Raw genomic sequence first — 57,051 nt, forward strand, 5'->3', positions numbered from 1 at the left:
ATTACATTGAGATGTTTTATAACCCAAGGCGCCGGCACGGCACGAGTGGTGACCTGTCACCGGTCGAGTACGAAAAGCGTCATTACCAGAGTCTGGCGAGTGTCTAGAATACTGGGGGCGATTCAGACAGCCGCCAGCAATTCAAGGAAAACGTCACCAATGCCGATGCCCTTGCGGCCGAGATAGTTGCCTTCAGCAACACCGCAGGCGGGAAGATTTTCATTGGTGTGCGGAACGATGGCTCGGTGCTTGGCTTGTCCGGCACGGACATCGACCGGCTGAATCAACTCGTCTCGAACAGCGCATCACAAAACGTGCGTCCTGCCGTGAACCCGCTCACCGAAAATGTGCCGCACCCGAATGGCACCGTGATGATGCTCACGATTGCCGAAGGCGTCAGTAAGCCCTATATGGACAAGAACGGTGCCATCTGGGTGAAGAACGGCTCGGACAAGCGCCGCGCCACCTCGCGTGAGGAAATTCAGCGTCTATTCCAGCAAGCGGGTCTGGTTCACGCCGACGAAACGCCTGTGGCGGGTTTGAGCGTGGGTGATGTGGACATCCCCTATTTCGAGGCCTTCTTTGAACAGCAGTTCGGCGAGCGGCTGGCACAGCCAGCCGCTACCACAGTTGCTGACCAACATGAACCTGATGAGCCAGGAGCAGTTGAATGTCGCGGGCAGTCTGCTGTTTGCCAAAGCGCCGCAGTACTCACTGCCTGCCTTCATCGTCAAGGCGGTGGCTTTTGTCAGCAATGAGATCGAAGACCAACGCTACGTCGACAGCCGTGACATCACCGGCAAGCTGGCCGATGTGTTTCAGCAAACGCTGGGCTTCGTTGTCGCCAACACCCGCGCAGTGCAGGGGGATCAGGGGTTCAATTCCCAGGGCCAATCGGAGATTCCGCGTATCGTCTGGGAAGAGCTGGTCGCCAACGCACTCATTCACCGCGACTACTTCGTTAGCGCTCCGGTGCGTGTGTTGGTCTTTGCCGATCGAGTCGAGATCATCAGCCCCGGCCATTTGCCCAACAACCTGACCATCGAAAACATTAAGGCGGGCAACTCCAATATGCGCAACCCCATCCTGGCATCGTTTGCAGCTAAGCTCCTGCCGTATCGCGGTCTGGGAAGCGGCTTGCTGCGCGCGTTACGTGAGTGGCCTGAGATTGAGTTAATTGATGATCGGGGCGGAAACCTTTTCAAGGCAATCGTAGCGCGCCCTCTTTTGCTGGAGGAAGCCAGATAAAATTGACCGATTGATTATGTAAACGGGGTAAACCTTCAGCAATAGGTTCTACATTTAATTTCGTTCGTCAGGGGCAAAGTGTAAACAAAATAGCCGAAAAACCGCCCATGGATTACATTTTAACGGTGAAATCAAGCCCCAGCTTTCGACACCTGCGATATCACTGCAATCCTAGCCGTTTACACTTCAGTCTTGTGTATAGAAGGAGACTACTTCACGCATGCCCTACCCCTTACGCTCATTCAATACGTGCTGTACGCCAAGATTAGCCAGCTCGTCGGCAATTTCGTTTTCGCGGTGACCGGTATGTCCACGCACCCAACGCCACTCAACCTGATGCTGACTGACCAGTTCATCCAGCTGCTGCCAAAGATCAGCATTCTTTACCGGCTGCTTGCTGGCTGTCTTCCAGCCGCGTTTTTTCCAGTTGGGCATCCACTCACAGATCCCCTTCATTACATACTGCGAGTCGGTAGTAATTACTACCTCTGCGGAACGCTTGAGCGCCTCCAGACCGCGAATAGCTGCGAGCAACTCCATGCGGTTATTGGTCGTATTCAACTCTCCGCCATAAAGGCTTTTTTCGTTCTCACCAAGGCGCAGTAACGCACCCCAGCCGCCTGGCCCCGGATTGCCCTTGCAGGCCCCGTCAGTAAAAATCTCAATGGGTTGAGTCATTGCCTATCTCGTTTATGCGTGCGCCGAGTACCCGCTGCCATAGGTGGTAGCGTCAGCGTTGGAAAAGCCCTGCTGCGCTGACGTTGCGGCAGCGCCCCGAACATCTGCCGGCGCGCCAGCAGACAGTAAAAACCGCCGCCGGGCAGGAGCCGCTGCTGTCCCAACTGTTCGAAAAAGGTGAGACGCTGCAGCCAGGCCGGCGACATGAGCGGCGGACGATAGCACCCATCAAGACGTTTCTCCACCGCAAACCCCAGCAGTTCAAGCCAATCAATCAGCCGACCCGGGCGCACAAACCCGGCCTGCCCTAGCCAGCTCTGGCCCAGGTAGTGCGGTGCCGCCCAAGTGCTCAGCGGATTAAAGCCAAAAACAACCAGATGACCTCCAGCCCGAACCGCCTGACTGGCCTCACGCAACAACAGTCGCGGAGACAGGCTGAAGTCCAAGCCATGGTGCAACACCACTGCATCCAACGATTGCGGAGAAAACGGCCAGCGCGTCTCTTCAACGGCCAGGGTGCCCTCACGGGCCTCCATATCCAGATGCCAATGATGCCGCATCACTGCCTCTTCAGGATCCAGCATCCCGGGCGCCAGTCCGTACTGAACCAGATGCTGGCCAAAGCATTGAGGCAGCAACTCCTGCTGCGCTGCCCTCTCCGCGGCAAGCAGCATTTGGCCCGGCGCGGAAGCCAGCCACTCACGCGCCTCGTGCAACAGGCGGAGTAAATCGGCCTGTCCGTTGGAGTGCGAGGATTGCTGACGAGCCATGAAATCTCCAGATAGGGGTTGGCGCAGGCGCAGAGTTGGTTAAGATGAATCTACAGATTAAAGAATAGGCTTTCCATGTCCACTTTTATCGCGCTACCTGCATTCAATGATAACTACATCTGGTTAATACTGGCTGACGACGGCGAGCGTGTTGCCGTGGTTGATCCCGGTGACGCCAAGCCTGTCATCAACTGGTTAGGCAAGCATCCCGAGTACAGCCTCAGCGATATTCTCATTACCCATCACCACCCCGATCATGTCGGCGGCGTTGCCGCGCTCAAGGCCGGGACAGGTTGCAAGGTGTGGGGCCCCGCCGCCGAAAACATTCCGGCACGCGACCGTGCGCTTGAGCAGGGTGACACGCTAAAGCTCTTTGGCCTTGAGCTACAGGTTATTGCCGTACCCGGCCATACCCTTGGGCATATCGCCTATTATTGCGAAAACCACGGCGAGCCTTGGCTACTCAGTGGCGATACCCTGTTCGCTGGCGGCTGCGGCCGACTGTTTGAGGGCACGCCCGCACAAATGCATGCGTCACTCAGCACTCTCGCTGCGCTACCAGCAGCGACTCGCATCTATTGCGCTCACGAGTACACCCAAGCCAATCTGCAGTTCGCGCACGCGGTCGAGCCAGACAACAAGGACATTAAAGTGCGGCTGGAGGTGGTGCAGGATTTGCGCGCGGCAGGACGCATGACACTGCCCAGCGAGATGGCTCTTGAGCTCCTTACCAACCCCTTTTTACGGGCTGACAACCCATCGGTAGTGAGCGCTGCCAGCAATCATACAGGCAAGCCTCTGGCGCCCGGCGTAGAGACCTTCGCGGCAGTTCGCGCCTGGAAGGACAGCTTTTAAATCGAGCACGTCTTGACCGTAACCGGATGACTCAATAAAATCTCCACCATTTTGTGGGGTCTAAAATGAGCTATCCGGTAGTTGCCATCTTGCCCAAAGCACTGGTATTCGGAACTTTAGCAGGTGTCTTAGCACTTTCAGGTTGTCAGACTACGGAACGCTCCGATTATCGATTCTTGGGGCAGTCTGAACAGCAGAAGGCGCAAGAAGCGCAAAAACGCCAACAGCTGATTCGCCCCACCAGCCCCGTGGTCAGTGTAGAGCCGCAGACGCCGGCCACGCTCTGGGGCCGAATCCGTTCTGGATTCATGTTAGACCCCGCCCTGATCGACAACCCGCGCATAGACCAGCAACGCCTCGTATTCGCCAGCCAAAGCCGCTACTTCGAACTCGCCACCCCCCGCGCTCAACGCTACATCTACTACGTTGTGCAGCAGCTTGAAGCGCGTGACATGCCACAGGAACTAGCCCTACTACCCTTCATCGAGAGCGCCTACAACCCCAAGGCGCTATCCAGCGCACAAGCTGCGGGCCTCTGGCAATTCATCCCGTCTACCGGCCGCAACTTCTCTCTCAGGCAGGACTGGTGGTATGACGGGCGCCGTGATGTTACCGCTTCAACCCAAGCTGCACTCGATTACCTCAGTCTCCTGCATAACTACTTCGACGGCGACTGGCTGTTGGCGCTAGCCGCCTACAACTGCGGTGAAGGTTGCGTGGGACGCGCGGTCAAACGCAATGAATCATTAGGCCTGCCGACCGATTACTGGAATCTGCAACTACCGCGCGAAACCATGAACTACGTCCCCAAGCTGCTGGCTCTGGCACAAATCATTGACAGCCCCACCAGCTACGGAACCCATTTGCCAGAGCTGGCAAATGAGCCTTACTTTGCCGAGGTAACTGTCGATCAGCAGATTGACCTGTATAAAGTTGCCGAACTGGCGGACATACCGACTGAAGAACTACTCAAACTCAACCCCGCATTCAACCAACGTGTGACCGCACCGCAGGGCGAATACCAGCTACTAATCCCCATTGACCAGGCCGAGCAGTTCACCGAGGCGCTAGCCCAGCTGCCCAACGACGAACGACTCAATTATCAAGCTTATAAGGTGCGCAGTGGCGACACCCTGTCCCAGATCGCACACCGCTATCAATTGACCGTCGGCGTTATTCGCGAAACCAATGACATAAACGGCACCCTGCTGCATATCGGCCAAGTGCTGATGCTACCGCAGCTCAGCGACGGCCCGGTCGAATTACCCACGCCGGCCCAGGCATTAGCCAGCAATTCGGCCCTCAGTTACCGTATCAAGCCTGGTGACAGCCTGTGGAGCATTGCTCGGGCGCACGGCACGACGGTTAACTACATCAAGCGCTATAACGAGCTGAGCGACAATGTCCTTAGCGTCGGTTCAACACTGATGCTGCCGGGTGGCAGCAACAGCAGCAATTCAGATAACCGCAGCGTCACCTATACAGTGCAGTCAGGTGACTCGCTTTCCACTATTGCTGCTCGCTTCAATGTAAAGATCGAAAAGATCCGCAGCTGGAACAAACTGGATCGCTATCTGCAACCGGGGCAGCAACTCACCCTGTTCGTGCCCTGATTGCGACGCAGCCCCTTCCGTCTAACCTGCGGGAATGTTAGCTTTGGCAGCAATTGGCGACGTGCGGCCGGTCGGGTCACCTTAAAAGGTCAGATCCACTGCGCCGCGCGGACGTTCTCTGGCTATATTCCGCGTAGGTATTCATGTCGCTGCTGTTCCGTCCTTACACCATCACCGTATTCCTGCTCTGCTGGCTGATATCGCTGACTGCAGGCGCGGCGGTGCACACGCAGCATGGCTACGCCCTCTATGGCTTGCCCAAGTACCCGGAAAATTTTCAACACCTCGATTACGTCAACCCCGACGCGCCCAAGGGTGGCACCTTAAGGGTTATGGGCTCTGGTACCTTTGATACCCTCAACCCCTACACCCTCAAAGGCACCAGTCCGATCAATACCGGGGATTTTGCCCAGTTTGGTATAAGCGAACTGAACGAGCCACTCATGGCCGGCAGCGGCATTTACGACCCCTCCGGAGATGAGCCCTACTCCGCTTACGGACTGATTGCCGAAACCCTGGAATTTGCCGATAACCGCAGCTGGGTCGTGTTTAACCTGCGCCCGCAAGCGCGCTTTCACGACGGCACACCCATTACTGCCGAGGACGTCGCGTTCTCCTATCGCTTACTCAAGGAGAACGGACACCCCAACTACCGCTCCATGCTGCAGGATGTAGAGCGGGTCGACATTCTGGGTGAGCGGCGTATTCGTTTCGTTTTCTCACGCCCCAATAACAGTCTGCTGATCCTGCGATTAGGCGAACTACCCGTATTGCCTGAGCATTACTGGAAAGATCGAGAGTTTACTGAGACCACCTTCCAGCCCGGACTCAACAGCGGGCCATACCGCATCACCCGGGTCGATCCGGGACGCAGCGTGGTGTACGAGCGCGTAAAGGACTATTGGGGCGCAGACCTGCCGATCAACCGCGGCAAATACAACGTCGACCGCATGGAAGTCGAGTTCTATCGCGATAACAGCGTAGCCTTCGAAGCTTTCAAGGCCGGCGAATTCGACTTGTATATTGACCACAAGGCCAGCAACTGGGCTAACGCTTACGACTTTCCGGCAATCGCTGACGGCGACGTAGTAAAGCGCGCCATTTCACATGAAATCCCCAGCTCTACCCAGGCGCTGTTCTTTAATACTCGCCGACGCCCCTTCGATAGCCTCGCGCTGCGCAAGGCCATGGGCATGCTGTTTGATTTCGAATGGTCTAACCGAGTGCTCTTTTATGGGGCATATGAGCGGTCGTTGAGCTACTACCCGAACAGTCCGTTCAGCGCTACCGGCCTCCCGGCGGGCCAGGAATTTCTGTACCTGTCACCGCACCGCGAAGAACTACCGCCGGAACTCTTTCTACAGCCCTTCAGTCTACCCGTGACAGATGGGCGCGGTATTCCGCGTGAAACCCTGCGTGAAGCCGTTGACCTCTTTGATCAGGCTGGCTGGACACTGCGTAACGGCCGCCTGGAAAATGAAGACGGCAAGCCACTGGTGTTCGAGGTACTGCTGGTTAACTCGAGTCTGGAACGCATCCTGCAGCCCTATCGAGCCAACTTGGCGCGACTGGGTATAGACATGCACATTCGGACCGTGGATCGCGCCCAGTACAAGGCGCGCCTGGACCAGTTTGACTACGACATGATTCTTGCCACCTTGCCGCAGGGGTTATCACCGGGACTTGAGCAATTCGGTTATTTTCACTCCAGCCAACGCAACGTCAAAGGCAGTCGCAATTACGCCGGGGTGAATAATCAGGTAGTCGATGACCTAATTGATAAATTAAGCGGCGCGACCAGCCGCAGCCAGCAGGTGGCTGCAACGCGCGCTTTGGACAGGGTACTGCTGTGGAATCACTATACAATTCCGAACTGGTATATAAACTACCATCGCATCGCCTATCGCACCTGGCTGCAGACCCCGAATATACCGCCCTACTCGCTGGTCATCCGCAGCTGGTGGGAAGAGCCTGCAACACACTAGAACAATAAGGTCTCTGAATGCATCTTTTGCTGAAATCTGCCTGTCTGGCTCTGCTCACCTGCTGCACCGCCGTCGCTACCGCCAGTCAGCCACTGCCACAGCACGCCTTGACCCTCTACGATGAAGCGCCCAAGTACCCGGTCGACTTTCAACACTTTGACTACGCCAACCCGGACGCCCCCAAGGGAGGAACCTTACGGCTGGCTGGCTTCGGTGGTTTTGACTCACTCAACCCCTACATCAGCCGCGGCACCTCAGCCGACAACCTTAACCTGATTTACGACACTCTTACCTTCCATGCCCTTGACGAGCCCTTCACCGAGTACGGGCTTATCGCCGGGAGTATGGAGAAGGCACAAGACGGCACTTGGGTGCGCTTTCACCTGCGCCCCGAAGCCCGTTTCCATGACGGGGAAGCCATCACCGCCGAGGACGTCGTCTTTACCTTCAATACCTTGGTAGAACAGGGTGCGCCCTTTTACCGCGCCTACTATGGTGATGTTCAGGAAGTGGTTGCCGACGATCCGCACACCGTGACCTTTCACTTTCATCACGGTAATAACCGCGAGCTGCCGCTGGTGCTTGGACAACTACCGGTCCTTCCCAAGCATTACTGGGAAGGACGTGATTTCACCAAAGGCTCACTGGATATACCCTTGGGTAGCGGCCCCTACGAGATTGACGATGTCCGCCCCGGTCGCAGCATCAGCTTCAAGCGCGATCCTGACTACTGGGCCGCGGATCTTCCGGTTCAGCGCGGCTTCAACAACTTTGACCGTGTGGTGGTCGATTACTACCGCGACGGCGGTGTGACGCTGGAAGCCTTCAAGGCCGGACAGTTCGATTTCAACCAGGAAATGGCAGCAAAAAACTGGGCCATAGGCTACGACAGCCCGGCATTGCGCGAAGGTCGCATCATTAAAGAAGAGCTCCCCAACAACAACACCCAAGGCATGCAGGGCTTTGTCTTCAACCTGCGCAAACCTTACTTCCAGGATGTACGCGTGCGTGAGGCGATCAGCCTGCTGTTCGACTTTGAATGGGCCAATGCCAAACTATTTCACGGTGCCTACACCCGAACGGCCAGTTATTTCGACAATTCGGAGCTGGCTGCTCAAGGTGAGCCCGATGCCGCTGAACTTGAGCTACTAACGCCATTGCGCGACCAACTTCCAGCTGCGGCCTTTGGGCCTGCGTATATCCCGCCAACAACTGACGGCAGTGGCAATCTGCGCGAGCAAAGACGAAAAGCCTATGCGCTGCTGCAGGAGGCCGGCTGGCAGATCGTTGACGATCAGTTGGTCAATCCTGAAGGCGAGCCGCTGAGCTTCGAGTTTTTGCTGGTTCAAGCCGAATTTGAACGCGTCTTGCTACCCTTCAAACGCAACCTCGCGTCGCTGGGTATCGAGATGACACTGCGCCGGGTTGACGTCTCGCAGTACATCAATCGTTTGCGCTCGCGCGACTTCGACATGGTGGTTAGCGGCTTTGGCCAATCCAACTCACCAGGTAATGAACAGCGTGAATACTGGCACTCCAGCAGCGCAGATAATCCCGGCAGCCGCAATTTAATGGGGCTGAAAGATCCAGCCGTCGACGCGCTGGTTGATGGTCTGGTGCAAGCCGACACGCGCGAGTCACTGGTTACCCATACGCGCGCACTGGACCGCGCGTTACGCGCGCAACACCTGCTCGTACCCAACTGGTACACCAAGGTCTATCGCGTCGCTTACTGGGACAAATTTGCCCACCCGCAAACGTCGCCAAAATACGGTATCGGGCTGTTCACCTGGTGGGTCGATCCAGATAAAGCAGACACGCCCATGCAAAGCGATGACGTGCCCGCCGTCACCACGCCTGTCAGCGAGGCAGACTAAGCATGCTGGCTTATATCGTTCGCCGCCTGCTACTGATCATCCCTACGCTGTTCGGTATTCTGCTGATCAACTTTCTGATCATTCAAGCCGCACCGGGCGGCCCGGTTGAGCAAATGATTGCCAATCTGGAAGGCTTTGAAGGCAGCGCCACCAGCCGCGTATCCGGAGGCGGTGGCGAAGTCGCCAGCGGCGGCAACTATCGCGGGGCCCAGGGGCTGGACCCGGACATCATCAAAGAAATCGAGAAGATGTACGGTTTCGACAAACCGGCCCACGAGCGCTTCTGGCTGATGATCAAGGGCTACCTGCAGTTTGACTTTGGCGATAGCTTCTTCCGTGACGCCAAAGTGACTGACCTCATACTCGAGAAGATGCCGGTCTCCATCTCCCTCGGGCTATGGACTACGCTGATCACCTACCTCATTTCCATTCCTCTGGGTATCCGCAAGGCCATCAGGCATGGCTCGGCCTTTGATATCTGGACCAGCTCGCTGATCATTGTGGGCTACGCCATCCCGGGCTTTCTGCTCGCCATACTGCTGATCGTGGTATTTGCCGGCGGCAGTTATCTCGACTGGTTTCCACTGCGCGGCCTGACCTCCAACAACTTCGATCAGATGAGTACCTGGGAGCAGATTGGTGACTACTTCTGGCATTTGGTACTTCCCATCTTCGCCATGGTGGTTGGCAGCTTCGCGACCCTGACCATGCTGACCAAAAACTGCTTCCTGGATGAGATCGGCAAACAATATGTGACTACCGCGCGAGCCAAGGGGCTATCCGAAAGCCGCGTGCTCTACGGCCATGTGTTTCGTAACGCCATGCTGCTGATTATCGCCGGCTTTCCATCAGCGTTGATCAGCATCTTTTTTACCGGCTCGCTGCTGATCGAGGTTATTTTCTCTCTGGACGGGCTCGGCTTGCTGGGCTTCGAAGCCGCGATCAATCGAGACTATCCGGTGATGTTCGGCACCCTCTTTATCTTTACGCTGCTGGGTCTGGTGGTAAAGCTGATCGGCGACATTACCTACACCCTGGTTGATCCACGGATCGACTTCGACAGCCGGGAGGGTTGAACATGAGCCTGATCAAGCTGTCACCGCTTAATCAACGCCGCTTTGCCCGTTTTCGCGCCAACAAGCGCGGCTGGTGGTCGCTGCACCTGTTCATGCTGTTATTTGTACTCAGCCTGGGCGCAGAACTGATCGCCAACGACAAACCACTGGCCGTTGGTTTTCAGGGCGAGCTGTTCTTCCCGGTATTTAAACGCTACCCAGAGACGGACTTCGGTGGTGAGTTCCCCATCGAGGCCGACTACCGCAGCCCCTACATTCAGCAACTGATTGAAGGCGATGGCGACGGCTGGATGCTCTGGCCACCCATCCCCTATCACTATGGCACCATCAATTACGATCTGGATGTGCCGGCGCCCGCGCCACCTTCGGCGGACAATTGGCTGGGAACCGATGATCAGGCCCGCGATGTCATGTCACGGGTGATTTACGGCTTCCGCATCTCAGTACTGTTTGCTCTTACGCTCACCATCTTCAGTTCCATAATTGGCGTGATCGCGGGGGCGATTCAGGGCTTTTACGGCGGACGCGTGGATCTGATCGGGCAACGCTTTATCGAGGTCTGGTCCGGCCTCCCCGTCCTTTACCTACTGATCATTCTGGCCAGCTTCGTGCAACCGAACTTCTGGTGGCTGCTGGGCATCATGCTACTGTTTTCCTGGATGTCGCTGGTCGACGTAGTACGCGCCGAGTTCTTGCGCGGTCGCAACCTCGAGTATGTCAGGGCAGCCCGTGCGCTGGGGGCAAGCAACGGGGTGATCATGTTCCGACATATTCTGCCCAACGCCATGGTCGCCACCCTGACCTTCTTCCCGTTTATCCTTACCGGCGGCGTCATCACCCTGACCTCTCTGGACTTTCTTGGCTTCGGTCTGCCGCCGGGCTCACCTTCGCTGGGCGAGCTGATTGCACAAGGCAAGGACAACCTCCAGGCTCCCTGGCTAGGCATTACGGCTTTCGTTGTGTTGTCTCTCATGCTGAGCTTGCTGGTGTTTATCGGCGAGGCGCTGCGCGATGCCTTCGACCCAAGGAAATGAGATGACCAATACGCCCCTGATCAGCATCCGCAACCTGAGCGTGGCCTTTAATCAAGGCGACAGTCAGGTGACGGCAGTCCACGACGTCAGCTTTGATATTCAGCCGGGCCAGACCCTGGCATTAGTCGGCGAGAGCGGCTCCGGCAAATCTGTCACGGCGCACTCGATCCTGCGCCTGCTGCCCTACCCTGTCGCCCATCATCCTTGCGGTGAGATCTATTACGACGGCGAGGACCTGCTAAAGGCAAGCGAGAAAAAACTGCGCAAGGTGCGTGGCAATCGCATCTCCATGATTTTTCAGGAGCCCATGAGTTCGCTTAACCCGCTACACACGGTCGAGCGACAAATCAACGAGGTGTTGGCTCTGCACAAGGGGCTGAACAAGAAGGATGCCCGCGCTCGCACGTTGGAGCTGCTGACGCTGGTCGGCATTCCCGATCCCGAAAAGCGTCTTGCCTCCTACCCCCACGAGCTATCGGGCGGACAACGCCAGCGAGTGATGATTGCCATGGCGCTGGCCAACGAGCCAGAGCTGTTGATCGCCGATGAGCCCACTACCGCACTGGATGTAACAGTGCAGCTGAAGATCCTGGATTTACTCAAAGAGCTGCAGCAAAAGCTTGGTATGGCGCTACTGCTGATCAGCCATGATCTCAACCTGGTACGCAAGATTGCCCATCGCGTATGTGTCATGTATCAGGGTCGCGTCGTCGAAGAGAATGATTGCACCACTCTTTTTAGTGACCCGCGCCATGAGTATACCCAGCAATTGCTGGCGGCGGACCCCAGCGGCGAGCCGGTGCCGGTGGACGCAGGCGCTAAAGAAATCTTGCGCGTCGAGCATCTCAAGGTATGGTTTCCTATTAAAAAGGGAGTACTCAAGCGTACCGTTGATCACGTCAAGGCGGTGACCGACATCAGCTTCAGCCTGCAGCAGGGCCAGACCCTCGGCATCGTTGGTGAGAGCGGTTCGGGCAAGACAACGCTGGGCATGGCACTACTGCGGTTGATCGATAGCGAAGGCCTTATTGAATGTAATGGCAATCGGCTGGACAATCTCAGTCAGAATGATGTGCGGCCACTAAGACGCGAGTTTCAGGTGGTTTTTCAAGACCCCTTTGGCAGTCTGAGCCCGCGTATGTCGATTAGCCAGATCATTAGCGAAGGACTGGAGATTCATCGTATAGGCACGGCTGCCGAGCGTGAGCAGATGGTGATTCAGGCGTTGCAGGAAGTCGGTCTCAACCCCGATACCCGGCACCGCTACCCGCACGAGTTTTCCGGTGGCCAACGCCAGCGGGTATCCATCGCGCGGGCACTGGTACTCAAACCCAAGCTGATTCTGCTCGATGAGCCGACATCCGCATTGGACCGTACCGTGCAGGGACAAGTAGTAGAACTGCTGCGCGATCTGCAGCAGAAGTATAATTTGAGTTATTTGTTTATCAGCCACGATCTGGCGGTAGTAAAGGTCCTCAGTCATCAGCTGATGGTCATTCGTCAGGGACAGGTAGTCGAACAGGGACCGGCAGGCGATATCTTTGCTTCACCTCAGCATGACTATACTCGTCAGTTGCTGGATGCGGCTTTTGCCATACCCAACACCCTTAACAAGGCCACGACGGCCCAGTAACAAAACAGGAAAGCACTATGGGATTTCTCAGCGGAAAGCGCGTACTCATCGTTGGCGTTGCCAGCAAACTCTCCATTGCCTCAGGGATTGCCGCGGCGATGCACCGCGAGGGCGCCGAACTGGCGTTCACCTATCAGAACGAAAAACTGAAGGCACGGGTTGAAGAATTCGCCGCCGGCTGGGGCTCAGGTCCTGAGCTGTGCTTCCCGTGCGATGTTGCCGATGATGCCGAGATCGATCAGGTATTCGTCGAACTGGGCAAGAAGTGGGATGGACTGGACTGCATCGTCCACTCGGTCGGCTTTGCTCCCGGTGATCAGTTGGACGGCAACTTTGCTGAAGTCACTACTCGTGAAGGCTTCCGTATCGCCCACGACATCAGTGCCTACAGCTTTGTCGCACTGGCCAAGGCCGGTCGCGAAATGATGAAAGGCCGCAACGGTAGCCTTTTGACCCTGTCCTATCTTGGCGCCGAGCGCACCATGCCCAACTACAACGTCATGGGTATGGCCAAGGCGAGCCTGGAAGCTGGCGTACGTTATCTGGCCACCAGCCTGGGTCCGGAAGGCACCCGCGTCAACGCAATCTCGGCTGGCCCGATTCGCACTCTGGCGGCCTCTGGCATCAAGAGTTTCCGCAAGATGCTGTCGCACAACGCGGCACAAACCCCGCTGCGCCGCAACGTCACCATCAACGAAGTCGGCAACGTCGGCGCCTTCCTTTGCTCCGACCTGGCATCCGGTATGTCCGGTGAGATCACCTACGTCGACGGTGGCTTCAACATCACCGCGATGGGTAATCTGGAAGAGTAAATCTGCCATAAAAAAACCGGGCTTATGCCCGGTTTTTTTATGCTCGAAAATCAATCTTCCGAGATGGCTCCAATCTTGTGAATGGCGAGGTCGGCGCCCTGAAACTCGTCCTCCTCGCTTAGACGTATGCCAACGATGGCTTTAATCACGCCATACACCAGCAAGCCACCCGACAGCGCCACTACCACGCCAGCCAGGCTGCCGAGCAGCTGTGAGATAAAGCTGACGCCGCCTAAACCACCCAGACTCTGCAGGCCAAAAATACCGGCAGCCAACCCACCCCAAACACCGCACAACCCGTGCAGCGGCCAGACGCCGAGTACATCATCGATCTTCAAACGGTTCTGCGTGAGGATGAAGGTCCAGACGAACAAACCGCCAGCAACTACGCCAGTCGCCAGCGCGCCTAGCGGGTGCATCAGGTCAGAACCAGCACATACTGCCACCAGCCCCGCCAGCGGACCGTTATGAATAAAGCCAGGGTCCGCGCGACCAACCAGTAACGCAGCCAGGGTGCCCCCCACCATCGCCATCAACGAGTTGACCGCAACCAGCCCGCTGATACCCTCCAGCGTCTGCGCCGACATCACATTGAAGCCGAACCAGCCAATCGAAAGAATCCAGGCACCGAGCGCCAGGAAGGGTATATTGGATGGCGGCATGGCAACCACATGCCCTGCACGGTAGCGCCCGCGTCGTGCGCCCAGCATCAACACGGCGCCCAGCGCCAGCCAGCCGCCGACGGCATGCACTACCACAGAGCCGGCAAAGTCATGAAATGGCGCACCAAAGCTGACTTCCAGCCACGCCTGAAAACCATAATTGCCGTTCCATACGATACCTTCGAAGAAGGGGTAAATCAGACCCACAATCAACAGCGAGGCGCACAACTGCGGAGCAAACTTGGCGCGCTCGGCAATGCCGCCGGAGATAATAGCCGGGATGGCTGCAGCAAAGGTCATCAGAAAGAAGAACTTGACCAGCGCATAGCCATTATTCTCGGACAGGGTCGCTGCATCGGCAAAGAAATTGGCGCCGTAGGCAATCCAGTAACCAACGAAGAAATATGCCAGGCAAGAAATGGCAAAATCACTGATGATTTTAGATAGCGCGTTGACCTGGTTCTTTTGGCGGACAGTACCGACCTCCAGAAAAGCGAAACCCGCGTGCATTGCCAGCACCATGATAGCGCCCATCAGAATAAACAGGGTGTTGGCGCCGTGAACCAGAGTTTCCACAGCGCTGTTCAGGTTTTCCATTCAGACAGCCTCTTTATGAACAGACAGTTCGCACCAATCTTGTGCAATCAAGCCGCTTTGGTTCCATTGTGGTGCCTTACTCCCAATGAAATAAAACTGTCTTGATTTGCATACAAACTGATAGCGGTTAATTTTATTTTTTATTATCAATAAGTTATTTTTAAAATTGCGTAACACAAGCCAGCTAAAAGCACCGAATTAGGGCGCCAAGCAGGTGTGAAATCACCTTTAAAGTGCAAGACACATACCAAAATCCTGCGTTATTGCACCGATGTAGCCCCGGACTATCCAAAACCCGATTAGGTTGATGCCGAACGCAGCCACAATGCGGGCTCAACCAGCCTTGGCTATAATCTTGCATACCGCTACCCGCCCATTCCGACCCGGAGAATAATGTGTTTAATGGTCAGCCACTGCCTTACTTCCAACCTCTGATCGATACCGCAACAGGCCGTATCGCAGGGTACGAAGCGCTTGCCCGCCTACGTGACGACGAAGGCAACATCACCAGCGCCGGCCCGCTATTTACCGATCCGGAGGTAAACCCCGCTGATCTGCTGGAATTAGACCGCTGTATACGTCGCATGGCACTCGAACGTTTCCGCGACAACCCGGACGGGTTTATCAGCTTGAACATATCGCCATCCTGGGTAAGCCAGTTAAAACCCGGGCAGCCGCTACCCAGCCTGCAGTTGCTGGAGGAAATAGGCTTGCCACCTGACCAAGTGGTATTCGAGATTACCGAATTACAGGGCAGTATTGATCAGCTACGTGATGTGGTTCAGCGCTACCGCCAAGCAGGTATTCGAATTGCCATCGACGACTTTGGCGCTGGCTACTCCATGCTTGACCGTGTTCTGGCGCTGGAGCCAGACATCCTCAAACTCGATATCCAGCTATTTCGCAAAGCCGCCAGCGGCAATGGCAACAGCGGCGATTTCGTTAGAGCCCTGGCATTGATGGCGGAGAAAAGCGGCTGCTGGATTATCGCAGAAGGTGTTGAGACCGAGCAGGAGCTGCACTTCGCACTCGAGTGCGGCGCTCGCTACGTACAGGGTTATCTGTTCGGCAGGCCTGAAGAGAATTTCTTGCCAGCCGAAGCGGTAAAACAGAAGTTTTCAGACATGCGCGATCACTATGTGCTGGATAAGTTGGCCGAGCGGGAGAAGCTCGCCAGCCTGCGCAAATCATTGGCCGAGCTGTTTGCAGACTTGCGCTTATGGCTCAGCAAGGGCGGCCAACCTGCCCACCTGCCCGCTCCAGAATCCTACCCATGGCTGCTGCGCTGCTTCCTCTGTGATGCCCATGGCACGCAGATTTCACCCAACTATGAGTGGAAAGGTGACGCCTGGCACACCGATCCGCGCTACTTGGATCACAACTGGTCCTGGCGGCCATACTTCTACCAGATTCTGGCAGAAGGCGGCGAAGACAGCAGAGTCATACTGTCCAACAGGTATCGCGATGCCACTACCAATCAGTACTGCCTGACCTCAGGACTATTCATTGATGACAGCCGTCACTTGTTGCTGGTCGACATAGATACGTCTTTTCTTTAACGCCCAGCCGCTGCGCATCTAGGTGCGTAGCGGCAACCATACCTCAACCAGCAGACCACCGAGCGTCGCTTCAGACAACTGCAGACTGCCTGCATAGGCACTCACCAGATCGGTGACAATACCGAGCCCAAGCCCGTGACCAGGCACCTGCCGATCAAGGCGGGTACCACGATTCAAGACCTCTTCACGCTCGCGAGGTGCGATACCCGGCCCGTCATCCGCTATTTGCAGATACAAACCCTCAGAGTTCAATTTCCAGCCAACCTGGACCTGCCCCTTTGACCACTTGCAGGCATTGTCGATCAGATTGCCCAACAGCTCCTGCATATCTTCACGGTCGTAGGGCCAACTCAGTTCACCAACCCCATCAACGCTGATATCCATCTCGTTATAGAGCGACTTGAAGGTGGCAATCAGGGCGTGCATATCGCGCTCTGCCTGAAAACGCTCTGCACGTTGCTGCTCGGGCGCCAGGCGTGCGCGCTGGAGGGTTCTCTCCAACTGGCTGTGAATGATATCAAGCTGCTCGCGCAGGGGCGTCACGTGCTCGGGCGCCAAGGTGCTGGTCAGATTATCCAGGCGACTCTCGAGCACCGCCAAAGGCGTTTTCAACGCGTGCCCCAAGTCACCAGCACTACTGCGCCCTCGCTCCAGAACCCGTTCTACCTGTCTACCCAAGTGATTGATTTCCACTACCAGCGGATGTAACTCCAGCGGCACAGTTTCACTCAGTTGCATGCGCGCACCCGTGCGCCACTCGGATAACTCAGCCTGCGCTCGACGCAGAGGACCCAAGGCACGCTGCAATAGCCATTGCTGCAACAGCAGAGCCACCACAATCACAGCTGCTCCCAGCCCCCAGAGCCACCAGCGCGCGCGCTGAAAAGTCGCGAGCAGCGGCTGATAATCCAGCGCCACCGTCACCCTCAATTGTTCGCCATGACTACTGTACTGCTGAGACCAAACCAGTAGCTGCTGGCCTTTGGGTCCAGGTACCAGGCCGGTAGACTGAGCGTCGCTGTCGCTGGGTACTGGCAGGCGTTGATCCCAGAGTGAGCGTGAGCGCCAGCGCTCCCGACCCTGAACGATAAAATAGCGACCGGAGTAAACTCGACGGTAATCCGGGTCAACCTTACTCAGGTCAAGATACAGCCCGTCAACACCAGGCGTCATGGCCGCCAGCAGACTATCTGTCTCACTTTGCAATAACGTCAGCAGATAGGCGCGTTGTGCCCGGTCGTACAACCAGACACTGCCCTGACCAAGCAACACTATGCTGAACAGCATGATTAGCAAAAGGCCGACGCCAAGACGGCGCCCGATGGAGATCACGGCGCCAGCCCTACCAACACATAGCCCTGGCCACGCCGCGTTTCTATCGCAGCGCGCCCCAGCTTGCTGCGCAAATGATTAATCTGTACTTCAATAACGTTGGAGTCGCGCTCGTCTTCATAATCGTACAGATGCTCGGCCAAGCGTGCTTTGGACAGTACCTGGCCAGCATTGAGCATCATGTAGCGGAGTAGTTTGAACTCGGTGGCAGATAGACCGGTCGACGCCAGACCCGCACCGCTAACCTGCTGCGTTGCTTCATCCAGGGCCAAGCCGCCGACATTGAGCGTTGCGCTCGGCTCGCGACCATGCGCGCGACGCAACAGCGCCTGGATACGCAACAGCAACTCTTCATTATGAAAGGGTTTGGTCAGATAATCGTCAGCACCAGCCTGCAGGCCAGCCACGCGCTCAGTCCAGCGACTGCGTGCAGTCAACATCAATACGGGCGTCGCCTGTCCCGCATTTCGCCAACGTCGCACCACCTCAAGCCCATCCATACCAGGCAAGCCGAGATCAACGATCGCCAGGTCATAGGGTTCCTGCTCCCCCAGAATCAGGGCATCGCGCCCATCCGTGCGCCAGTCCACCGCATAACCGGCACGCTTAAGGGTCAGGGTCAGGGAGTCCGCCAGTGCTACGTTATCTTCGACCAGCAGTATCCGCATCAATCATCCTCTTCTACCTCAAGCAGTTCGCCACTCAGCGCATCATACTCAAGTTCCATTACCACCCGCTCACGGGTGATCACTTCAATTTCATAAACATAGCGGCCATCGTCGGCCTCCAGTTCGGCACTCAGAAAGCGTCCGGGGTAGCGCAGCAGCGCATCATCAATAAACTGCTGGAGCGGAGCTATTCGCCCCTGCTCCACCAGTTCCAGCACCTCGTCCTGACCGATATCGTCAGCCTGAATAGCGGCACTGCACAGCAAAAGGCCCAGCACAACACGGCTAGACCTTAGCAGCGTATTATTAATTGTCCTGCTTGTGTTCAAGTACTTCACCATTGCTGGCGTCCATATCAACATCCCATTCCTGCCCCTGGCCATCCAGAATTTCTACCTGGTAAACATAACGACCGTAGACCTTTTCGAGATCGGTGTCAGTAATAGTGCCGGGCTGAACGCTCAGTGCCTTTTGGTTAAGTTCTTCAAAGTTCATGATGGTACCCTGCTCGATCAAGGTGTTAGCCTCGTCCAGGCGGACGTCATCATCTGCCAGCAGCGCACCGCTGCCCAAACTCAAAAATGCTGCGCAGGTAAGTGCAATTGCCTTGTTCATAAATAGTACCTCTGTCGTCTTAGGGTGTAAGCACAGACTATAGTCAGCAGCTGAAACCAACCTTAAAATAACTCGCTTTCGCTTTTCGGACTGTAAAGGAACCGCCGAGACATGCCCGCCATTCATGTTGCCGCCCCTGCATTGACGCTACGCGCAGGCCATCGTGCTATCGAGCACATCCGCCATAACGGCCTGCAGCCGCAGGATGTGCACATGATTCCCGGTGCAGCCGGCGGCCCCAAGGCGCTGGGTATTCAAGGCCTGGACCTGGCCCTGTTTGGCGAGTGGCTACCTCGCGCGCCGCAACCGCGCAGCCTGATCGGCGCCTCTATTGGCAGTTGGCGCTTTGCCAGTGCCTGCATGCCAGATCCGGTCACCACCCTGCGTCAACTGGGTGAACTCTACACCAACATGCGTTTCCCCAAAGGGGTGAGTATTCAGCGTATCAGTGCTGCCTGTGGCGAGATGCTGGACGAGCTGCTGGGCGGAGAGTTCGACACTATCCTGACCAATCCTAACTACTACCTCAACATCGTAGTAGTAAAAAGCCTGGGCCTGCTACAGCATGATTCACGCACCCGTCTGGGGCTTGGCCTAAGCGGTGTCATTGGTGCCAACCTGCTGGGACGCAGGCACCTGGGGCGTTTTTTTGAGCGGGTAATACTACACGATCCCCGCCAGCGACCGGCACTGGATGACCTGCATGATTTCAAGAGCAGTCACGTCAACCTTACGCCCGCCAACTTGCGTGCAGCCCTGCTCGCCTCCGGCTCCATCCCCATGGTGATGGAAGCGGTACGCGATATTCCTGGCACAACAGCCGGGGTATATCGAGATGGTGGCCTGCTCGACTATCATCTTGACCTGCCCTATACGGCTCCTGGCGTGGTGCTTTATCCGCACTTTCTGGACCGCGTAGTACCCGGCTGGTTTGACAAAAGTCTGCCGTGGCGTAAAGCCAACCCGCAACAGATGCGTGACGTTCTGCTGGTTGCTCCGTCGCGCGAGTATCTCGACAGTCTGCCCTACCGCAAGCTCCCCGACCGTAAGGATTTCAACCGCTTTGTCTATGATAACGACGGCCGCGAAAAGTATTGGCGCACAGCCATGAGTGAAAGCCAACGACTGGGTGACGAGTTTCTGCGCCTGGTCGAAAGCGATGATCTGATCAGCCGCGTGCAGCCCCTGTGATAGAGACGCCAGCGTATTCACGCTGCCCACTCTGCCAGGCGGCAGCAGCCTGGTTTTACAATGACGTCAAGCGGCCCTACTTCCAGTGTAACGACTGCCTGATGGTCCATGTTCCCACCCAGTGGCACCTTGATCCTGCCGCCGAGCGCGCCGAATATGACAGACATGAAAACCACCCGAACGATGCCGGCTATCGGCAGTTTCTATCACGCCTTGCAACGCCTTTGCTGGAGCGCCTAAGGCCCGGCAGCAACGGGCTGGATTTTGGCTGTGGCCCTGGCCCCGCCTTGGCGGCCATGCTGCGTGAGCACGGCCATGAGGTTAGCCTGCACGACCTGTACTACCACCCCAACCCGCAGGCGCTGAGCCAACGCTGGGACTTCATCACCGCGACTGAAGTAGTCGAACACCTGTCCCAACCCTTGTTGGTCCTGGATCAATTGTGGACCTGCCTGAAGCCTAATGGCTGGCTCGGCATCATGACCAAAAGGGTCAAGAACCAGGAAGCCTTCAAGCATTGGCACTATAAAAGCGATCCCACCCATATCAGTTATTTCAGCGAACAGAGCTTCACCTGGCTAGCACAGCGCTGGGACGCCAGGCTAGAGATCCTTGGCAACGACGTGGTCTTGCTGCAGAAGACAGGAGCCCACCTGCATAAACAATAATGCAGGCTTCATTTCCCTTCTCCCTTTGCTATCTCGCCGTATTATCGAGCGGCTATTGCCCTTGCGCAGATCGCACAAGGCCCTGTATCGAGCGCATGTAACCCAAGGCTATTAGTGCTGTATCCATAACCATGATAAAAGCGCTCAGAAAAACCAGAAGCAAAGCCCCTTGGCAGCGCCTTGTCGCTTGATTCGCTTGCTTGGCGGGCGCACAGCTACAGAGTAGGCGGCAGGCAAATAACGGCAGCAATAGCGCCATTCAGTCTCGATGATGTCTATTACCTGATTGACTGACAGCATTCCCATAGGTCGATAAGCAGTAATCCGCTTACCAATAACGGCGCAGATACGCTCGCACAGCCAGCCATCATCAAACCCGGCCCATTCACCCGCCACATCGCGCAGGTTGTCGCACAGCGCAGGAAACACCTCAAGCCAGAGCACCTCCAGCACCCCTTCTGGCGAGAGCCCGGAGCTTATTACCTGTCGTGCGATATATCGGTGGGTATCAGCGGAAATCTCTGTGTCCAGAAACAAAAAGGACAGCGCAGACCATAACGGAAGTCGTTCTTGCGTATTCACCCGAACACACTGCGCGCGCTAGCCAGACCGCTGCTGAAAAGCGCAGCGCTCATAACAGAAAGCCCGAGTTACGTATGTTTTCGCTGAACAGACCGCCGACAAACCAGAGACTGGTAAAAAACCACATCACGACAGCAAACAGACGAATGCCTTCTGCGCTCCACGCAGGCGCGAGAAAGTGAATAAAGAACCAGGATTTCCAGCCCTCAACCCACTGAGCGCCGCCCCAGCTGATTATCCACTTCCAGAGCAGCGAAGTGATGACATAAAGCAAAGTCCATTCCAGCAGCGTCATGTGTTTTTTCTTACTATGTGTAAGCCCGACAACGAATAGCTTGACGTAATTAAGACGCGGATTGAGCCGGGTAGAGAGAAGAAGAGGGGGTGAAGCCGTCCTGGTGGACCAATTCAGTTGCTGCTGAGTACCCGGCGCGCGCCCTTGAAGGTACGCTGCCAAAAGCTGGACCCAAGCTCATCCACCCGCACCACACCACCGGTGCTGGGCGCATGCAGGAAACGCCCTTCGCCAATGTAGATACCGGCGTGATTGACTCGTCCGCCGTTCATGGCAAAAAGCAGCAGATCACCGGGCACCAATGCGCTTTCGCTGGGCTTGTCGGTCTGCATCGAGGTAAGGCCTGCGGTGGTGCGGGGCAAGGTAACCCCAGCCGCTTCGCGGTAAACATACTGAATCAGACCACTGCAGTCGAACCCCGTATCCGGCGAAGTGCCGCCCCAGCGGTAGGGGGTACCAATAAGGCTGAATGCCTGGAAGACAACATCATTACCCAAAGCATCGGCGGTGTTGGAACGAACAGCGGGGACAGAGGGGACGGGGGTGCGTACGTTGGATTTAGCGGTAACGTCTAACGGCGCTCTTGGCGCACTGCTACAGCCTGCCAGCAGAGCTATGACGAGTAACATCAATAGAGCACTAAACCGCATCCGCATACCTTTCTATCATTGAACTTTGATTAAAAAATGTACGATTGCGCACACCATGTCAAGATTTTACTTTAACTTTGTACGCCAAGTCTCAGTGATTTACCGTAAAAGCCAACATCGCCGATAACTGGCACAGCGGTCTGCCGCTCTGTTCCATCCAATGATTAAACGCCGCCTGAGCCGCATTCTGATCACGCTGACTGGCCGGAGCCCGGTCTATAACCCCTTGGGCCTTCAATCCCGCAACCACGTCTTCTGTAGCAACCCAGGTATCCTTACCGACCATGCGCAAAAAACGCGGCATGGATTGGCCGCCAAGCTGACTGCCCCGTTTAGCCAACATACGCCACAAGCCGACGATATCATCTACCGGCCAATCGGCTATAAGTTGCCCCATGCTGCCGTATTCAGTGCGTATGTCGAGCACCAACTGGGCGTTACGTGGAACACTGCGCAACTTGCCCAAGTGACGAATGATGCGCTTGTCGGCCATCAACCGCTCTAAATGCTCGGCGCTCATCAGCACCACTTTGTCCGGGTCAAAGCCGAAAAAGACCTCTTCGAATACCGGCCATTTGGCGTCTACCAGGCTGTGCTTCAATCCGGCACGAAAAACTCGCAGCGCCATGGTGGAAAGGTAACGATCATCAGTTATCGTACGTAATTGGGCGGCCGACCTTGGCTTGGGCAAATGTGCCTCGAGCTGGGCCTTTGAGCCAAACCGGTTCAAGCAATAACTCTCAAGCCAGGCATAGTCCTGCACAGTCAAACTCCACAGCAGAGGTGAATCAGAGATTCGTCACATTAAGGAAACGTGGCGCGACGGACTCATCGATGCTCAGACTGGCAAAATCGAACAGTTTGCTATCGGCCAGCTGCGATGGCTGCACATGCTGCAACGAGCGAAAGACATTGTCGAGACGGCCAGGTGTCGCACGCTCCCAACCTTGCAACATATCCTTGACCACCTGGCGTTGCAGATTCTCCTGCGAGCCGCAGAGGTTACAGGGAATAATCGGAAAGCCCTGAAGCTCAGAGTAAGCAGCAATGTCTTTCTCATTGCAGTATGCCAAAGGCCGAATCACCACATTACGGCCATCATCCGACCGCAGCTTGGGTGGCATGGCTTTGAGATTGCCGCCGTAAAACATGTTGAGGAAAAAGGTCTCAATAATGTCGTCGCGGTGATGCCCCAGCGCCATCTTGGTCGCACCTATTTCATCGGCAAAAGTATAAAGATTGCCACGACGCAGCCGCGAACAAAGCGAACAGGTCGTTTTACCTTCGGGGACTTTTTCTTTAACGATGGAATAGGTGTCGCGCTCAAGGATGTGATACGGCACGCCCAGCTCACTCAAATAGGCGGGCAATACGTCTTCCGGAAAGCCTGGCTGCTTCTGATCCATATTGACGGCAACCAATTCAAACTGGATCGGCGCAACCTTTTGCAGGTGCAGTAGCACATCAAGCAGCGTGTAGCTGTCTTTGCCGCCGGATAGGCAGACCATGATCTTGTCACCATCTTCAATCATGTTGTAATCGGTCACCGCTTCGGCGGTCAGGCGACGCAAACGTTTTTGCAGCTTGTTTTGGTTAACGCTGAGACGGCTCATGGAGAGGCACACCGGTAGAGTAAAACCGGCATTTTACTGGAAACCGCTGTACATAAAAACATCAACCCCTCTTGGCATTGCCGAGAGGGGTTGATCGGTGAACTTGCAAGATACTAACGAAGGTAAACGGGCCCTACGCCAAAGCCCCAAAAAATAACTGATGTAGCCATCATAGCAACCAGTACCACTAACCCTACGGCCAGGATAGAACTGGAAAACAGGAAGCCTTCATCACGAGGAATATCCATAAAAATGGGAATCCCCTGGTAAAGCAGGTAGACGGTATAGGCTACCGCAGCAGTACCCACCAACATCCCCAACCAGAGGCTGGGATAAAGCGCAGCCAGACCGGCTATAAACAGCGGCGTTGCGGTATAAGCGGCAAACACAACGCAATCATTGAAGGTGGGGGTTGAGTCGTAGGTACGAGCCATCCAGTGGATAAAGGCGCCCATCACGGCTACGCCAGCAAGCATCGCGAGATAAGACAGCAGCGTCATCGATAGCGCACTGGCTTGAGTCAGCTTGACCGCTTCTTCGGTGCCAATGTACCAACCTACCTGAGTGGTACCAATATAAGCAGAGACAACCGGAATCGCAGCCAGAACAAGCACATGGGTCAAGTACATATGCCCAATGCTTTCGTCCTCGCCTTTTATTTCTCTCCATTCCTCATCGGGATGGGTGAACAGCCCCACTACATGGTGGATCATGGTCTGACCTCCTAATTATTATTCAGCGCTTTAGCATCAATGGCAGCGCACAGGTACCTGAACTTCAGCACCCTGCATTGACTATAGCGAAGAATAAAAAGGGAGAGCCGATTTGCTTAGAGAGATTAGCGACTTCAACTTCGGCCGTAATAGCGTTCAAGAATTAGCATGGCTTGATTTATTTCCTGGACCCGCGCCGTGCTGCCACCCTTGTCCGGATGATGCACCCTCACCAACGCGCGATAACGCTGCTTTACTGCCCGCGCATCGGTCGGCTCCTGCAGCTCCATCACAGCCAATGCCTGTTGCAGCTCGTCTACACCTACAACGCCCCTCCCCCGCCGCCAGAAACCGTCAAGCAGACGCTGTACATCCTCAGCGTGGGTTTCACGCCACTGCTGCCAATCCAGGTAGTAGGCGCGTAGCGGATCCGTTTGTGTGATCCCAGGCTGAGCTGCAGATCGAGGTGCCAGGCGAATACTCAAGGCATGAATGCTTAGCATCTGCCCCGCTTCTGATAGTTCATCTGCCAGACGATACAACAGGTGGAAAAGAAGAAAGTGCAACTGAAAAAGGCGCAGAGAATCCTGTAACGCGCCTGGCTCTGCGAACAGCGAATCAGGGTAACGCTCAGCCAACTGCCGAATCAGCGCGTACTCCCCCAGCCCTGAGGGTGCGGCGCGCAATATTATCAGCAGTTCATCGCTGAAGCCGTCGGGGAGTAAATCGTCTGGTTGCACATCGTCCATGACCGAAGTGTATCAGTCCGCCTGCGGTGGAACGAGCCATGCTTTTTCAACCACAACCAAAGTGCCATCAAAGAGTAAAGGCACTGTCATGGAAGCTGCGTATCAATGTCACCCTCACCAAACTAGGGGAAGGGGCCAATAAAATGAACAAATGGATCATTACCGCCACCAGCGCTGCCATGATGGCAGCCGTTGTCGGCTGTAAAAGCAGCAGCAACAGTGACACGCCGCAAGTCTCAGATGAGATCACGCCAGAGAGTATTTCACTTAGCTATCTCGGACGTTACAGCTCTGGCGTATTCGGCAAGAGCGCCGCAGAAATTCCAGCCTACGATGCGGCCAATCAGCAGATTTTTATTGTTAACGCACAAAAAGGTGCAGTAGACGTGCTGGATGCCAGCGATATTGGCAACCCAACACTGATCACCACGCTGACCGTGGAAAGCGTCGCTACAGGCGCCGTCGTCAATAGCCTTGCCTACCGGGACGGTTATCTAGCCGTGGCCGTAGAAGCCGCAAGTAAAACAGACCCTGGTTACGTCGCTCTATTTGATGCTGCTACGCTCGCGCTGCTGGACTCGAAGCAGGTTGGCGCACAGCCTGACATGCTGACCTTCACTCCAGACGGCCTGCATATACTGGTCGCCAACGAAGGCGAACCAAACAACGATTACAGCATAGATCCGGAAGGCTCTGTGAGCGTCCTGCGCCTGGACGGCAATAGCCTGGCCGAGATAAAAACCGCTGATTTTTCTGCATTCAATAGTCAAGCCGCTGCGCTGAGAGACGCTGGCATACGTATTTTCGGCCCTAATGCCAGCGTCGCGCAGGACCTGGAGCCCGAATACATTGCTATCTCCGCCGATAGCAGCACCGCTTGGGTCAGCCTGCAGGAGAACAACGCCCTGGCCAAGATCGACATTGCCAGCGCCGCCGTTATTGACATACTGCCGCTGGGTTACAAGGACCATGGTGCCAGCGGCAACGGTATCGACGTCAGCGACAAGGATGGCACCATCAATATCGCTACCTGGCCAGGCCTGCTGGGCATGTATCAGCCTGACGCAATCTATGCCTACGAGGTAGCAGGTAGCACCTATCTGGTGACGGCCAATGAAGGTGACTCGCGTGCCTGGGGTGAGGATGATCAGGCCTATTGGGATGGCGATGCCAGCAAGGGCTTTGTTGAAGAGTTCCGCATGAAAAGCCTGACCGATAGCCGCGGCTTTGATCGCCGGGTCGGCGATGATCTCGCCCCGCAGCTGCATGCACTGGCTGAAGGCGCGCTCATTAACCCTTCGGTATTCGCCTACTGCGGCGCAACGATAGCAGACCGCGGTACCTGTGGTGATGACGACAAGCTCGGAAGGTTGACCATTGCCTGGACTGACGGCTACCGCAAAGACGCCAATGGCGACCCAGTGATGTTTGATAGCACGGGCAACGAGAACGTTGCTGGCGACCGCCTGATGTACGACAACCTCTACGCCTACGGCACACGTTCTTTCTCGATCCGCGATGCTGATGGCAAGCTGGTCTGGGACTCGGCAGATCAGATCGAGCAGCACTTGGCCAGCGCCGACTGCATGCTGGGCCGCAACCGCGACATCCCTTGCGCAGACTACTTCAACTCGACCCACGATGAGGGCGATACCTTCGACAACCGCAGTGACAACAAAGGCCCTGAGCCCGAGGGGGTGACTGTCGGTCATCTGGGTAAAAAGGCCTTTGCCTTTATCGGTCTGGAACGTATCGGTGGCGTGATGGCCTACGACATCACCGATCCTGCCGCTCCCTTCTTTGTGGACTACCTCAATACCCGCGAGGACTGGACCACGGAAGACCCGGAAACAGTGCTCAGCAGTGTTGGCGATCTGGGGCCGGAAGGACTGGTATTTATCAGCGCTGAAGACTCACCGAACGGTGAAGCCCTGTTGGTGATTGGTAACGAGGTCAGTGGCACTACCGCCGTGTATCAAATCAACCAGGTGTTAGGAAAATAAGCCACGGATAAAGCAGCGGCTGGCCGGAGCCAGCCGCTGCTTTTCAGGTACCGGATCAGGCTACCTTGTCAGCCAGATGCTCCAATGCCAGCGCCCGGGCATGTCGTACGCCCTCCAAGAACTCATCGCCCCAGCGTTTGATGTCGTTGTGCTGCACCACACCGAACAATTCCTTCAGTCGTGCCTCACGCTCGCTCCGCCCCAGGGTAAGGCCGATATACAGTGTATCGCGCAGATCATGCGGATCATGTGGATTAGTTAGCAGCGCACCATGCAGTTCAGCTGCGGCGCCAGCAAACTCCGACAATACCAAGGCGCCACTACCGCCGAGCAGACCCTGAGTAGCCACGTACTCCTTCGCGACCAGGTTCAAACCATCACGCAATGGCGTAATCCACATGACATCAGCCATTAAGTAATAGGCAATCAGCTCGTTGAATGGCACCGCACGGTAGAAAAACTGTACCGGCGTCCAGCCGACCCTGGAGAAGCGTCCATTGATGCGCCCAACCGCTTGTTCAATCTGACTCAGCAGCTCATCATAAATGGTCATCTCGCGGGCTGCCGGTACGCAGATGGTGATCAGCGTCACCTTGCCGATCAACTCCGGATGCGCCTCAAGTAGCGCCTCAAACGCCAACAGCTTGGCATGCGTACCCTTGGTGTAATCCAGACGCTCTACCGAGAGCACAACGCGCACACCTTTTAGCTGTTCGCGCAGCTCGTCAATTTGCTCCTGGCACTCCGCCGTTTCAGTAATCTTTTTAACCCGCCCTACATCCAGGCCAACCGGATGCGCACCCAGACCAATCGGACGACCATGTACCGAGATCATGGTGGCCATCCGATCCAGCCCAACAGCACAGCCATAGGTAAGATAGCGCGGTGCGCAGCCCTTCTCTTCCAGCACTTCGACTGGCGCGACACCACGCACCACATCGACAAAGTTCTCGGCCTGACGTGGAATATGAAAGCCAATATAGTCGCACTGCAACAGGCTACCGATAATCTCGCGGCGCCATGGCAGCACATTGAATACATCCGCTGAGGGGAAATAAGTGTGGTGGAAAAAGGCGATATTCAGGTCAGGTCGCAGCGGCCGCAGAAAGGCCGGCACCATCCACAGGTTGTAGTCGTGCAACCAAACTACCGCGCCCTCTGCCGCTTCCGCTGCGGTGCGCTCGGCAAACAGGCGATTGACCTTGAGGAACACGGCCCAATCTTCCTCACGGAACACCGCCCGCTCCCAGAAGGTGTGCAGCGTTGGCCAGAACGCCTCCTTGGAAAATCGTTTGTAAAAGACATCCACGTCGTTCTTGCTTAGCGCTACCCGCGCCGCCACCAGGTTGGGATAATTCTCGGCGTCTACCTTGGTATGCACTTCAAAGGCTTCACGCTTGCGCGCGTCGTGTATCGACCAGGCAACCCAGGAACCAGGCTGATCACCCGCAAAGAAACTCAGTAAGGTAGGCAAAATACCATTGGGCGAGGTCGGTGGGCGGCGGACCAGCTTGCCATCTTCGATCACCTCTTCGTAGGGCAGCCGGTGGTAGACCATCACCAGATCTGCCTTGCCCTTGATCTGCAAGTCACGCAACTCGGAATCTACGCCCAGTGGGCCCAGGAAACCAAAGTGCGAGATAGCTTCAAGGATGCCGCCACAGCCACTAAGCCGCGCATGCAGTACCTTGGCGCGATCGCCGGTAGCCTCCAGCAATGCTGGCTCAGACTCTCCCACACACACGCCCTTGAAACCGTGTTCGTACATTGACAGGTCATTAAGGGTATCGCCCGCGACCAGCACTTCTTCCATTGAACTGCCCAGGTGCTTTACCAGCCGGCGCAGAGTAGAGCCCTTGTTCACGCCACGCGGCAGACAGTCAAGGTACATGCCGGCGGAGAACAGCAGGTCACAACCCAGGCCTTCCATCGCATCACGGACCTTTTCCGTTACCGCGCCTGGCTCACAGAAATACGAACACCGACGCTGCTGCGGCACATCCTGGCGCTCGAGTCCGGGGAAGACCGACAGACGCTGAGCGACCACCTGCTCACCCGGCCAGTCTGCTTCGATGTCGCTTTGTACCGGGTACACCGGCTGCAGCGTTTCGCCATCAACCACGGTCGCACCAACATCACAAATAATGTAATCAGGCCGCGGGATGGCCGGGTCAGAAAGCAGCGGCACTACCACTTCAAGTCCGCGACCGGTAACAAACACCAGCTTAATGCCGGGATGCGCATTAATCAGCTGATACAGCCGCTGACGATTATCGGGGTCACCTCCAAGAAAGGTACCGTCCAAATCAGTTGCCAACATCATAGCCCTGTTCTCCCTGTCACTACTGAATACATATATAGCCTCCGAGGCTCAGTTGCGGCCTTGTTGCTCTTCATCATCTTTCGCCAGAGTTTGCCGGTTCTGTTCTACCGATAATGGCTCTGGCGCTCCCTCAATACTGTCTATTTCGTTAGTCTCGTCCGCGCGCTTGTCAGTTGCATCCCCGCTGGCTGCCTGTGGTTTCACTTCACCATGTTCTTCATGGGTGGCATCTTCCAGCATCATTTCCAGTACGGCGTTGGAGGTGCGCACCATAGGTACATAATGCGCCGCCTCATCAACAATGCGATCACGGCCCTGGCGCAGTTGCCACAGTGCGTAGAGCGCACAAAGCGTAAACATCGCGGTAAAGAACAACGGCAACGCTACCGGACTGGTCATGCCCATTAACCAACCGGCCAAAGCCGGCCCAACAGCCGCACCAATACCATGCAGCATCAGCAGCGAACCATTGCCGGACAAAATATCTTCCTGGTGTAAATGATCGATCAGATGCGCAACCACGGCTGGGTAGACTGCAAACGAACCCGCACCAAAGACGGCGGCGGCAACCAGCAACCACTGACCGAAAGGCGCCAGCAGCGCCATCAATACACCACCAACGGCGGCCATACCGCTGATAACGACCAACGCCTTGCGTCTATCAATCTGGTCGGAAAGACGCCCCATAGGCCACTGTGATAGCGCACCAGCGACAATCACCAGCGACACGAAACCAGCGATCTGGGCGGTATCCATACCCATACGTCCAGCATAGACCGCACCCAGGCCCCAGAAGCCACCCATGCCCAGACCGGATAGCACAGCGCCAGCGCAGGCCACTGGTGCAGCCTGCCATAGCCGTTTGAGAGAGAGCGGTGGCGTATCGGTGATAACGGGCTGTGCCAAACGTGTCGCGGCAACCGGCATAACGGCCACCACAATGAGGATGGCTGCAATCGCAAACAGGGTGAATGCCATAGGGCTATCCCAGCGCAACAACTGCTGCGCCAAAGCCAGCGAGCCCAGATTTACCGCCATATAACAGGCAAAGACCTGACCCCGCCGCTCGGACGGCGCAGTGGTGTTGAGCCAGCTTTCAATGATGGTGTAAATACCGACCAAGGCTACGCCTGTAATAACCCGCAGCAACAACCACATACCGGGCTCGATCCAGAGCACATGGATCAGCACGCAGGCCGCTTCTGCGGCGGCAAGAAAGGTAAACGAACGGACGTGCCCCATACGACGGATAAGCCGCGGGCATAGCCAGGTACCAAGGATGAAGCCGGCAAAATAGGCCGACCCCAGCAGACCCAGAGTTTGATCAGCAAAACCTTCAGCGCTGCCGCGCAAGGCCAGCAAGGTATTGAGCAGGCCGGTGCCCAGCAACAACAGGGCGATACCGGTAAGCAATGCCCCAATGGGCACAAGAAGCCTAATCATGGAGCCGAAATCTCCCCTTAAAGGTGTGGTAGATTCCAGGCAGGACGGGTGTCAAATAACGTGCTTATGCATCTATAATTTATATTCAGCTGTAAACACCCTACCCCAGCGAACGCTGCATGACCAGCCTGAATTTTTCCGCAGCGCTTGCGCCAAAGATAGCAACACCCGCTTCTATTCACCGGCTTTAAGGCGCTAAACTGAGCCCTACCAGCCCTCACAAACAAACCGGCTCACACCATGTCCAGCTTGAAAGAATTTGCCCGAAAACTCTGCGCGCCTCTGCTCAAGCCACTCGAAAATAGCGATGCGCCCTACCACTACACGCCCAAAAGTCGCGGCATTCTGGTCATCATGAGCTTGCTGTTTCTCAGCCTCGCCACCGGACTGGCCGTGTTTTTGCCCTCCGGTATAGAGCGCACCTTCCTGATTCCGGTCACGGTATTTGGCTTGATCGGTTTGCTCGGTCTATTGGTTGCCTGGCTGGGTTCCGAGCGTGCAGTTGCTCGGCTGTGGAACAGCAAACAGGGCTGACACCAACCGGAGTGCGTATGTCCAGCAAGACCCTATTGATCGTTGCCCACGCCCCATCGGACAACACCCGCGCCCTGCGCGAAGCGGTGCTACGGGGTGCTCGCCATGGCGATATCGAAGACGTAGAGATCAACTGCAAGCCGCCGCTGGAGGCGGGCCCGGAGGACGTCATGAGCGCCGATGCCATCATCCTCGGCACCACTGAAAATCTAGGCTATATGAGCGGCGCGCTGAAAGACTTTTTTGACCGCAGCTATTACCCCGTTCTGGAAGAAAAACAGGGCTTGCCCTGCGCGCTGTACATCCGCGCGGGGATGGATGGGACCGGAACTCGACGCGCAGTCGAATCCATTGTGACCGGGTTGCGTTGGAATTGGGTGCAATCTCCCCTGACGTTCAAGGGCGACTGGCAGGACAGTTTTTTGCAGCAAGCGGAAGAGCTGGGCCTGTACATGGCTGCAGGACTCGACAACAGCGTCTTCTGACGCTGTCTTTCGCGCGTTCAAGCGCACTTTCTGGCAAGGCACGTTCAACGGTATACTGCGCCAATGGATCGTATTCTTGCCCGCCTTGAAGGCTGCTATCAGCTCGCCGAGCAGCACTTCTCCCGCCACTTTCCCCGCCCGGATATAGAACTGGATCTGCGCGGCCAGCGTGCGGGTGTCGCTTATCTAAATCAGAATCTGCTGCGTTTCAATGGTCAGCTTTACCGCGACAACGCAGACGACTTTCTACTGCAAACCGTGCCACACGAAGTGGCTCATCTGATCGCACACCAGGTCTATGGCGCCCGGATTCGCCCGCACGGCCGCGAGTGGCAAGCCGTCATGACCCAACTGTTCCAGCTGCCAGCCAATCGTTGCCACAACTATGCAGTGGCTAAGCGCCGCAGCACCCGTTATCTCTACCGCTGCGCCTGCCCCGACCATATGCACTTCACGCCGCAGCGACACGCCTGGGTCAGGAAAGGCCGCCAATACCAATGCCGGCGTTGTGGCGATCTGCTGCACTTTACCGGCCAGCAGCAAGCCTTGGTGGTATAGCCGGCGCATGTATTAGGTTCGTCGATCTACCCTGATGACGCGCTGGCCACCTTATTCCTCTTGTAGCCTGGGTACGTCGCCAGCGCGCCTTAGGGTCATGATATACGGCCTTAGCGAGTAGCCGAGCTGTGGCTCAAGCTGATCCGCCCACTGCAGCATGGCGGTGCGGTCCAGCATCAACTCACCGGACTGCGGAATAAACAGAATAATGTTGCCCTCCTCCACCTCAACCTGCAGGTAGTGGGTACCGAACAGACGCTGCAGCGGGCTGGCAGCATAAGGACGCCCGCTCTGCCCCAACTGCCATTGATTCACTACCAATAGCCCACCTGGGCGCAGCGCTGCCCTGCAGGCTGCAAAGAAATCAGCCTGCAACTGCAGGCGCGCGATGCCTCCCTCCAGATAAAGATCGACGAACAGCAGGTCACAGCTGTTTGGCTGGCTGGCAATGTAGCTTTCGGCGTTGGCGACCACCACCTCAAGACGCGGGTCCGCGCTCAGCCCGAACCAGCGGCGAGACAATTCAACGACCTTGGCACGCAGCTCAACAGCGGTGCATTGTTGTGGCGTTAAATACGCCAGCACGGCGTTTACCAGAGTGCCGCCACCCAGCCCCAGAGCAACTGCGCGCGAGGCCTGCGGCTGCCAGAATCCAGCCAGCAACATGGCACGTGTATAGTCATATTCCAGCCACGCAGGATGATTGACCAAACCGCAACTCTGCTCGGTTTGGCTGCCAAAATAGAGATAACGCAGCTCGCCCTGCTCGCTGACCCGCAGCGTGCCAAAATCATCTTCACAGCGCTCCAGCTCCCTCTCAGGTTTAGCCGGGCCCAGGTTAACTAGATACTTATAAAGCGTACTGATCCAGCCCATAGGCTGTTTAACCCCCAAAAGTCGCGTTACCATTCGCTGGCACGCACATTGATACCCACCCAAGAAGAAGCCCATGACCGCAATCTGGACACCTGACAGCTGGCGCAGCAAGCCCGTTCTGCAACAACCCACCTACCCAGACCAACGGGCCTTGTCGAGCGTAGAGGACACCCTGGCAAGCTACCCACCCCTGGTATTTGCTGGCGAGGCCCGTGAGCTGCGCCGTCAGTTTGCGGAAGTAACTCAAGGTCGTGCCTTCCTGCTGCAAGGCGGCGATTGCGCGGAGAGCTTTGCCGAATTCTCTGCACCCAAGATTCGCGATACCTTCAAAGTACTGCTCCAGATGGCCGTTGTCATGACCTTTGCCGCCGGCTGTCCGGTGGTCAAGGTTGGCCGCATGGCCGGTCAGTTTGCGAAACCACGCTCAGCCGATGACGAAACCCAGGGCGGCGTGACTTTACCCGCTTACCGCGGCGACATCATCAACAATATAGCGTTCGACGCGGCTGGCAGAACGCCTGACCCACAGCGCCTGCTGAGCGCATACCACCAGGCAACCGCCACCTTGAACCTGCTGCGCGCCTTCGCCCAGGGCGGTTTTGCCAGTCTGGATCAGGTGCATCAATGGAACCTGGACTTCATTGCCAACTCCTCGATGGCCGATCGCTTCCAGCAACTGGCCGACCGCATCGACGAAAGCCTGGCCTTCATGCGCGCCTGCGGCTTTGATAATGATCACAGCCCGCAATTGCGTGAAACCGCGTTCTTTACCGCGCATGAAGCCTTGCTACTAAACTACGAGCAAGCCTTTACCCGCCGCGACAGCACGACCGGCGACTGGTACGACTGCTCTGCACACATGCTCTGGATTGGCGATCGCACGCGTCAGCTGGACGGCGCTCATGTTGAGTTTATGCGCGGTATTCACAACCCGATTGGCATCAAGGCTGGCCCCACCACCGACCCGGACGATCTGCTGCGCCTGATAGACCGGCTAAACCCGGACAACCGCGACGACCGAATCAACGTGATAGTGCGCATGGGGGCGGACAAGGTAGAGCAGCATATGCCGGCGCTGGTGCGTGCGGTTGAGCGTGAAGGAAAGCACGTGCTCTGGAGCTCGGACCCCATGCACGGTAATACCATGAAGGCCTCAAGCGGCTACAAAACTCGTGATTTCGCGCGCATTCTGGCCGAGGTAGAACAGTTCTTCGCGGTACATCGCGCCGAGGGCACCTGGGCTGGCGGGATTCATATCGAGATGACCGGGCAAAACGTGACCGAGTGCATTGGCGGGGCCACACCGGTGACCGAAGACGGTTTGTCGGATCGCTACCACACCCACTGCGACCCGCGGCTGAATGCCGACCAGTCGCTGGAGCTGGCATTCATGATTGCCGAGACACTGAAAAAAGCCCGTCGATAACTGATAAAAGCGACCACACAGAGCGGTTCAAGGCGTATTATCAGCCCATTCTTTCTCGCCTGTATTATGCGGCAGCCTCACTTCCTCCAGTCTGGCTGCCGTTTGTGTCCTGGAACCCTTCATGCACGAACAAAGCAGCTTCCTTCTCGTCGCCGTTGTCTTCCTGCTGGCCGCTGTTGCGGCGGTACCGCTGGCCAAAGGTTTGCGCCTGGGCGCAGTGATCGGCTACCTCTTGGCAGGCGTAGTCATCGGGCCCTCGGTGCTGAATCTGATAGATCACCCCGAAGACATCCGCCATATCTCCGAGCTGGGGGTCGTGCTACTGCTGTTTATCATCGGCCTGGAGCTATCACCGCGTCGGCTCTGGGTGATGCGCAAGTCCGTATTTGGCGTGGGCCTGGCGCAAGTACTGGTGTGCGGCGGCCTGATTGGCTCAGTAGCCTATTTTGGCATGCACCAACAGCTGAACACCGCGGTGATACTGGGCCTTGGACTGGCGCTGTCATCGACCGCCTTCGGCCTGCAGATTCTCGCTGAACGCAAGGAACTGACCAGCCCCCACGGGCGCCTGGCCTTTGCTATTTTGCTGTTTCAAGACATCGCCGCCATCCCGCTGATTGCGCTGATCCCGCTACTGGGCAACGCTGCCAGCGAGACGAGCGGCAGTAGCAATCTTGAGCAGATCATCAAGATCGTCGGCAGCATCGCCATTATCGTGGTCGGCGGACGTTATCTGTTGCGGCCGGTGTTTCGCATAGTGGCCAGAACCGGCTTACAGGAAGTATCAACGGCCACCGCCCTGCTGGTCGTTATCGGTACCGCCTGGCTGATGCAAAGCGTAGGCGTCTCCATGGCGCTGGGCGCCTTCCTCGCCGGCCTGCTACTGGCAGACTCAGAGTACCGTCACGAGCTGGAATCACAAATTGAACCCTTCAAGGGGCTGCTGCTTGGGCTGTTTTTTATCAGCGTAGGCATGACCGCCGACATCGGTCTGCTGCTGAGCAGCCCCGGCGCGGTGTTGCTACTGACCACGATGATCATCGGCTGCAAGCTGCCGTTGATCTACCTGGTTGGCCGCGCCGCTGGCGGGCTCAACCGTCTCAGTGCCCTGCGGCTCGGCGTGGTGCTGGCCGCCGGCGGTGAGTTCGCCTTTGTGGTATTCCAGATGGCCCGCGATCAAGCGCTGTTTGACCAGCGCATGCACAGCATGCTGGTACTGGCCATCACCCTATCGATGGCCGTGACGCCCCTGATCATTCTGTTGCTGTCACAGCTGATTAAGCCCAAGCCGGTAACCGTCGAGGTGCCCGAGCAATACAAACAGATTGATGCCGCTGCGCCGCGCGTGGTGATTTCGGGTATGGGCCGTATGGGGCAGATCATCGCCCGTGTGTTGCGCGCGCAACGCATACCCTACATCGGCCTGGAGACATCGGTAGACAGCATCGAAATGTCACGTGCCATGAGCAGCGACATGCCGATTTTCTATGGCGACTCCCTGCGTCCGGAGATACTGCGCGCCGCCCAGGTCGATAAGGCTGAGTACTTCATCATCACCACCGACGACCCGGAAACCAATCTGAAAACCGCCGAGCTGGTAAGCCGGCTTTACCCGCAACTGACGATAATCGCGCGCGCCCGCAACCGGCAACATGTGCACAAGCTGATCGATCTGGGGGCTTTGCCGGTGCGCGAGACATTCCACTCCAGCCTGGAAATGAGCAAACACATATTGACCGGACTGGGTTTGAGTGAAGCGCAAGCCGACTCACGGCTGAAGCGTTTTCGACAGCACGATGAACAGGTGCTGGCAGCCCAGCATAAAGTCTATGACGACGCTGCCGCGGTGATACAGACAGCGCGCGAAGCCCGCGCCGATCTGGAGAGGCTGTTTGACTCCGACGAGATTGAAGCACGCAGCATTGACGAGCTGTTGCAACCCAGGCAAGAGTAATACGCCCTGCGTTGCTGCGCCCGGCCCTGCTACAATGGCCAATTATCGTTTTCAGGAAAACCAGCATGGCCGACATCGGACGCTTCAACAGACTGCAAATCGTCAAACACACCGGTTTCGGCCTGTATCTCAATGGCGGTAATGACGGCGATATTCTGCTGCCCAATCGCTACATCCCCAAGGATGAGCCGACCGAAGTCGGCGATTGGCTGAACGTATTCATTTACTTCGACAGCGAAGACAAGATCATCGCCACCACCGAGCAGCCCAAGGCACAGGTCGGCGACTTTGCCAGTCTCAAGGTGGTCGCCAAGAACAATGTCGGATTATTTCTGGATTGGGGCCTGCCCAAAGATGTGCTGCTGCCCTACTCAGAGCAGAAGAAGCCGCTGGAAGAAGGCAGCTACGTGGTGGTGCATCTCTACTTGGACAAGCACACCAGCCGCGTAATCGCGACCAGCCGCCTCGACCGATATCTGGACAAGACCCCAGCGCGCTACAAAGCCGGCGAGCAAGTCGAGCTACTCGTAGTCGAGCGCACTGATCTTGGCCACAAGGCAATTATCAACGGTCTGCATTGGGGCCTGATTCACAAGAACGAGGCCTTCAAGTACCTGCGCGGCGGCCAGCACGAAACCGGCTACATCCGCGAAATGCGTGCTGACGGCAAAATCAGCCTCAGCCTGCAGCCTGTCGGCGCTGCCGCTGGCGATCAACTGCAGGATCAGATCCTACAGAAGCTGCTGGACAACGACGGTACCCTGGCACTCAGCGACAAAAGCACGCCAGAAGCGATCAGCCGCATGTTTGGCGTCAGCAAGGGTAACTTCAAGAAAGCCATCGGCGGTTTGCTCAAACAGGAAAAAATCAGCATTCACAGTGATCATATCGAACTGCTCTGAGCCTCAGGCTGCGCGATAAAACGCTCGGTACTGACCGGGCGTAAGCGCTGTGCGCAGTTTGAAATGACGCTGAAAATGCGCTTGATCGGCAAACCCCAGATCCAGCGCCAGCCCATTCAGACTGCATGCTCCCCGACGTAACTGAACCCGCGCCTGCTTGATCCTTGCATCCAATTGATAGGCATGCGGTGCCTGGCCAAACTCGCGCTTGAAGCCACGAATCAGTTGATAGCGATTGAGGCCGGCAACCTCGGCCAGGGTATCCAGCTGCAGGTTGGCATCGAGCTGATCCATGATTAAGTCCCGCGCCAGCAAAACACCACCATGTTTAGCTTCAGGTGCGAGCGGCTCGGCAGCGAATAGTGGTTGCATGAGTTCGATCAACTGAGTTTGCGCCGCCAAAGGCGTATCAGCCTGGAGCAAACTGGCAAACAAATGATCAAAACGCTTACCCGCATCCGAGCGTCTATTCGTCACCTCAGGGAAACACTGGTAGTCAGCGCTACCGCCCGATAACTCGCGCTGCAACTCGCCCAACCAGGCGGCGTTCAAAAAAATCATCCGATAGGACCACAGACCTGCCGCCGGATTACAAGAGTGCACCTCGCCCGGATTAACCGTGACCATGCTGCCTGCGCCAATAGGCTGCGACTGACCACGGTTACGATACAGCGTGTGCCCCTGATCTATCAGCCCAAACGAAAACTCATCGTGCGTGTGCTGCTGATAGCAGGCGCTGGAGCGATCAGCCTGACGCAGCTCGACAAAGGGCAACGCCGGACTGCGCTGCAGAAACTGTGATGTCGATTCAGCCATTGCTCGCTCCGTTCTCTAATGCATCAGAATAAGGCCCACACTGCCGGCCAGCAACAAGCCCATCAAAGGATTGAACCACAGCAGCGCAGGATGGCCGGACAAGCGCCGCCCCAGCAGGTGACCGGCCAGTGCCCAGCTACCCACGCCAAGCAGGCACATCAACAGTGACAGCAGAGTAAAAATCGCCAAATCACCTGCACCGGGCTCTGCGCTGCTGACAAACATGCCGATACCGGAGACCGAGAACAACCAGGCCTTGGGGTTTAACCACTGAGCCCAGGCGCCCGCCCAAAACCCCGGGACCTTATGCTGTTCATTTAAGTCCATTACCGCCGCCCCTGAGGTCCCGATGCGCCAGGCCAGATACAACAAATAGGCGGCACCAATCCAGCTCAGGGCCTGCATGATAGCTGGCTGGCGCTGCAGACTACCGAGTAAGCCCAGCCCGACCAATATCACCATCAGCGTATAACCAATAGTGGCGCCCAGCACAAAACCCAGTGCACGGAAAAATCCGGCCTGCGCCGCAGAACTGACTGCGACCACACACACCGGACCCGGTGCAATAGAGCCGACCAACGAGAAAGCCAACATGGAAATAACGACCGACAACATCTACAGGCACCCATATTACCGAGGCCGCATTGCCCCGCTAACGCCATAGTGCCCAGAACACCCAGCCTTGTATTGAACGCAATTGCACGAGACTTAACGGCAAAAAAAGGCGCACAAGGCGCCTTTTTTGGTTGCGACCGCCCTTCGGCCTCAGCCAGCTGGCCGGCCAAGGTCCGGCTTACTGTAGTCACAGACGCCCTGCGGGAAAATCGTATTTAGCTGGCCGACCTCCTCACTCGAAAACGAAGGACATCCTCGCTCAGGGAGACATCAACCAGCAGCATAGGGAAAAGAGCAACAGACGGACTGGTTCAATAAGCAGGCAAGGAGCCGCAGAAAAAAGCGCCAAACCAGTGCGAATGAGTTGGCGCAATTCACATAAAGAAGATTAACAACTACTCGCGAAAATGCGGCCCCGGCCCTTCATCCGCCAACTCATCACCGGCGTTACGCAGCGGGCAGGCCTTGAGAGATAGACAACCGCAACCGATGCAGCCGTCTAACTGATCACGCAGCTGGGTCAAGGCATGAATACGCTCGTCCAATGACTGCTGCCAGTGCCGCGATAAACGGCGCCAATCACGGAGCCCAGGCGTGCGCTCGGCGGGCAGAGCCTGCAGGGCTTCAGCTATTTCAGTCAAGGAGACGCCAACCCGCTGCGCCACCTTGATCACAGCAAGCCGCCGTAACACTGAGCGCGGGTAACGGCGCTGGTTGCCCGCCGTGCGATAAGCCTTGATCAACCCTTTCGACTCATAAAAATGCAACGTGGAAATAGCGAGCCCACTGCGCTCAGCAGCCTCTCCGACACCAATACTGCTGTATTCTGTGCCCTGCTTATGTTGCATTTTCACAGCCATCGCCCCTGGTGAGAGTTTTGCTTGACCTCAAGTTAGGTTGAGATTTTAAAGTGCGTAACATCTTCACACAACGTCCAGGATCAAACCGCAATGCAGCCCTCTTTTAGACACCAGCAAACCATAGCAATCAACCCTGCCGAACTCTACGACCCCCGACCCAACGGTTACTCGCATGTAGTGATCGCGCCAGCCAACGCCCGCTGGATTTTCGTAGCAGGTCAAGGTGGTGAGGATGCCAGCGGACTGCTGGCTAAGGGGTTTAACTCGCAGCTACAACGTTGCCTGAGTAACCTGCGTATAGCATTGGCCGCCGCAGATGCATCGCTGCAGCATGTGGTGCGCCTTACGGTGCTGGTGGTAGACCATGACCAGCAGCGGCTGGACCTTATTAGCAAAGCATTGCGCAAAGCCTGGGGTGATCACCACACACCGGCCTGCACACTAATGCCAGTACCCCGGTTGGCGCTTGACGGCATGCTGGTAGAAATAGATGCAACCGCTTGCATCGGCGCGACTGAGGCCACAGCAGCATGAGTGACAACCAAGGACTAAACATCGGCGTACCCAAGAGCAGCAGCTACCTCACCACCAGCACCTTGCTACTAATGGCCATTGCCACCGGTCTATGTGCCGGGGCTAACTACTTCAATCAACCGCTGCTGAATTCAATAGCACTGTCGCTTGGCGTCAGCGAAGGGCTTGCCGCCACCACGGTTACCCTGTCGCAGGTGGCCTATGCCGTCGGCCTGCTGTTTCTTGTTCCCCTGGGCGACAAACTGGAGCAACGGGGCTTGGCAGTCGGCTTGATGCTGATCGCCGCGGCCGGCTTGCTGATCAGTGGCTATGCGCACAATTTCAGCATGCTGCTCTTGGGGACCTTGATCACCGGTCTGTTTTCGGTGGCGGCACAAACCCTGGTTCCCATGGCGGCCAATCTCTCGGACCCGCAGCGCAGCGGGAGAGCTGTTGGACTGGTAATGAGCGGCTTGTTGGCTGGCATTCTACTCGCGCGCACTGCCGCCGGCCTGTTGTCCGAAGTGGACGGCTGGACCACCGTCTACCGCGTTACTGCGGTGCTGATGCTGGTACTCGCGGCGACACTCTGGTTGATTTTGCCAAAGGCACGAAATCCGCATCCAAAAAGCTATGCCGCCACCCTGAAGTCACTGCTGGCGCTGGCTATAACCTACCCTCGCCTGCGTAGCCGGGCCATCCTTGGCGGTCTGGTATTTGGTTCGGTCAGCGTCCTGTTTTCAACCATGGCACTGCTGCTATCAGGCCCCGGCTATCACCTGAGTGATAGCCAGATCGGCCTCGTTGGCTTGCTCGGGATTGGTGGTGTCATTACCGCCAACCTGGCAGGCCGTCTGGCAGACCGAGGACGCGGCCAGGTGGTCAGTACCTTTGCACTGGTGCTGCTCCTGCTGGGCTGGCTGGGACTGTATTTGGGGCTGGGCAACCTGTGGCTGTTTCTGCTGCCGCTACTGCTACTCGATATCGCCTTGCCCGCAATACACATCAGCAATCAGAGCGTTATTTACCGCCTGGCGCCAGAGGCCAAGGCACGGGTTAATGCGGTGTACATGACGGTGTACTTTATCGGTGCTGCCAGCGGCTCGGCCCTGGGCGCGGCTGCCTGGAGCCATGGCGGCTGGGGTGCGACCTGCGCGACCGGGATGGTGCTGGGTGCGCTCGCATGGCTGGTACTTATTTATGATCAACGTCTGCTCAAACGCGAAGTCAAAGAGCGCTAACCACACAGCCCACCGCGTGTTTGCCGTCAAAGCTTGAACGCTTTTCCTCTGATGCGCAGCTGACTGGGCTGTGCGTCACATAACACGAACGTCTCGCCTATTTGGGTGGCTGCCCAATCCTGCACAAATACCTACCATGAGCAGAGGCATTAACCACTTTTGTCTCACTATTAAGTTTTAATCAATGCCTGACTTATGTTTCAGGTGAGACTGCGTGCTAACAACAATAAGAGGAATACTCATGCAGCTGATGCAAACACTCATCAAAGGCAGCCTAGCCATCGTGGCCGTAGGGCTGCTATTAAGCGGTACGGCTCAAGCAACGAACCCTGGCTCCCGCACGCCCGACACCATGATTCTGGGCGATTCGATATTTGCTCTTTCCGGCGACATTCACGATTACCTGGAATCCGACCTGGATGAAAACATCGAGACCTATGCGCGCTCAGGCTGTCAGTTGAGTGGCGGTAACGTGCTCTGCTCGCGTCTGTATTCGGTGGAACGTCAATATGCACGTGCCAGCAAGACAGGTATCAAAACCGTGATCTTTAATGGTGGCGGCAATGACATCCAGCTAAACAGCTGCCGTCCATCACTGAGTGCTTGCATGCCGCTGCTCAACGAGCTGGAAGACAAAATTGCTGCATTGGTTGAGGACATGCGTGACGACGGTATTGAGGAAATCATCTTCCTCGGTTACTACAACGCCACCGGTGGTGCTGAGGAGCTGCGCGCTATCAACAACTACAGCATGGACTACAAGAGTGCCGCCTATCCCGGCATGAACGTAAAGTTTGTTGACGTGCGCGCTGCCTTTGCCGGCAAGGAAGCGCTGTACATCAAAGCCGATGGCATTCATCCAACAGCGGCGGGCTCGCGCGTGCTGGCTGACCTGCTGCTGCAAGCACTGGATTAATGATGCGAACAGGCCACGGCACCCACTCCGTGGTCTGTGCGCTTTCACTGTTACCAATCTTCCCTTGAGGGCTGCAATCGCGGCGCTCATAATGCTCGGCCTGCTCACCTAGCCACAGGCCCTTTTGCATGTTTCGCTGGTTTGAAAACCGCCTTGATCCCTTCCCCGCTGCCGAGTTGAGCGAGCCGCCGCGCAAGCTGCTGCCGTTCTGTATGCACTTTACCCGTGGCGCGTGGCCCTACATCATCCTCGCCGCTATTCTCACGGCCGGTATTGCGCTGACCGAAGTTTGGCTGTTTGCCTTTCTAGGCAATATCGTCGATTGGCTATCAGGCCAAAGCCGGGAAACCTTCCTGCAAAACGAGGGCTGGAAGCTGGTCGGTATGGCTCTGATGGCACTGGTCGTGCTACCGCTGCTGGTATTCAGCAGCAGCCTGCTGACGCATCAAACGCTCATGGGCAATTACCCCATGCGCATCCGCTGGCTGGTACACCGTTACCTGCTCAAACAATCAATGGCCTTCTATCAGGACGAGTTCGCCGGACGCATCGCCACCAAACTGATGCAGACCGCCCTCGCGGTACGCGAATGCGTCATCAAGCTGATCGACGTACTCAACTACATATGCGTCTATTTCATCGGCACACTGCTGCTGGTCGGCATGGCTGACTGGCGGCTAACGCTGCCCATGTTTGCCTGGCTGATCGGCTATATTTTGCTCATGCGCCATTATGTGCCGGTGCTGGGCAAGGTCGCAGAAGTCCAGGCTGACGCACGCTCGGTCATGACCGGTCGCATCGTCGACAGCTATACCAATATTCAAACGGTAAAACTGTTTTCCCACGCCAAGCGCGAGTCGAGCTATGCCCGTGAAGGCATGGACGGCTTCATGCTCACCGTGCACCAGCAGATGCGTCTGGTCACCACGCTCTATAGCCTGCTCTATCTGCTCAATGCACTGCTATTGCTTGGCGTTGCCGGTACGGCGATCTGGCTTTGGACACAAGGCTCCATCAGCGTCGGTGCGGTTGCCGTGGCGGTTGGTATTGTTCTGCGCCTGTCCGGCATGTCGCAGTGGATCATGTGGGAGCTCTCTGCCCTGTTTGAAAACATTGGCACTGTGCAGGACGGCATCAACTCGATTTCACGCCCGCAGCAGGTCGACGACCAACCTGATGCCAAGCCGCTACGGGTGACCCAGGGCGAGATTCACTTTGATCAGGTGCACTTCCATTACGGCAAAGGCCACGGGGTCATGGCTGACCTGAACCTGCATATCAAACCTGGCGAAAAGATCGGTCTGGTCGGCCGCTCCGGTGCGGGCAAATCAACACTGGTCAATCTGCTGCTGCGTTTCTACGACGTGGAGTCCGGCCGAGTCATGATCGACGGTCAGAATATTGCCGACGTCGAGCAAGACAGCTTGCGGGCACAGATCGGCATGGTCACGCAGGACACCTCCCTGCTCCACCGCTCAGTGCGCGACAACATCCTCTATGGTCGCCCGGATGCGGACGAGCAGTTGATGCGGGAGGCGACGCACAGTGCCGAAGCAGATGCCTTCATCGCCGAACTGGAGGACGCCAAGGGCCGCCGTGGCTTTGATGCGCATGTGGGTGAGCGCGGCGTCAAACTGTCGGGCGGTCAGCGCCAGCGTATCGCCATCGCCCGCGTCATGCTCAAGGATGCCCCTATCCTGATTCTGGATGAGGCTACTTCGGCGCTGGATTCCGAAGTCGAAGCGGCGATTCAGGAAAACCTGAACAAGCTGATGCAGGGCAAAACCGTGATCGCCATTGCCCATCGCCTCTCCACCATCGCTGAGATGGACCGGCTGATCGTGATGGACCAGGGCCGCATCATCGAAGACGGCAGCCATGCTGAGCTGGTCGCGCGCGGCGGTCTCTATGCCAATCTGTGGGCACGCCAGTCCGGCGGTTTTTTGGGTGAAGAACTGGACGAGCCCGCAGCAAAAGTCTGATTTTGCAGCTGACAGACACAACAAAGCCCGCATAAGCGGGCTTTGTTTTTTTGCCTGATTGAGCAAATCAATCAACACGGATATGGTCGGAGAGGCTGGACTCGAACCAGCGACCTTCTCGTCCCGAACGAGACGCGCTACCAGGCTGCGCTACACTCCGTCATGGGCGAATATTTTACCTCAATGATCGAATCGTTCAAGAGGTCGGCGGAGAAATCATGACCGTTTTCCGAGGGTTAGCGCTAACGCCAGTCAACGCTATGGTTGGCGTTATGCAATCGCACATCGTCTTCAGATAAATCATAAAAGCCGGGGTTCTGCGCTAATTGCCAGCGCAATGGGCTACGCTCCCCTTGCTGCCAAGCTGCCTCCATCTCTGCCAGTAGCGAGCGTGGAATAACGCAGAGCAGCGGCTGCCAACGCGTACCCACACGCACCATACAAGGCGCCCGTGGATGCCGCACAGCACAGCTCAGCAAGCCCTGCAGCAAATCCTCATCAACCCGCGGCATATCACAGGGCACCACCAGCAAGTGACTCGTGGTGCACGCGCGCAAACCCGCCAGAATGCCTGCCAACGGCCCAGGAAAATCAGGCTCATCATCAGCCACCAGCCGATCGGCCCAAGCACTGTAAGTCGCCTGATTACGATTGCAGCTGATCAACAGCTCACCACCCATACTGCGCAGCAACTGACTCAAGTGCGCCGCAACCGGCTCGCCCTGAAAAGACATCAAGCCTTTGTCACGTCCGGCCAGCCTGCTGCCACGGCCACCGGCGAGCAAAAGTGAGGTGTGGGTCGAAGCGCCAAACATAGTGCAAAACTCGGGTAATCAATGGCTGTGTGTTATAACACTCGACCTATCTCAATAGAAAGCTGACCGCCTTGATACACGCATTGGCGGCGGTCACCACAGCCGTTTTAAGGAACCCAGTATGGCCAAGCCAGACGCGCCCTTCATCCCGCTCTCCATCGCGGTTCTGACCGTCAGCGATACCCGCACACTCGACAGCGATACCTCCGGCCAATTGCTGAGCGACAGCCTGAACGCAGCCGGACATCAGCTCGCCGATCGCCAGTTGCAACCCGATGATATCTACCAGATTCGCGCCACTGTTTCGGCCTGGATTGCCCGATCTGACGTGCAGGTGGTGCTCATCACCGGCGGTACCGGTTTTACCGGTCGTGATAGTACTCCCGAGGCCATAACGCCCCTACTCGACAAAATGGTCGACGGCTTTGGTGAGCTGTTCCGGCATATTTCCTGGCAGGAAATCGGCACCTCTACCTTACAGTCACGCGCACTAGCGGGCTTGGCCAACCGCACGCTGATCGTCTGCGTGCCCGGCTCTACCAACGCCTGCCGCACTGCCTGGACGAAAATACTGCACGAGCAACTGGATTCGCGCACGCGGCCCTGCAACTTTGTGCAGCACCTGGATAATACCGAGCAATGCGGCAGCCGCACATGAGCCTGATGCCGGTTGCCCAAGCCCTGCAGCAACTGCTCGACAGCGCCCGTAGCCATCCGACTCAGCCGGTTGACGAACTACCGTTGGAGCAGGCTTTGGGTCAGGTTTTAGCGGCACCCGTCATCGCTGCGCATGACGTACCGCCGTGGGACAATAGCGCCATGGACGGGTATGCCTTCAACGCCAACGACGTGGCCAAAGCGCAAGCCGAAGGTTTACCCATCAGCCAGCGGATCACCGCTGGTATGGCCCCGGCTCCACTGCTGGCTGGCAGCTGCGCGCGTATCTTCACTGGCGCACCGCTGCCAGCTGGCGCCAATTGCGTGGAAATGCAGGAGAACGTCGAGCTGACCGAAAGTGGCTTGGCGCGGCTAATGCAACCAGTACACGCAGGTCAGAACGTGCGTGCGCAAGGTCAGGATGTGCAGACCGGGAGTCAGGTACTGAGCGCCGGTTTGCGCCTACGTCCACAGGATCTGGGCGTGATCGCTTCGGTAGGTTTGGCGCGCGTGGCCGTGCATCGTCCGTTACGGGTGGCCGTGGTATCCACGGGGGATGAACTGGTCGAACCCGGTGAACAGCTACATCCTGGGCAGATTTTCAACAGCAACAGGTTTACCTTGATTGGCGCGCTACAGCGGCTTGGCCAACCTGTTATCGACGGCGGCATATTACCGGATGATCCTGAGCAGACGCGCAGCCGTTTAAGCGCGCTGGCGGGTCAGGCTGACGTGATCATCAGCTCCGGCGGTGTTTCTGTCGGTGAGGCCGACTGCCTTGGCCAGGTACTGCGTGACAGCGGTGAGATCACGCTATGGAAGCTGGCGATCAAGCCGGGCAAGCCCTTTACCCTGGGTAGCTTCGCCGGCACGCCGGTGCTGGGCCTACCCGGTAATCCGGCGGCCACGCTGGTAACCTTCCTCCTGCTGGTTCGGCCCTATCTGCTGACGCGGCTTGGCTGTACCACCGTCGAGCCGTCCCATTTTGCTTTGCCCGCCGGGTTTACATGGCAGCGGCCAGGCAACCGCGATGAATACCTGCGAGCCACATTAGTCGATGGTTGCATTCAACTTGCTGGCAACCAAAGCTCAGGGGTGCTCAGTTCGGCCAGCCACGCCAGCGGACTGGTTTTGATTCCAGCCAATACACGCGTCGAACGCGGTCAAGCGCTGAGTTTTCTGCCCTTCACTGGATTGTTTGACTGACCCCACGCCCGGCAGCGCGGCCCCGCCACGTTTATTCAACGCCATCAACCCCACCTATGCCGCGAGCATCTGACAATTAGCTGGCTAGAATCGAGACATACCTGCAAACAACAATAATAGGAATCTCGCATGAAGCCATCCTTCCAGGCCGCCGCCTTTGCCTCGCTGGTCAGCCTTTGCGGCGCGGTGTTCGCGACCGAGTACTCCGCGCCCGAAGCGCTAGTAGCGCCGTCGTCCTTCAAAGGCGTGCATGGCCTTGCGGTCGATAAGCAAGGCCGCCTGCTGGCAGGCAGCGTGGTGGGCAACAGCATCTATCAGGTCGATATTGACAGCGGTGAAACCAGCGTCTTTATTGGGCCCGATCAAGGGCAAGCGGATGACATTGCAATCGGCCCCAAGGGTGAGATGGCCTGGACCGGATTCTACGCCGGTCAGTTGCTGATACGCGACAACGACGACGCCCCGATACGCGTGGTCGCCACCGACCTACCCGGTATGAACTCGCTCGATTTCAATGATGAAACCGGCCAACTGTATGCCAGCCAGGTATTTCTGGGCGATGCGCTCTGGGAAATCGACCCCACGGGTAGCGAGGCTCCGCGGTTGATCGCCAAGGACTTGGGCGGCTTCAACGGCTTTGAAGTCGGCAGCGATGGCTGGTTATATGGGCCACTCTGGCTCAAAGGGGAAGTCGTACGCATCAACCCGGCTGATGGCCAGATTCAGACAGTCGCGACCGGCTTCGGCACACCCGCCGCCGCCAATTTCGACTCCAAAGGCAACCTGTACGCCATCGACACGCTCAGTGGACTGCTCAAGCGCATCAATCTAAGCAGCGGCGAAACCACCAACATCGCCCAGCTCAGCAGCTCGCTGGATAACCTGGCCATCGACAGCCAGGATCGAATCTTTGTCTCCAATATGGCCGATAACAGCATTCAGGAAGTCAATCCAGCGACCGGCAAGGTACGCCTGATCACCGGCGGTAAGCTGGCAGTACCAGCGGGGCTGGCACTGACGGAGGACGGCGCAGACCTCTACGTCGCCGACGTTTTTGCCTTTCGCAAAGTGGATACCACTAGCGGCGAGGTTACCGATCTGCGCCGCGCGCACGGCTCGGATGCCGAGTACCCGATCAGCGTTGGTCTGGGTAAAGAGCGGTTACTACTAACGAGTTTTTCAACCGGCACGCTGCACGTCATTGACCGCCAGGACAACAAGACGCTGCACATGATTCACGGCCTTAAAGCCCCCTCTGGCGCCGTAGAGTTGAGCAATGGCGACATAGTGGTCAGTGAGATGGAAAGCGGCAAGCTGTTGCGCCTGAGCGGCGGGAGCCTGGACCAGCAGCAGGTGCTGAGCGAGGGATTGCAGGGTCCGGTACAGATGATCCTCGGCCACGACGGCATGATTTATCTGACAGAGATCGCGGGATTCCTGACCCGCGTTGATCCTGCCACAGGCAAACTGGAACGCCTGGTCAGTGATCTGCAACTGCCAGAAGGCTTGAGCGAAACAGCCGATGGCAAGTTTGTCGTCGCCGAAAGTGCCGCTCACAGACTACTGCTGGTTGATCCCGCAACCGGCACTAAAAGCGTGCTCGCCAGCGAGCTACCCATTGGCTTTCCCGCTGGCCCAGGTATGCCGCCAACCGGCATTCCGACCGGCGTAGCCGTGGCTGCAGACGGCACTATTTTCTTCAGCTCGGACATCGACAACGGCCTGTACAGGTTGCAGCCCGAATAAGCTAACGGTGACCGTGCCAAGAGTATCAGGGGCGGTCACCGTAACATCCAGTCAAATACGCGGTTGTGCTTTTTTATGAACGTTTTCAGAGCGAACCAGTCAATTTTAACAGACTGAATTGAACTGATTAGCTATAACAGGAGACGTGTTCATGCATTACCTGCTGAAAAAAGCCCTCATTCCTGCCGTCGCCCTTGCCGCCATCGCCGGTTCCGGTCTGTCTCATGCAGACGCACCAAACTCGCTGGGCTGGCTGGAAGAAGGCGTGATCATGCCTGAGGATGTGACGGTGAAATTCAAACTGGATTCAGGCGCCCTCACCTCCTCGATGCACGCACAACACATCGAGCGTTTTGAAAAGGATGGCGAGGACTGGGTGCGCTTTCAGGTAGAGCTTGAAGATATCAAGACAGAGCAAACCGTCGCCTCGACTTTTGAGCGTCCACTTGAACGCAACCTGAAAGTACGTGGCGCTGGCGGTTCGGAAGAACGCCCGGTGGTAAAAATGGAAGTCTGCGTGGGCGAAGAGGTACTCAATCAGGAGTTCTCTCTGCGCGACCGCAGTAACATGCACTACCCGGTTTTGCTTGGTCGCCGCACGCTGGATGAACTGGGCATGGTAGATACCTCCCGCACCTTTACCACCAAGCCTGCCTGCTCTGCCAGCCAGGCTTGATAAGCGAGCATAGAGTGCGCTGAGACTAAAGCGTCTCGGCGCCAGCCTCAGCCAACAGCAAGGTCACCTCTCGACTAACCACCACCAAAGCCTCATACATTTGCGCGCTGGCCTGCGTGTAATTGATGCGCAGGCAATCACGATATTTGCCTGATGCCGAGAACAGCGAACCGGGGGCGATCTGAATACCCGAGCTAAGTAGACGTTCGTTCAGGCGTACCGAATCCAGCCCCTTGACCTCCACCCAGAGCAAAAAGCCGCCCTGCGGGTAACTCACACCGGTACCCACAGGAAACAACGCCTGCACCCAGCCCAGAACCACATCCAGATTGCGCTGATACTGACGGACCACTTGGCGCAAATGCCGCTCGTAGTGCCCCTGCTCGACAAACTCGGCAACGGCCAGCTGCGGCAAGGTCGCCGACGCACCGGTAGATACATACTTCTGATGCAAAACCTGATCACGGTAGCGACCAGGCGCTATCCACCCTACCCTCAGCGAGGGAATCAGGGTTTTGGAAAAAGAACTGCAGAGCAGCACGCGGCCATCGTCATCAAAGGATTTGAGCGTCCTTGGACGCGGTGCGCGATAGGCCAGATCGCCATAGATATCATCCTCAATGATCGCCACATCAAAACGCTGAGCCAGCGCCACCAGCTCGCGCTTGCGCGCTTCAGGCATGGTATAGCCCAGCGGGTTATTGTGCGTGGGCGTAATCTGTATCGCTTTGATTGGCCACTGCTCCAATGCCAATTCCAACGCCTCCAGACTGATTCCGGTCTCCGGGTCGGTGGGGATCTCCATCGCCTTGAGCTGATGCGCCTTGAGAATCTGCATGCTGCCGTAAAAGCTGGGCGAGTCGACCGCGACCACATCCCCTGGAACGGTGAGCGTACGAATGGCAATCGACAGCGCTTCCTGGCAACCAGTGGTAATCAGGATGTCGTCCGGATGCAGCAGGCAACCTGAACTTGAGGCTAGCCGCGCGAGTTGCTTGCGCAGCTGCGGACTCCCGGCCAGGGAGTCGTACCTTAAACCAGCGGCATGGGCACTGCGGTGCAGGCCAGCCAGCACCTGAAACAGGGGCTTCAACGTTTTGGCTTCGACGTCGGGTATGCCCCGCCCCAACGAAATAATGTGATCGGCACTGGGCTCACCCACCAGGTTCAGCACATGATCCCACTGGGATACATCGAGGGGCCGCTGAGCAGGACGAGTCACGCCCGGCAGCACCGCCGGAGCCGTGCGCGCGAGTACAAAGTAACCGGACTTCGGACGCGCCTCTATCAAGCTCTGAGCCTCCAACCCCGCGTAGGCGGTCTGTACCGTTGAAATACTCACAGCAAACTCGGCACACAGCTCGCGGATCGACGGCAATCTATCACCTGCGCGGTACAGACCATGCTCGATGCGCTGGCGCATCGTCGCCGCAACCTCTTCATAGCGTTTCATAACAAAAGTCACCCGACTCACGTTTACCAGTACAGATTCAACCAAAATACAGCATACAGCCCGCTCACACCCGCCTCTGTATCTATTTATTATTTTTTTACTGTATCTGTATCAAGAATAACGAAAACCTTAATCTAGCTCCACGCTAACAGGAGAACCGTAATGAACAGCAAGTCACTCACTGCCATCTTCAGCCTGGCGCTGAAGCATCACCAACAAAGGCGCGACTACCGCCATTTGTTGAAACTCGACGAACATCTATTGGCCGATATCGGCCTGACCCGTGCACAGATTCGTCGCGAGCTGGCTCGCCCCTACTGGGCCGGGTTAAAGCTCAACCTGCGCTGCAACGGCATGCTCACGCAGAAGCCGCGCTTGCGCGCCTGAAATGGCTATTGGCGCCTGGGCAGCAGCATGATTAGACCCGTTGTGCGCAACGCAGACTGAGACTCGCTTTACCGACTAACTTAATTTTAGCGCTGATATTCAGTACCCTTGAATCCTTAACAGCCTCATGCGGATAAACCGAATGTCCAGTGCCCTGCCCCACGACCTGAATATTGAAGCACGTTACGTCCTCGCCAAACAGGTAGCGCAAGAGGCGGCCCGACGCGGTATGGCCTATTACCAAAAGCGCGAAGAACTCAATATTGAACATAAGGGAGATGATCGCCAGGATCTGGTGAGCATCGCTGACCGCGCGCTGGAAGATTATATTCGCGCCGAATTGCTGGCTGCCTTTCCTGAAGACGGTTTTCTCGGTGAAGAAAGTGGCTCCGCCGACCTGAGTGCGCGCTGTCTTTGGGTGGTAGACCCGATCGATGGCACGGCCTGTTTTGTCAACGGTCTGCACAATTGGTGCGTGTCTATTGGCATGCTGCTGGATGGTACCCCACACATTGGTGCTATAGCGGACCCCAACCACATTGAGCTATTTCATGGGGTGCGCGGTCAGGGCGCGTTCGTCAACGAACGACCACTGCGCGTCAGCAAGGCATCGCATGTGCGCGAGGGCCTGATGGGCGTGGGCACGTTTTATCCGCGCGGCACAGAGTATTTCTTACCCTTTCTCACCAGTCTGCTCGGCGAAGGTGGCATGTTTTTGCGCAACGGTTCAGGCGCGCTGATGACTGCCTACGTAGCCGCAGGACGTTTGCTGGGATATTACGAAACACTGCTCAAGAGCTGGGACTGCGCTGCCGGGTTGGTATTGGTTGCTGAAGCAGGCGGTCGAAGTAATGACTTTTTACGTGGCGAGGGCTTGCTGCACGGCAATCCCTATCTGGTCGCCTGCCCCGGCGTATACGAGCAGGTTGCCGAAATGATAGGCCCAATGCTCAATAGCGACTAAAAGCGGAATTAAAAACACTATCCCGCAGTGCCCGGTTTAGCGATTAAGCAATCAGGCCAGCGCGATCTCTACCCTGTTGCGCCCAGCTGATTTGCCCGCATACAAGGCGTGGTCCGCGCGGGCAACCGCACTGCTTAACAACTCTTCGGCACGGTACTGCGTAATCCCAATCGACAAGGTCACGCTGACTCGCTCCCCGTCCTGCTCCAGCTCCAGCGACTCAATCGCGCTACGTAACCGCTCGGCACTGGCGGTCGCCTGTTCAAGATCCGTATCTGGCAGTATCACCAGAAACTCTTCGCCACCCCAACGACCAATAAAGTCTTGCTCACGTAGTGCGCCTTGCAGTGCCTTACTAACCGCAACCAGAGCACGATCTCCCATATCATGACCGAATTGATCATTGATCTGCTTAAAGTGATCTATGTCCATCAACATGAATGTCAGGTTACTCGGCCGACGATGATGACGTGCCAATTCTTTTTCTGTCAGCTCGATAATATGTCGGCGATTGAATAAACCGGTCAGAGGATCAGTTGTCGCCATACGCGCCAGCCGCCGGTGCGCGCGCGTGACCGTTACCACATAGAACAGCGCCAGATAGCTGAACATACAAAATACGATGGTCAGATTGAAAACATGCACGCCCAGTAGAGCGCCTGAGGATATTGGCTGCAGGGGCTCGATGTACCACATAAGCACATCCAGGCCGACATAGTAGAGCCACAGGCAAACCGCTAGTATCCAGGCACTGCGCGCCCGCATGCTGACGAACAAGGCAGGTATAAACATCAGCAGAAAATAGTGAAAACCACTTTCCCAACCTACCAGCACAGTGCCCAACCCTGCGTGCACCAGCACTTCCGTGCGAATCAACATGATCGCCAAACGATTACGCCGTTGGCTGAACGCACGATAGGCGTAAACGTACATCGCCACACTAATGACGTTGACCCACGCCAAAACAGGAGAACCCAGGATCAGAAAAATAAAGAAAAAAGCGACATCAACGCCGCCGGCCAACTGGCAACAACGCATTGAAAGCTGCCAAAACTCAGGCCGCGCGTCGCGCTTGTGTGGATTTTCTGGGTGCGACCCTGGCATAAAGGCTATCACCTAAAGTCATATTATTATTAAGGTCAACTGCCAGAGAGCCGACAGCAAGAGTGCCTGAAGTGTAGTTAATTGGGGCAGCCGCAGCTACTACTAATAAAGCCAATTCAGCTTGAGCAGGTCGTCTATGACGTACTCCAGCCGAACCGGCTTCGGTCAATTTAATGCAGTATCTGACTCAAGAATAATTGTGTTCGTTCGTTTTCAGGGTTGCTGAAGAACTTGTTTGGCTCAGCCTCTTCGACTATCTCGCCACGATCCATGAAGATCACCCGGTTGGCCACCGTTCGCGCAAAACCCATTTCGTGCGTCACGCAGAGCATAGTCATACCGTCTTCGGCCAGGCCAATCATAGTGTCCAGCACCTCTTTTACCATCTCGGGGTCCAGCGCAGAGGTTGGCTCATCAAACAACATGATCTTGGGCTGCATACATAGCGCACGCGCTATCGCTACTCGCTGCTGCTGACCACCAGACAACTGCCCCGGAAACTTGTGCGCCTGCTCCGGAATGCGTACCCGCTCCAGATAATGCATGGCCATTTCTTCCGCTTCACGGCGCGGCGTCTTGCGCACCCACATCGGCGATAGCGTACAGTTCTGCAGCACCGTCAGATGGGGAAACAGATTGAAGTGCTGAAATACCATGCCTACTTCACGGCGAACCGCTTCAATTTGCTTGAGGTCATGGGTCAGCTCGGTACCGTCGACCAGAATGCGTCCCTGCTGATGCTCTTCTAGCCGGTTCAGGCAGCGAATAGTAGTCGACTTACCTGACCCTGACGGCCCGCAGAGCACAATACGTTCGCCCTGCTGCACATTCATGTTGATGTCTTTCAATACGTGGAACTGGCCATACCACTTGTGTACCCCATCCATCTGGATAATGCCTTCAGGCTGGGTTGGCTGCATGTTTACGTCGCTCATCTCTTGCTCCTAACGCTTGTGGCCTGTGTCCAGCTTGCGCTCCAGATGCATGGAGTAGCGGGACATACCGAAACAGAAAATCCAGAACACCAGAGCGGCGAAGACATAGCCTTCGGTTGCCATCCCCAGCCAGGCCGGGTCGGTGGTCGCTTGTTTAATGCTATTGAGCAAGTCGAAGAGGCCGATAATGATCACCAGACTGGTGTCTTTAAACAGCGCAATAAAGGTATTGACGATACCCGGGATGACCATCTTCAGCGCCTGCGGCAATATCACCAGACCCATCATCCGCCAGTAGCCCAAGCCCATCGCTGCTGCGGCCTCGTACTGCCCCTTGGGAATGGCCTGCAGACCACCACGTACCACCTCGGCGACGTAAGCAGATTGAAACAGAATGACGCCGATCAACGCGCGCACCAGCTTGTCGAAATTCATTCCTTCCGGCAGGAACAACGGTAACATCACCGATGACATGAACAGCACCGTGATCAGCGGGACGCCCCGCCAGAACTCGATGAAGGTCACGCAAATCACGCGAATGGCCGGCATATCAGAACGACGCCCCAGCGCCAGCATAATACCGAGAGGCAGTGCGCCAGCGATGCCCACTGCGGCGATCACCAGCGTCAGCGTCAAGCCGCCCCACTGACTGGTAGGCACAAGATCCAGCCCCAGAAAGCCGCCGTGCAGCAGCCAGTAGGCCAGCAGCGGATAAACGACCAGGAAGGCGATGCCATAACGGGCTTTACGCGGCATGGCATCAATAAACAAAGGCGCTGCGCCGACAATTGCCAATATCACCGTGAGGTCAACGCGCCAACGCAGCTCAGACGGATAGAAGCCGTACATAAACTGGCCAAAGCGCTGCTGAATGAAAACCCAGCAGGCACCCTCGCTGGTGCAGTCGGCTCTGGTAGTACCAACCCAGTCGGCGTTAATAATGGCCCAATTGATCAACGGCGGTACTATCAGCCACAGCAGATACAAGGCAAAGAGCGTGAGCAGGCTGTTAAACAAGCCGGAGAACAGATTTTCACGAAGCCAGGCGAGCACCCCGATCGCCTGTTTGGGCGGCGGCATGTCAGGTTTGAAAGTATGTGTCTGCATAGCGGCTCCTCAGCGCTCAATCAGCGCTATGCGCCCGTTGTACCAGTTCATAAACAGCGAGATGCTGATGCTGATCGCCAGGTAAACACTCATGGTAATCGCGATGACTTCGATAGCCTGCCCCGTCTGGTTAAGCACGGTACCGGCGAACAGCGACACCATATCGGGATAACCGATGCCGGCAGCCAGCGACGAGTTCTTTGCCAGGTTCAGGTATTGACTGGTCAACGGCGGAATGATGACCCGCAAGGCCTGCGGAATGATCACCAAACGCAGCGTTTTACCCGCCGGCAACCCCAGTGAGTGGGCCGCCTCTGTCTGGCCATGACTTACGGACTGGATGCCCGCACGCACGATTTCAGCAATAAAGGCAGCGGTATAGATACTCAGCGCGAGCGTTAACGCGATCAGCTCGGGGATCAGCACCCAACCACCGGCAAAGTTGAAGCCCGATAGCTCCGGTACCGTCCAGACCAGCGGATTACCGGCTATCAGGACGGCGGCGCCCGGAATTACCAGCAATAACGCCAGAACCGAGACCAGCACAGGGAAAGGTTGCCCGGTCGTCTCACGACGCTTGCGCGCCCAGCGCCCCAAGAACACTGACGCCACAACAGCCAGCAGCAACGCGGCAAAGAACAGCCCAAAAGTCTCGGATAGCCCTGGCGAAGGCATGTACAGACCACGGCTGTTGAGATAGAAACTATCGAGTACACCCAGGCTTTGCCGCGGCCCGGGCAAGGAGAGCATAACCGCGAAGTACCAGAACAAAATCTGCAGTAGCGGCGGAATATTGCGGAAGGTTTCGATATAGAGCGTCGCTAGCTGGCGAACTAGCCAGTTGGGCGACAAGCGCGCCACGCCAAGCAGAAAACCGATGATGGTCGCCAGTACGATACCAATCACCGAGACCAGCAGCGTATTGAGCAGGCCCACAAAAAACACGCGCCCATAGCTATCGGTCTGAGTGTAATCAATCAGATGCTGAGCTATGCCAAAGCCCGCAGTGTTGTTGAGAAATGCAAACCCGGAAGTGATACCGCGCTGTTCCAGGTTGGTCTGTGTATTGTCGAATAGAT

Annotated in this window: 56 protein-coding genes, 1 tRNA gene and 1 pseudogene (1 of these 58 only partly in view); 30 read left to right on the forward strand and 28 right to left on the reverse strand. The window is 56.7% G+C overall.

Annotation, left to right across the window (positions count from 1 at the left end):
- Positions 1 to 182 precede the first annotated feature (182 nt).
- Together EF096_RS21075 and EF096_RS21080 are read left to right on the forward strand one after the other, a co-directional pair.
- Positions 183 to 758: an ATP-binding protein gene (locus EF096_RS21075; protein ID WP_235869740.1), complete on the forward strand. Its 576-nt coding sequence runs from the start codon at positions 183 to 185 to the stop codon at positions 756 to 758.
- A complete protein-coding gene (locus tag EF096_RS21080) occupies positions 652 to 1,248 on the forward strand; it encodes an ATP-binding protein (protein WP_235869736.1) in 597 nt (198 codons plus the stop codon). Before EF096_RS21075 ends, EF096_RS21080 begins: the two co-directional genes overlap by 107 nt.
- A 225-nt stretch (positions 1,249 to 1,473) precedes the next feature.
- Here the strand turns inward: EF096_RS21080 and rnhA are convergent, their stop codons facing one another.
- Together rnhA and EF096_RS13135 are read right to left on the reverse strand one after the other, a co-directional pair.
- The gene (rnhA, locus tag EF096_RS13130; RefSeq protein ID WP_123890170.1) at positions 1,474 to 1,926 is read right to left on the reverse strand and encodes a ribonuclease HI; all 453 of its coding nucleotides are present in this window, start codon (positions 1,924 to 1,926) and stop codon (positions 1,474 to 1,476) included.
- On the reverse strand, positions 1,923 to 2,696 hold the full coding sequence (locus EF096_RS13135) for a class I SAM-dependent methyltransferase (RefSeq protein WP_123890171.1): 774 nt from the start codon (positions 2,694 to 2,696) through the stop codon (positions 1,923 to 1,925). Before EF096_RS13135 ends, rnhA begins: the two co-directional genes overlap by 4 nt.
- A gap of 75 nt (positions 2,697 to 2,771) precedes the next feature.
- On the opposite strand from EF096_RS13135, the gene gloB reads away from it, so the two are divergent.
- The 8 genes from gloB to fabI all read left to right on the forward strand — a co-directional run bounded on the left by gloB (position 2,772) and on the right by fabI (position 13,581).
- Complete coding sequence (gloB, locus tag EF096_RS13140; RefSeq protein ID WP_123890172.1) at positions 2,772 to 3,551, forward strand: hydroxyacylglutathione hydrolase; 780 nt, start codon at positions 2,772 to 2,774, stop codon at positions 3,549 to 3,551.
- A 65-nt stretch (positions 3,552 to 3,616) separates the two neighbouring features.
- A complete protein-coding gene (locus EF096_RS13145; RefSeq protein WP_235869737.1) occupies positions 3,617 to 5,164 on the forward strand; it encodes a lytic transglycosylase in 1,548 nt (515 codons plus the stop codon).
- A 143-nt stretch (positions 5,165 to 5,307) separates the two neighbouring features.
- Positions 5,308 to 7,149 (forward strand): extracellular solute-binding protein, encoded by a 1,842-nt coding sequence (locus EF096_RS13150; protein WP_123890173.1) that lies wholly within the window; start codon positions 5,308 to 5,310, stop codon positions 7,147 to 7,149.
- 17 nt (positions 7,150 to 7,166) lie between these two features.
- The gene (locus EF096_RS13155; RefSeq protein WP_123890174.1) at positions 7,167 to 9,026 is read left to right on the forward strand and encodes an extracellular solute-binding protein; all 1,860 of its coding nucleotides are present in this window, start codon (positions 7,167 to 7,169) and stop codon (positions 9,024 to 9,026) included.
- A gap of 2 nt (positions 9,027 to 9,028) precedes the next feature.
- Positions 9,029 to 10,102, forward strand: a complete 1,074-nt coding sequence (locus tag EF096_RS13160) for a microcin C ABC transporter permease YejB (RefSeq protein ID WP_123890175.1) — start codon at positions 9,029 to 9,031, stop codon at positions 10,100 to 10,102.
- Between the two features lie 11 nt (positions 10,103 to 10,113).
- Entirely contained in the window at positions 10,114 to 11,136 is a 1,023-nt protein-coding gene (locus EF096_RS13165) for an ABC transporter permease (protein WP_123890246.1), read from the forward strand.
- Between the two features lies 1 nt (position 11,137).
- Positions 11,138 to 12,769: an ABC transporter ATP-binding protein gene (locus EF096_RS13170; RefSeq protein ID WP_123890176.1), complete on the forward strand. Its 1,632-nt coding sequence runs from the start codon at positions 11,138 to 11,140 to the stop codon at positions 12,767 to 12,769.
- Positions 12,770 to 12,786: 17 nt separating this feature from the next.
- A complete protein-coding gene (fabI, locus tag EF096_RS13175; RefSeq protein ID WP_123890177.1) occupies positions 12,787 to 13,581 on the forward strand; it encodes an enoyl-ACP reductase FabI in 795 nt (264 codons plus the stop codon).
- A 50-nt stretch (positions 13,582 to 13,631) separates the two neighbouring features.
- Here the strand turns inward: fabI and EF096_RS13180 are convergent, their stop codons facing one another.
- Positions 13,632 to 14,840, reverse strand: a complete 1,209-nt coding sequence (locus EF096_RS13180) for an ammonium transporter (protein WP_123890178.1) — start codon at positions 14,838 to 14,840, stop codon at positions 13,632 to 13,634.
- A gap of 395 nt (positions 14,841 to 15,235) precedes the next feature.
- On the opposite strand from EF096_RS13180, the gene EF096_RS13185 reads away from it, so the two are divergent.
- The gene (locus EF096_RS13185) at positions 15,236 to 16,399 is read left to right on the forward strand and encodes an EAL domain-containing protein (protein ID WP_123890179.1); all 1,164 of its coding nucleotides are present in this window, start codon (positions 15,236 to 15,238) and stop codon (positions 16,397 to 16,399) included.
- 18 nt (positions 16,400 to 16,417) lie between these two features.
- On the opposite strand, the gene EF096_RS13190 is transcribed toward EF096_RS13185, so the two are convergent.
- Genes EF096_RS13190 through EF096_RS13205 form a run of 4 tightly spaced genes read right to left on the reverse strand, consistent with a single transcriptional unit; the run spans position 16,418 to position 19,014 of the window.
- Complete coding sequence (locus tag EF096_RS13190) at positions 16,418 to 17,731, reverse strand: sensor histidine kinase (protein ID WP_123890180.1); 1,314 nt, start codon at positions 17,729 to 17,731, stop codon at positions 16,418 to 16,420.
- Positions 17,728 to 18,399: a response regulator transcription factor gene (locus EF096_RS13195; RefSeq protein WP_123890181.1), complete on the reverse strand. Its 672-nt coding sequence runs from the start codon at positions 18,397 to 18,399 to the stop codon at positions 17,728 to 17,730. Before EF096_RS13195 ends, EF096_RS13190 begins: the two co-directional genes overlap by 4 nt.
- Positions 18,399 to 18,677 (reverse strand): PepSY domain-containing protein, encoded by a 279-nt coding sequence (locus EF096_RS13200; protein WP_372237822.1) that lies wholly within the window; start codon positions 18,675 to 18,677, stop codon positions 18,399 to 18,401. Before EF096_RS13200 ends, EF096_RS13195 begins: the two co-directional genes overlap by 1 nt.
- Before the next feature lie 28 nt (positions 18,678 to 18,705).
- Positions 18,706 to 19,014, reverse strand: coding sequence for a PepSY domain-containing protein (locus EF096_RS13205; RefSeq protein WP_123890183.1), 309 nt, complete (start codon positions 19,012 to 19,014; stop codon positions 18,706 to 18,708).
- Positions 19,015 to 19,125: 111 nt separating this feature from the next.
- Between EF096_RS13205 and EF096_RS13210 the strand changes: the two genes are divergently transcribed.
- Both EF096_RS13210 and EF096_RS13215 read left to right on the forward strand, forming a co-directional pair.
- Positions 19,126 to 20,205 (forward strand): patatin-like phospholipase family protein, encoded by a 1,080-nt coding sequence (locus EF096_RS13210; protein ID WP_123890184.1) that lies wholly within the window; start codon positions 19,126 to 19,128, stop codon positions 20,203 to 20,205.
- A gap of 101 nt (positions 20,206 to 20,306) precedes the next feature.
- Positions 20,307 to 20,873, forward strand: coding sequence for a class I SAM-dependent methyltransferase (locus EF096_RS13215; RefSeq protein ID WP_123890185.1), 567 nt, complete (start codon positions 20,307 to 20,309; stop codon positions 20,871 to 20,873).
- A gap of 144 nt (positions 20,874 to 21,017) precedes the next feature.
- Here EF096_RS13215 and EF096_RS13220 read toward each other — a convergent pair whose 3' ends face one another.
- The 7 genes from EF096_RS13220 to EF096_RS13250 form a co-directional block, all read right to left on the reverse strand.
- A complete protein-coding gene (locus EF096_RS13220; protein WP_123890186.1) occupies positions 21,018 to 21,455 on the reverse strand; it encodes a DUF7079 family protein in 438 nt (145 codons plus the stop codon).
- 49 nt (positions 21,456 to 21,504) lie between these two features.
- A complete protein-coding gene (locus tag EF096_RS13225; RefSeq protein ID WP_123890187.1) occupies positions 21,505 to 21,750 on the reverse strand; it encodes a hypothetical protein in 246 nt (81 codons plus the stop codon).
- A gap of 113 nt (positions 21,751 to 21,863) precedes the next feature.
- A complete protein-coding gene (locus EF096_RS13230) occupies positions 21,864 to 22,400 on the reverse strand; it encodes a C40 family peptidase (RefSeq protein ID WP_123890188.1) in 537 nt (178 codons plus the stop codon).
- A 91-nt stretch (positions 22,401 to 22,491) separates the two neighbouring features.
- Complete coding sequence (locus tag EF096_RS13235; RefSeq protein ID WP_123890189.1) at positions 22,492 to 23,163, reverse strand: DNA-3-methyladenine glycosylase I; 672 nt, start codon at positions 23,161 to 23,163, stop codon at positions 22,492 to 22,494.
- Positions 23,164 to 23,188: 25 nt separating this feature from the next.
- On the reverse strand, positions 23,189 to 24,013 hold the full coding sequence (gene ttcA / locus EF096_RS13240; RefSeq protein ID WP_123890190.1) for a tRNA 2-thiocytidine(32) synthetase TtcA: 825 nt from the start codon (positions 24,011 to 24,013) through the stop codon (positions 23,189 to 23,191).
- A 113-nt stretch (positions 24,014 to 24,126) separates the two neighbouring features.
- Positions 24,127 to 24,726 carry a Yip1 family protein gene (locus tag EF096_RS13245; RefSeq protein WP_123890191.1) on the reverse strand — a complete coding sequence of 200 codons (600 nt, stop codon included), beginning with the start codon at positions 24,724 to 24,726 and terminating at the stop codon, positions 24,127 to 24,129.
- Between the two features lie 134 nt (positions 24,727 to 24,860).
- The gene (locus EF096_RS13250; protein WP_123890192.1) at positions 24,861 to 25,475 is read right to left on the reverse strand and encodes a DNA-J related domain-containing protein; all 615 of its coding nucleotides are present in this window, start codon (positions 25,473 to 25,475) and stop codon (positions 24,861 to 24,863) included.
- 143 nt (positions 25,476 to 25,618) lie between these two features.
- Between EF096_RS13250 and EF096_RS13255 the strand changes: the two genes are divergently transcribed.
- Entirely contained in the window at positions 25,619 to 27,478 is a 1,860-nt protein-coding gene (locus EF096_RS13255; RefSeq protein WP_123890193.1) for a choice-of-anchor I family protein, read from the forward strand.
- Between the two features lie 55 nt (positions 27,479 to 27,533).
- Here EF096_RS13255 and ggpS read toward each other — a convergent pair whose 3' ends face one another.
- Both ggpS and EF096_RS13265 read right to left on the reverse strand, forming a co-directional pair.
- On the reverse strand, positions 27,534 to 29,801 hold the full coding sequence (ggpS, locus tag EF096_RS13260) for a glucosylglycerol-phosphate synthase (RefSeq protein ID WP_123890194.1): 2,268 nt from the start codon (positions 29,799 to 29,801) through the stop codon (positions 27,534 to 27,536).
- 48 nt (positions 29,802 to 29,849) lie between these two features.
- A complete protein-coding gene (locus EF096_RS13265; RefSeq protein WP_123890195.1) occupies positions 29,850 to 31,244 on the reverse strand; it encodes an MFS transporter in 1,395 nt (464 codons plus the stop codon).
- 240 nt (positions 31,245 to 31,484) lie between these two features.
- Here EF096_RS13265 and EF096_RS13270 point away from each other — a divergent pair, with 240 nt between their 5' ends.
- The 3 genes from EF096_RS13270 (at position 31,485) to EF096_RS13280 (ending at position 32,821) form a co-directional block, all read left to right on the forward strand.
- Complete coding sequence (locus EF096_RS13270; RefSeq protein ID WP_123890196.1) at positions 31,485 to 31,778, forward strand: hypothetical protein; 294 nt, start codon at positions 31,485 to 31,487, stop codon at positions 31,776 to 31,778.
- Positions 31,779 to 31,795: 17 nt separating this feature from the next.
- Positions 31,796 to 32,263, forward strand: coding sequence for a flavodoxin family protein (locus tag EF096_RS13275; protein WP_123890197.1), 468 nt, complete (start codon positions 31,796 to 31,798; stop codon positions 32,261 to 32,263).
- Positions 32,264 to 32,326: 63 nt separating this feature from the next.
- The gene (locus EF096_RS13280) at positions 32,327 to 32,821 is read left to right on the forward strand and encodes a SprT family zinc-dependent metalloprotease (protein WP_123890198.1); all 495 of its coding nucleotides are present in this window, start codon (positions 32,327 to 32,329) and stop codon (positions 32,819 to 32,821) included.
- A 51-nt stretch (positions 32,822 to 32,872) separates the two neighbouring features.
- Here the strand turns inward: EF096_RS13280 and EF096_RS13285 are convergent, their stop codons facing one another.
- Entirely contained in the window at positions 32,873 to 33,730 is an 858-nt protein-coding gene (locus EF096_RS13285; RefSeq protein ID WP_158611280.1) for a spermidine synthase, read from the reverse strand.
- 40 nt (positions 33,731 to 33,770) lie between these two features.
- Between EF096_RS13285 and EF096_RS13290 the strand changes: the two genes are divergently transcribed.
- The 3 genes from EF096_RS13290 (at position 33,771) to EF096_RS13300 (ending at position 37,979) form a co-directional block, all read left to right on the forward strand.
- Positions 33,771 to 35,123: a class II 3-deoxy-7-phosphoheptulonate synthase gene (locus EF096_RS13290; protein ID WP_123890200.1), complete on the forward strand. Its 1,353-nt coding sequence runs from the start codon at positions 33,771 to 33,773 to the stop codon at positions 35,121 to 35,123.
- 121 nt (positions 35,124 to 35,244) lie between these two features.
- Complete coding sequence (locus tag EF096_RS13295) at positions 35,245 to 37,077, forward strand: monovalent cation:proton antiporter-2 (CPA2) family protein (RefSeq protein ID WP_123890201.1); 1,833 nt, start codon at positions 35,245 to 35,247, stop codon at positions 37,075 to 37,077.
- Between the two features lie 65 nt (positions 37,078 to 37,142).
- The gene (locus EF096_RS13300) at positions 37,143 to 37,979 is read left to right on the forward strand and encodes a CvfB family protein (RefSeq protein WP_123890202.1); all 837 of its coding nucleotides are present in this window, start codon (positions 37,143 to 37,145) and stop codon (positions 37,977 to 37,979) included.
- 3 nt (positions 37,980 to 37,982) lie between these two features.
- Here the strand turns inward: EF096_RS13300 and EF096_RS13305 are convergent, their stop codons facing one another.
- From EF096_RS13305 to soxR, 4 genes and pseudogenes are all read right to left on the reverse strand, one after another.
- The gene (locus EF096_RS13305; RefSeq protein ID WP_123890203.1) at positions 37,983 to 38,795 is read right to left on the reverse strand and encodes an AraC family transcriptional regulator; all 813 of its coding nucleotides are present in this window, start codon (positions 38,793 to 38,795) and stop codon (positions 37,983 to 37,985) included.
- A 15-nt stretch (positions 38,796 to 38,810) separates the two neighbouring features.
- Positions 38,811 to 39,410 carry a LysE family translocator gene (locus EF096_RS13310; protein ID WP_123890204.1) on the reverse strand — a complete coding sequence of 200 codons (600 nt, stop codon included), beginning with the start codon at positions 39,408 to 39,410 and terminating at the stop codon, positions 38,811 to 38,813.
- Between the two features lie 150 nt (positions 39,411 to 39,560).
- A pseudogene (locus EF096_RS21000) lies at positions 39,561 to 39,644 on the reverse strand (DUF6351 family protein); the annotation flags it as partial.
- A 161-nt stretch (positions 39,645 to 39,805) separates the two neighbouring features.
- Positions 39,806 to 40,258: a redox-sensitive transcriptional activator SoxR gene (gene soxR, locus EF096_RS13315; protein ID WP_123890248.1), complete on the reverse strand. Its 453-nt coding sequence runs from the start codon at positions 40,256 to 40,258 to the stop codon at positions 39,806 to 39,808.
- A 102-nt stretch (positions 40,259 to 40,360) separates the two neighbouring features.
- On the opposite strand from soxR, the gene EF096_RS13320 reads away from it, so the two are divergent.
- From EF096_RS13320 to EF096_RS13335, 4 genes are all read left to right on the forward strand, one after another.
- A complete protein-coding gene (locus EF096_RS13320) occupies positions 40,361 to 40,804 on the forward strand; it encodes a RidA family protein (RefSeq protein ID WP_123890205.1) in 444 nt (147 codons plus the stop codon).
- Complete coding sequence (locus EF096_RS13325) at positions 40,801 to 42,024, forward strand: MFS transporter (RefSeq protein WP_123890206.1); 1,224 nt, start codon at positions 40,801 to 40,803, stop codon at positions 42,022 to 42,024. Before EF096_RS13320 ends, EF096_RS13325 begins: the two co-directional genes overlap by 4 nt.
- A gap of 241 nt (positions 42,025 to 42,265) precedes the next feature.
- On the forward strand, positions 42,266 to 42,940 hold the full coding sequence (locus tag EF096_RS13330; protein ID WP_123890207.1) for an SGNH/GDSL hydrolase family protein: 675 nt from the start codon (positions 42,266 to 42,268) through the stop codon (positions 42,938 to 42,940).
- Between the two features lie 128 nt (positions 42,941 to 43,068).
- Positions 43,069 to 44,922 carry an ABC transporter ATP-binding protein gene (locus EF096_RS13335; protein WP_123890208.1) on the forward strand — a complete coding sequence of 618 codons (1,854 nt, stop codon included), beginning with the start codon at positions 43,069 to 43,071 and terminating at the stop codon, positions 44,920 to 44,922.
- An 83-nt stretch (positions 44,923 to 45,005) separates the two neighbouring features.
- Here the strand turns inward: EF096_RS13335 and EF096_RS13340 are convergent.
- Both EF096_RS13340 and mobA read right to left on the reverse strand, forming a co-directional pair.
- Positions 45,006 to 45,082, reverse strand: a tRNA-Pro gene (locus EF096_RS13340).
- Between the two features lie 82 nt (positions 45,083 to 45,164).
- The gene (mobA, locus tag EF096_RS13345) at positions 45,165 to 45,737 is read right to left on the reverse strand and encodes a molybdenum cofactor guanylyltransferase MobA (RefSeq protein WP_123890209.1); all 573 of its coding nucleotides are present in this window, start codon (positions 45,735 to 45,737) and stop codon (positions 45,165 to 45,167) included.
- A 121-nt stretch (positions 45,738 to 45,858) separates the two neighbouring features.
- Between mobA and moaB the strand changes: the two genes are divergently transcribed.
- The 4 genes from moaB to rloA3 all read left to right on the forward strand — a co-directional run bounded on the left by moaB (position 45,859) and on the right by rloA3 (position 50,022).
- Positions 45,859 to 46,395, forward strand: a complete 537-nt coding sequence (moaB, locus tag EF096_RS13350) for a molybdenum cofactor biosynthesis protein B (protein WP_123890210.1) — start codon at positions 45,859 to 45,861, stop codon at positions 46,393 to 46,395.
- A complete protein-coding gene (locus tag EF096_RS13355; protein WP_235869738.1) occupies positions 46,392 to 47,600 on the forward strand; it encodes a molybdopterin molybdotransferase MoeA in 1,209 nt (402 codons plus the stop codon). The genes moaB and EF096_RS13355 overlap by 4 nt, the downstream gene beginning before the upstream one ends.
- Positions 47,601 to 47,729: 129 nt before the next feature.
- A complete protein-coding gene (locus EF096_RS13360; RefSeq protein ID WP_123890212.1) occupies positions 47,730 to 49,346 on the forward strand; it encodes a Vgb family protein in 1,617 nt (538 codons plus the stop codon).
- A gap of 151 nt (positions 49,347 to 49,497) precedes the next feature.
- A complete protein-coding gene (rloA3, locus tag EF096_RS13365; RefSeq protein WP_123890213.1) occupies positions 49,498 to 50,022 on the forward strand; it encodes a retropepsin-like aspartic peptidase RloA3 in 525 nt (174 codons plus the stop codon).
- 25 nt (positions 50,023 to 50,047) lie between these two features.
- Here the strand turns inward: rloA3 and EF096_RS13370 are convergent, their stop codons facing one another.
- Positions 50,048 to 51,475: an aminotransferase-like domain-containing protein gene (locus tag EF096_RS13370; protein ID WP_123890214.1), complete on the reverse strand. Its 1,428-nt coding sequence runs from the start codon at positions 51,473 to 51,475 to the stop codon at positions 50,048 to 50,050.
- Between the two features lie 162 nt (positions 51,476 to 51,637).
- Between EF096_RS13370 and EF096_RS13375 the strand changes: the two genes are divergently transcribed.
- Both EF096_RS13375 and EF096_RS13380 read left to right on the forward strand, forming a co-directional pair.
- Complete coding sequence (locus EF096_RS13375) at positions 51,638 to 51,862, forward strand: DUF1127 domain-containing protein (RefSeq protein WP_123890215.1); 225 nt, start codon at positions 51,638 to 51,640, stop codon at positions 51,860 to 51,862.
- Between the two features lie 142 nt (positions 51,863 to 52,004).
- The gene (locus tag EF096_RS13380; RefSeq protein WP_123890216.1) at positions 52,005 to 52,826 is read left to right on the forward strand and encodes an inositol monophosphatase family protein; all 822 of its coding nucleotides are present in this window, start codon (positions 52,005 to 52,007) and stop codon (positions 52,824 to 52,826) included.
- A gap of 51 nt (positions 52,827 to 52,877) precedes the next feature.
- On the opposite strand, the gene EF096_RS13385 is transcribed toward EF096_RS13380, so the two are convergent.
- The 4 genes from EF096_RS13385 to EF096_RS13400 form a co-directional block, all read right to left on the reverse strand.
- Entirely contained in the window at positions 52,878 to 53,864 is a 987-nt protein-coding gene (locus tag EF096_RS13385; RefSeq protein WP_218565681.1) for a GGDEF domain-containing protein, read from the reverse strand.
- A gap of 236 nt (positions 53,865 to 54,100) precedes the next feature.
- Positions 54,101 to 54,865, reverse strand: coding sequence for an amino acid ABC transporter ATP-binding protein (locus tag EF096_RS13390; protein ID WP_123890218.1), 765 nt, complete (start codon positions 54,863 to 54,865; stop codon positions 54,101 to 54,103).
- Between the two features lie 9 nt (positions 54,866 to 54,874).
- The gene (locus tag EF096_RS13395) at positions 54,875 to 55,972 is read right to left on the reverse strand and encodes an amino acid ABC transporter permease (RefSeq protein WP_123890219.1); all 1,098 of its coding nucleotides are present in this window, start codon (positions 55,970 to 55,972) and stop codon (positions 54,875 to 54,877) included.
- A 9-nt stretch (positions 55,973 to 55,981) separates the two neighbouring features.
- Positions 55,982 to 57,051 carry the 3' portion of an amino acid ABC transporter permease gene (locus EF096_RS13400; protein WP_177412341.1) on the reverse strand. 115 nt of this gene lie beyond the right edge of the window, so 1,070 of the gene's 1,185 nt are visible here — the last part of the coding sequence; its start codon lies beyond the right edge, outside the window; the stop codon is at positions 55,982 to 55,984.

The organism is Pseudomonas neustonica (genome assembly GCF_003797945.1).
Classification (GTDB): Bacteria; Pseudomonadota; Gammaproteobacteria; order Pseudomonadales; family Pseudomonadaceae; genus Halopseudomonas; species Halopseudomonas neustonica.

Bases quoted from the DNA above. Each gene is read 5' to 3' on its own strand.
- EF096_RS13210 (WP_123890184.1), top strand. From the start codon at position 19,126: ATGCCCGCCATTCATGTTGCCGCCCCTGCATTGACGCTACGCGCAGGC.
- EF096_RS13135 (WP_123890171.1), bottom strand. From the start codon at position 2,696: ATGGCTCGTCAGCAATCCTCGCACTCCAACGGACAGGCCGATTTACTC.
- EF096_RS13265 (WP_123890195.1), bottom strand. From the start codon at position 31,244: ATGATTAGGCTTCTTGTGCCCATTGGGGCATTGCTTACCGGTATCGCC.
- gloB (WP_123890172.1), top strand. From the start codon at position 2,772: ATGTCCACTTTTATCGCGCTACCTGCATTCAATGATAACTACATCTGG.
- EF096_RS13280 (WP_123890198.1), top strand. From the start codon at position 32,327: ATGGATCGTATTCTTGCCCGCCTTGAAGGCTGCTATCAGCTCGCCGAG.
- EF096_RS13195 (WP_123890181.1), bottom strand. From the start codon at position 18,399: ATGCGGATACTGCTGGTCGAAGATAACGTAGCACTGGCGGACTCCCTG.
- moaB (WP_123890210.1), top strand. From the start codon at position 45,859: ATGGCCAAGCCAGACGCGCCCTTCATCCCGCTCTCCATCGCGGTTCTG.
- EF096_RS13255 (WP_123890193.1), top strand. From the start codon at position 25,619: ATGAACAAATGGATCATTACCGCCACCAGCGCTGCCATGATGGCAGCC.
- fabI (WP_123890177.1), top strand. From the start codon at position 12,787: ATGGGATTTCTCAGCGGAAAGCGCGTACTCATCGTTGGCGTTGCCAGC.
- EF096_RS13285 (WP_158611280.1), bottom strand. From the start codon at position 33,730: ATGGTAACGCGACTTTTGGGGGTTAAACAGCCTATGGGCTGGATCAGT.
- rnhA (WP_123890170.1), bottom strand. From the start codon at position 1,926: ATGACTCAACCCATTGAGATTTTTACTGACGGGGCCTGCAAGGGCAAT.
- EF096_RS13215 (WP_123890185.1), top strand. From the start codon at position 20,307: ATGGTCCATGTTCCCACCCAGTGGCACCTTGATCCTGCCGCCGAGCGC.
- mobA (WP_123890209.1), bottom strand. From the start codon at position 45,737: ATGTTTGGCGCTTCGACCCACACCTCACTTTTGCTCGCCGGTGGCCGT.
- EF096_RS13380 (WP_123890216.1), top strand. From the start codon at position 52,005: ATGTCCAGTGCCCTGCCCCACGACCTGAATATTGAAGCACGTTACGTC.
- EF096_RS13170 (WP_123890176.1), top strand. From the start codon at position 11,138: ATGACCAATACGCCCCTGATCAGCATCCGCAACCTGAGCGTGGCCTTT.
- rloA3 (WP_123890213.1), top strand. From the start codon at position 49,498: ATGCATTACCTGCTGAAAAAAGCCCTCATTCCTGCCGTCGCCCTTGCC.
- EF096_RS13225 (WP_123890187.1), bottom strand. From the start codon at position 21,750: ATGACGCTGCTGGAATGGACTTTGCTTTATGTCATCACTTCGCTGCTC.
- EF096_RS13360 (WP_123890212.1), top strand. From the start codon at position 47,730: ATGAAGCCATCCTTCCAGGCCGCCGCCTTTGCCTCGCTGGTCAGCCTT.
- EF096_RS13305 (WP_123890203.1), bottom strand. From the start codon at position 38,795: ATGGCTGAATCGACATCACAGTTTCTGCAGCGCAGTCCGGCGTTGCCC.
- EF096_RS13335 (WP_123890208.1), top strand. From the start codon at position 43,069: ATGTTTCGCTGGTTTGAAAACCGCCTTGATCCCTTCCCCGCTGCCGAG.
- EF096_RS13385 (WP_218565681.1), bottom strand. From the start codon at position 53,864: ATGCGTTGTTGCCAGTTGGCCGGCGGCGTTGATGTCGCTTTTTTCTTT.
- EF096_RS13295 (WP_123890201.1), top strand. From the start codon at position 35,245: ATGCACGAACAAAGCAGCTTCCTTCTCGTCGCCGTTGTCTTCCTGCTG.
- EF096_RS13145 (WP_235869737.1), top strand. From the start codon at position 3,617: ATGAGCTATCCGGTAGTTGCCATCTTGCCCAAAGCACTGGTATTCGGA.
- EF096_RS13390 (WP_123890218.1), bottom strand. From the start codon at position 54,865: ATGAGCGACGTAAACATGCAGCCAACCCAGCCTGAAGGCATTATCCAG.
- EF096_RS13290 (WP_123890200.1), top strand. From the start codon at position 33,771: ATGACCGCAATCTGGACACCTGACAGCTGGCGCAGCAAGCCCGTTCTG.
- EF096_RS13205 (WP_123890183.1), bottom strand. From the start codon at position 19,014: ATGAACAAGGCAATTGCACTTACCTGCGCAGCATTTTTGAGTTTGGGC.
- ttcA (WP_123890190.1), bottom strand. From the start codon at position 24,013: ATGAGCCGTCTCAGCGTTAACCAAAACAAGCTGCAAAAACGTTTGCGT.
- EF096_RS13270 (WP_123890196.1), top strand. From the start codon at position 31,485: ATGTCCAGCTTGAAAGAATTTGCCCGAAAACTCTGCGCGCCTCTGCTC.
- EF096_RS13330 (WP_123890207.1), top strand. From the start codon at position 42,266: ATGCAGCTGATGCAAACACTCATCAAAGGCAGCCTAGCCATCGTGGCC.
- EF096_RS13250 (WP_123890192.1), bottom strand. From the start codon at position 25,475: ATGGACGATGTGCAACCAGACGATTTACTCCCCGACGGCTTCAGCGAT.
- EF096_RS13180 (WP_123890178.1), bottom strand. From the start codon at position 14,840: ATGGAAAACCTGAACAGCGCTGTGGAAACTCTGGTTCACGGCGCCAAC.
- EF096_RS13370 (WP_123890214.1), bottom strand. From the start codon at position 51,475: ATGAAACGCTATGAAGAGGTTGCGGCGACGATGCGCCAGCGCATCGAG.
- EF096_RS13320 (WP_123890205.1), top strand. From the start codon at position 40,361: ATGCAGCCCTCTTTTAGACACCAGCAAACCATAGCAATCAACCCTGCC.
- ggpS (WP_123890194.1), bottom strand. From the start codon at position 29,801: ATGATGTTGGCAACTGATTTGGACGGTACCTTTCTTGGAGGTGACCCC.
- EF096_RS13230 (WP_123890188.1), bottom strand. From the start codon at position 22,400: ATGCGGTTTAGTGCTCTATTGATGTTACTCGTCATAGCTCTGCTGGCA.
- EF096_RS13300 (WP_123890202.1), top strand. From the start codon at position 37,143: ATGGCCGACATCGGACGCTTCAACAGACTGCAAATCGTCAAACACACC.
- EF096_RS13150 (WP_123890173.1), top strand. From the start codon at position 5,308: ATGTCGCTGCTGTTCCGTCCTTACACCATCACCGTATTCCTGCTCTGC.
- EF096_RS13160 (WP_123890175.1), top strand. From the start codon at position 9,029: ATGCTGGCTTATATCGTTCGCCGCCTGCTACTGATCATCCCTACGCTG.
- EF096_RS13395 (WP_123890219.1), bottom strand. From the start codon at position 55,972: ATGCAGACACATACTTTCAAACCTGACATGCCGCCGCCCAAACAGGCG.
- EF096_RS13275 (WP_123890197.1), top strand. From the start codon at position 31,796: ATGTCCAGCAAGACCCTATTGATCGTTGCCCACGCCCCATCGGACAAC.
- EF096_RS13245 (WP_123890191.1), bottom strand. From the start codon at position 24,726: ATGATCCACCATGTAGTGGGGCTGTTCACCCATCCCGATGAGGAATGG.
- EF096_RS13355 (WP_235869738.1), top strand. From the start codon at position 46,392: ATGAGCCTGATGCCGGTTGCCCAAGCCCTGCAGCAACTGCTCGACAGC.
- EF096_RS13155 (WP_123890174.1), top strand. From the start codon at position 7,167: ATGCATCTTTTGCTGAAATCTGCCTGTCTGGCTCTGCTCACCTGCTGC.
- EF096_RS13310 (WP_123890204.1), bottom strand. From the start codon at position 39,410: ATGTTGTCGGTCGTTATTTCCATGTTGGCTTTCTCGTTGGTCGGCTCT.
- EF096_RS13375 (WP_123890215.1), top strand. From the start codon at position 51,638: ATGAACAGCAAGTCACTCACTGCCATCTTCAGCCTGGCGCTGAAGCAT.
- EF096_RS21080 (WP_235869736.1), top strand. From the start codon at position 652: ATGAGCCAGGAGCAGTTGAATGTCGCGGGCAGTCTGCTGTTTGCCAAA.
- soxR (WP_123890248.1), bottom strand. From the start codon at position 40,258: ATGCAACATAAGCAGGGCACAGAATACAGCAGTATTGGTGTCGGAGAG.
- EF096_RS13325 (WP_123890206.1), top strand. From the start codon at position 40,801: ATGAGTGACAACCAAGGACTAAACATCGGCGTACCCAAGAGCAGCAGC.